A 57,391-nucleotide genomic window follows, 5' to 3' on the forward strand; every position below is an offset into this window, starting at 1 on the left:
CACGGCCCCTTGCGGTCGTCCCCGGTCGCCCGGGCACGCAGAGAACTATACACACGCCGGCCGGCATGGTCATCTCGCGGGGTACCCCCTGCCGCTCAGTTCAGCGCCACGTCCGGCGGGAAGTGGGCCACCGCCGCCATCATGCCGCCCTGCCGGCGCAGCACCATGGGCCAGAGGTCGTCGGGCCGGTCGACGAACGCGTCCCCGGGCAGGGCGTCGAGGACGAACCAGGACCCCTCCTCGATCTCCCGCTCGAGCTGGCCGGCGCCCCAGCCGGCGTACCCGGCGAAGACCCGGATCCCGCCGATGGCCTCGCGCAGCCGCTCCGGGTCGACGGAGAGGTCGATGGTGCCCACCGCGCCGGACACCCGGTGGAAGCCCTTCACCGGCTTGACCGGGTGGCGCATCCGGGCCAGGCAGATGGCCGAGTCGGGCTGCACCGGGCCGCCCTCGAAGAGCACCGCCGGGTCCCGGGCCAGGTCGCTCCAGCCGCCCAGGACATCGGCGACCGGCACCTCGGTGGCCCGGTTCAGCACCACGCCGAGGGCACCGCCGGCCTCGTGAGCGACCAGCAGCACGACCGTACGGTCGAAGTTCGGGTCCTTCAGCGCCGGAGTCGCGACCAGCAGCCGCCCGGTCATGGACTCCATGGCTCGGCCACCGATCGCCTGTCCCTCACCCTGCATGTCCGACACCCGTCAGCCGTACGCCCGTGTGGCGCATCCGACGTCGTCGACCATCCGCGCGGTCAACACCATGCCACGCACATTAGCCTGCGGCTCGCCCGCTGACTAAGGTCTGACGGGCGGGTGATCGCGACAGGATCGAGGGAGCACCGATGGGTCCAACGGCCGAGCTGGCGGTGATCGGTGGGTCGGGGCTCTACGCCCTGCTCGACGGCGCCACCGAACACGTCCTGCAGACGCCGTACGGAGCACCGTCGGACGCGGTCACCATCGCCGAGGTGGGCGGTCGCCGGGTGGCGTTCCTGCCCCGGCACGGACGCGACCACCGCTACCCGCCGCACCTGATCCCGTACCGGGCGAACCTCTGGGCGCTGCGCTCCCTCGGCGTACGCCAGGTGCTCGCCCCCTGCGCGGTCGGCGGGCTCCGCCCCGAGCTGGGCCCGGGCACCTTCGTGGTGCCGGACCAGCTCGTCGACCGCACCAGCGGGCGCACCCAGACCTACTACGACCAGGGCGCCGTGCACGTCCCATTCGCCGACCCCTACTGCCCCGTCGGCCGGCGGACGCTGCTCGACGCGGCGGCCGGGCGGGACGTGCCGGCGGTGGACGGCGGGACGGTGGTGGTGGTCGAGGGGCCGCGCTTCTCCACCCGGGCCGAGTCGCGCTGGTTCGCCTCGATCGGCGGCACGGTGGTCAACATGACCGGCCACCCGGAGGCCGTGCTCGCCCGCGAGCTGGCCCTCTGCTACACGTCCATCGCGCTGGTCACCGACCTGGACGCGGGCGTGACGCCCGGCGAGTCGGTCACCCAGGAGGAGGTGTTCCGGGTCTTCGCCGAGAACACCGACCGGCTGCGCGGAGTCCTGCTGGACGCGGTCGCCGCGCTGCCGTCCGAGCGGGACTGCCCGTGCGGGCACGCCCTCGACGGGATCAAACTGCCATTCCCGCTGCCCTGACCGGTGGCCGGCCCGGCCACCGCCGTCACGAGACTCGGGAAGCGCCCGAAAAGCAGGCAACCGCCGGATAGATTCGGTTCGTCGGGGAACTGATCATCGGGCCGTCTCCCCGCACCGTTGGGGGACGGGGGGCAGTCGGCGATGGCAACGGTCCGCGACACCACGTACGACCTGCTGCGCGCCCTGGGGCTGACCACCGTCTTCGGCAACCCCGGCTCCACCGAGGAGCCCTTCCTCCGCGACTTCCCCGCCGACTTCCGCTACGTGCACGCGCTGCAGGAGGCGGCGGCGGTGGCCATGGCCGACGGGTACGCCCAGGCCACCGGCCGGCCCGCGCACGTCAACCTGCACACCGCCCCGGGCACCGGCAACGGGATGGGCAACCTGGTCACCGCCTGGCACAACAAGACCCCGTTGATCGTCAGCGCCGGCCAGCAGACCCGGGAGATGCTGCTGCTCGAACCCCGGCTGGCCAGCCGGCGGGCGGCGGAGCTGACCCAGCCGTACGTCAAGTGGGCCCACGAGCCGGCCCGCGCGCAGGACGTCCCGGCGGCCTTCATGCGCGCGTACGCCACGGCGGTGCAGCCCCCCGCCGGGCCGGTGTTCCTCTCCGTGCCGATGGACGACTGGAACCAGCCCACCGATCCGCCCCCGCAGGTCCGGACGGTGGCCACCCGGGCCGCCCCGGACCCGGACCGGCTGCGCGGCTTCGCCGCCACCCTCGCGGCCAGCCGCGCCCCGGTGCTCGTGCTCGGCGCGGCGGTGGACCGGGCCGACGCGTGGCCGGCGGCCGTGGCGCTCGCCGAACGGCTGGCCGCCCCGGTCTGGGCGGCCCCGGCCCCGGAGCGGGCCGTCTTCCCCGAGGACCACCCGCACTTCCGGGGGGTCCTGCCGTACGCGATCGGCCCACTCGCCGGGGCACTGCGCGGGCACGACACGGTGCTGGTGGTCGGCGCGCCGGTGTTCCGCTACTACCCGCACGTGCCGGGCGACTACCTGCCCGACGACGCCCGGCTGCTGCACGTCGCCGACGACCCGGACGAGTCGGCCCGCGCCCCGGTCGGGGAGAGCCTGCTCGGCGACGCCGGGCTGGCCCTGGCGGGCCTGCTGGAGCTGCTGCCGCCGGCGGACCGGCCAGCCCCACCGGTCCGGTCGGAGCCGGAGACGCCCGAGGCGACCAGCCCGCCGAGCGCCGACGCGCTCTTCGCCGCGCTGGCCCGGCACTGGCCGGCCGACGGGGTGCTGGTGCAGGAGTCACCGTCCAACCTGGCCGCGCTGCGCCGCCGGCTGCGGATCAACCGGCCCCGGTCGTACTTCACCATGGCCAGCGGCGGCCTCGGGTTCGGGCTGCCGGCAGCGGTCGGGATCGCCCTGGCAGAGCGGGACACCGGCCGCGGCCGGCCGGTCGTGGCCGTGGTCGGCGACGGCTCCTTCCACTACTCCGTGCAGGCGCTGTGGACCGCCGCGCAGCTGCGCCTGCCGCTCGCCGTCGTGGTCCCGGTCAACCACCAGTACGCCATCCTCAAGGCGTTCGCCGAGCTGAAGCACACCCCCGGCGTGCCCGCGCTGGACCTGCCCGGGCTGGACGTCGCCGCGATCGCCCACGGCTACGGCTGCGCGTCCGCCGTGGTGGACCCGCTGGACCGGCTCGGGGAGGCGCTCGACGCGGCGCTGGCCGCCGACCGGCCGACGGTGCTGCCGGCGCCGATCAGCACCGAGCTGCCCCGGATCCTGTGAGTCTCATCGCCGTACCAGGGTGAGGGCGGTGCCGCTGCCCACGTCGAGCACCGTCCGGGCACCCAGCGGCGCCTTCAGGGTGAGGCTCACCGGTTTCAGCTCCAGCTGCGCCGTGCAGATCCCGGTCGACCGGACCACCCCGGCGCCGAGCACCACCACGTCGTCCCGCTCCAGCACCAGCGGGGTGACGCCGCTGTCGCACGCGCCCACCCCGACCCGGTAGTCCAGGCGGGCCCCGTCCACGGCGTCGAGGGTCTGCACGGCCACCACCACGTCGGGCAGCGGCCGGGTGGAGGCCACGGCCTCCGGCTTGGCGCCGACCGCGCGTGGCGCGACCGCCAGCCGGGCCACCGGCACCCGCAGTTCCGCCACGGTGAACAGCCAGGCCGGCACCTCGGCCACGCCCCGGCTGGTCCGCACCGAGGCGCTGCCCAGCGTCACCCCGGTGACCGTCAGCGGAATGCAGGGGGTGTCCACGTGGGTGGCGACCGGGCTGTCCGGCCCCGTGCGGGTGGGCAGCAGGCCGTCCGGTCCCGGCTCGATGGTCGGCCCGCCGTCCTTGAGGGGCCCCGGCCCGCCGGTGGGCGGCGTCATCGGCCGCCCGTCGCACGGCGGCGGGTCCCCCTGGTGCAGTTGTGCGTACGCGTCGGCGGCGCTGATCAGCGGCACCCGCAGGGTGCCGTCGGGGAACCGGATCGTCCCGTCGGCCGGCGTGGCGGTGGGCAGGGCGATCTGGTCCCGGTACCAGCCGAGGAGGAACGCCTGCTTGGTGTCGCCGGTGAAGCCCGGCTCCCCGGTCAGCACGGTGGCGTCCTCGAGCGGCACGTAGCCGCTGCGCCACACCTCGCCCGGTCGCCAGGCGTCGGCCACCTCGCCGGCGCGCTGGTGGAACGCCTCCCAGCGGTGGTCGGCAGGATCGACCGACGGCCCGGCAGGAGCGGAGCCGGGCGCGGCGCAGCCGGCGAGGAGCAGCAGCGGCAACCCCAGCAGAGCGATCGTGCGACGCATGCCGGTTGGACGGCGCGTCCCTGCCCGCGGTTCCGCTGGTCAGGTCTCCCCGCCCAGGTCCGTCTGGTACGCCTCCCAGAGCAGGTCCGCGCCCCGCTGCCGGTGCCGGTCGAGGGCCCGCAGCAGGTGCCCGACCCGTTCCCGCAGCTCCTCGGCCGGCACGCCGGGCAGCTCGACGGCGCGTTGGAGGGCGAGGAGCGCCGCGGCGATGGCGGCGTGCTCGTGGGTCAGCCGGCGTACCCCCCGGTCCAGCCGGGGCGCCTGCAGGAGCAGTTCGGCGTAGAGGCCGCTGGGGCCCTCGGTGAGCCGGACGTGCTCGGCGAAACCGCGCCGGACCGGGCCGAGCTGGACGACCAGGTGCTCCCGCCAGCGCGGCTGCTCGGCCGGCCCGGCAAGCACCCGGGCGAGGGCGTGCAGGTCGCCGGGGAGCGCGGGTCCCGGCTGGCGCGCGGCGGGCGGTCGGCCCGCCGCGACGACGGTGGACGGCTGCTGGATCGGACCGGTGACCATGGGCACCTCCCGCTGCTGCGCTTCCGCGTACAGCGATGGTGGACCTGGTCGGGCGGGCTGTCCAGGGTGATCCGGCGCCTCATCTGTCCCATTGGCCCCACCGGCCCCAGCTGTCCCAAACGCCTCAGCGACCCAGCGGATTGCCCGCCATGCTGCGGAGCTGACCGGCCAGGACGTGCGCGTCGGCGTCCCGGCCTTGGTCGGGCCGGCCGGCGGTGATCGCGTCGGCGAGCGCCCGCAGCTCGTACGGCGGCAGGGTGGCCAGCCCCATGCCCTGCAACGGGATGGTGACCTGCCGGCCGCTCTCCCGGTCACGGGCGACCACGGTCGGCACCCGCAGCACCGCGTCGTTGCCGCCCCGGTAGGCGACCGCCCCGCCCCGCACCTCGGCGGTGGCCAGGTCGACGGTGCGGGTGGCGAACGCGCCGCGTACGGAGGCCCGGGTCCCCTCCAGCCAGGCGGCGGTACGCAGCACCCGCAGCAGCAGATAGAGGCCGAGCAGCACGATCGGCAGGCCGCAGAGCCCGACGAACCGGACCGGCCCTGCCGGAGCGCTGTCGTTCAGCGCCGGAGGGAGCATGTCGGGCGGCAGGTCCCGCGCCTCGTCGTACGACGGGAACGGGTCGCCGACGCCGGTCAGCCGGCTCAGCAGGCGATCGGCGAAGACCGGCAGCAGCACGAACACCGCCCCGAAGGCGGTGCACAGGACACCCACCACCGCCGCGAAGGCGCGCTGGCCGGGCGCGGCGCCCACGGAGAGCCGGATCTTCTCGTTCATCACAGGCGGCAGCTTAGATGCTGGTGGCAACGGGGCCGGAGACGACTGTGCGCCCCGGTCCGGGTGGACCGGGGCGCACAGGTCAGGTGGTGGAGGTGCCGGGAATCGAACCCGGGTCCTTCGCCGCCTTGTCAGGGCTTCTCCGAGCGCAGCTCGCTGTGCCTCTACTCGGCCCCTCCGATCACGCGAGCGAGTCGGTGTGACGGGCCCAGTCGCTGATTGATCTCGCCGCACGGACCCCGCGACCGGGTCCGCTTGGCCAGCCTTCTAGCTGATGCCGGCTAACTGGGTCGAAGGCGCTCCCAGGCCGACAGACTTGCTACTCGCCTCAGGCGGCGAGAGCGAAGTCAGCGCGATTGTTCTTGGCGCTTATTGGTTTCCGACGACCGATTCACGAGACGACGTCGGCTTCCTCGGCTCGCTTCCCCTGCCGCAACGTACGAAGTCGAAACCAGTCACCCCCTCGAAGGGCTGCCCCTGTCGGCAGCACCACCAAGCCTAACGCCTGCCGCAACCGGATTCATCCCGAGGCCCGCCCGATCATGGATCGGGACATCGGGGGAGGAATCAGTCGTCCATGCCCTTGCCGCGCCGGCCGACCACCCGGGCGATCTCCCGGTCGGCGTCCCGCTTGGCAAGGTCCTGGCGCTTGTCGTACGACTTCTTACCCCGGGCCAGGCCGATCTCCACCTTCGCCCAGCCGTCGGAGAAGTAGACCTGCAACGGCACCATGGTGAGACCGCTCTCCCGGGTCTTGCCGATCAGCCGGTCGATCTCCAGCCGCTTGAGCAGCAGCTTCCGGGTACGCCGGGGCTCGTGGTTGGTCCAGGTGCCCTGGGTGTACTCCGGGATGTGCATGCCGTGCAGGTAGAGTTCGCCGTCACGCTCCTGGGCGAACGCGTCGACCAGCGAAGCCCGGCCGGCCCGCAGCGACTTGACCTCGGTGCCGGTCAGCGCCATGCCCGCCTCGTACGTGTCGAGGATGGCGTAGTCGTGGCGCGCCTTCTTGTTGGAGGCGACCACCTTGCGGCCCTTTTCCCGTGGCATCGGCGCCACCTCCCTTCCACTCGTCCGCGACCATCGGCCGCGGAGCGGGATCATGCTACCCGAATGACAAGGACCCTCCCGCGCCGTTTATTCCGGCGCGGGAGGGCCCTCGGAGAGCCGTCGCGCTGACTAGACCCGCAGGTAGAAGCGCAGCGTGACCCAGGCGGTGACCGCGCTGACCAGGCCGCCGACGCCGGCCATCAGCGGGAACATCAGGAAGATCTCGGACCAGGAGACCGGCGTGATCAGGCCCTCCACGGCCGCCATCGACCCGCCGGCGGCCACGACCTTCAGGCCGATCAGGGCCAGCAGGCCGAGGACCGAACCGATCAAGCCGGCGACGATGGCCTCCAGCACGAACGGGGCCTGGATGAACCAGTTGGAGGCACCGACCAGTTTCATGACCGCGACCTCGCGCCGCTTGCTGTACGCGGCGACCTGGATGGTGTTCGCGACCAGCAGCAACGCGGCGACCGCCATCACCACCGCGATGGCCAGGGCGAAGTTCTGGATGCCGGTGAGGACGTTGAAGACCTTGTCGAGGAGCTTGCTCTGGTCGACGATCGTGTCGATCCCCTCGGCGGTCTTGTACTCGTCGTAGATGCTCTTGTACTGCTCCGGGTTGTTCAGCTTGATCCGGAACGACGGCGGGAGGCTGTCCTCCTTGACCGCGCTGATCAGGTCGGGCGCGTCCTGGAACATCTCCTGGAAGCGCTTGTACGCCTCCGTCTTGTCGACGTAGGTGACCTCCTTGACCAGCGGGTCGGACTTCAGCTTGGCCTCAAGGTCGCCTCGCTGCTGGTCGTTGACGTCGGTCTTCAGGAAGATCGAGACCTGGACGTTCTCGTAGTAGAGGTCCTTCATGTCGCCGACCTTCTGGTAGAGAAGGCCGCTACCGCCCAGCATGAACAGCGACACACCCATCGTGATGATCATCGCGATGGTCATCGTGACGTTGCGCCACAGTCCGACCAGTACCTCGGAAAGGACGTACTTCATCCGCATCGGGAAATTCCTCCGGCTCTCCGGCGTGAGGTGTTCGTCGTCAGGATCTACGGATCGTCAGCGGGGCGACGGCTCAGCCGTAGACGCCGCGAGCCTGGTCGCGCACGATGCGGCCGCTCTCGATCTCGATGACGCGACGGCGCATCTGGTTCACGATGTTGGAGTCGTGCGTGACCATCACGACGGTCGTGCCGGTGCGGTTGATCCGGTCCAGCAGGCGCATGATCTCGATCGACGTGTCCGGGTCCAGGTTTCCGGTGGGCTCGTCCGCCAGCAGGATCAGCGGCCGGTTCACGAACGCCCGGGCCACCGCGACCCGCTGCTGCTCACCACCGGAGAGCTCGTGGGGGTAGCGGTGCTCCTTCCCACCGAGGCCGACCAGCTCCAGCACCTCCGGAACGACCCGGCGGGCGACCGCCTTGGTCTTGCCGATCACCTCCAGCGCGAACGCCACGTTCTCGTAGGCGGTGCGGTTCGGCAGCAGGCGGAAGTCCTGGAAGACGCAGCCGATGGAGCGCCGGAAGTGGGGTCGCTTCCAGGAGCGCATCGACGTGACGTCCTTGCCGTTGACGACGACCCGCCCCTTGTTGGGGGTGACCTCGTGCAGCAGCATCTTGATGATCGTGGACTTGCCGGAGCCGGATGGACCGATGAAGAAGACGAACTCGCCCTTCTCGATCGAGACGGACACGTTGTCGAGCGAAGGCCGGGACGCCTTCGGGTACGTCTTCGTCACTTGCTCAAGCTGAATCACGGGTCGAGAGTCTACGCGGTGTAACCGGAGAGCCAAGCCCCACGCCCCGCCGAAGCGAGTCGCGTCATCGATTCAGCCGGTCACCCAGAGATCGACGACGCGTTCCGTCGGAGGCCGATCACGCACCGTCAGCGCTGAGCTGCTGCTGCTTACGCCACCGGATGCCGGCCTCGATGAAGCTGTCCAGCTCACCGTCGAACACCGAGGACGGATTGCCCGTCTCCTGCTCGGTACGCAGATCCTTCACCATCTGATACGGGTGCAGGACGTACGAGCGCATCTGGTCGCCCCACGAGCCGGCGGCGTCGGTCTTGAGGCCCTGGAGCTTGGCCTGCTCCTCCTGGCGCTTGCGCTCCAGCAGCCGGGCCTGGAGCACCCGCAGCGCGGAGGCCTTGTTCTGCAGCTGCGACTTCTCGTTCTGGCAGGTGACCACGATGCCGGTCGGGATGTGCGTGATGCGCACCGCCGAGTCGGTGGTGTTGACGCTCTGCCCGCCCGGGCCGGAGGAACGGTAGACGTCGATCCGCATCTCGTTCTCGGGGATCTCGATGTGGTCGGTCTGCTCGACGACCGGCAGCACCTCGACGCCGGCGAAGCTGGTCTGCCGCCGCCCCTGGTTGTCGAACGGGCTGATCCGGACCAGCCGGTGGGTGCCGGACTCGACGCTCAGCGTGCCGTACGCGTAGGGCACCTTGACCGTGAAGGTGGCCGACTTGAGGCCCGCCTCCTCGGCGTACGAGGTCTCGTAGACCTCGGTCGGGTAGCCGTGCCGCTCGGCCCAGCGCAGGTACATCCGCAGCAGCATCTCGGCGAAGTCCGCGGCGTCCACGCCACCCGCGCCGGCCCGGATGGCGACCAGCGCCTCCCGGGAGTCGTACTCCCCGGAGAGCAGGGTGCGGACCTCCATCTCCTGGATGGCCTTGGTCAGCCCGGTGATCTCCGTCTCGACCTCGGCGAGCGTGCCCGGGTCGGATTCGGCCTGGGCCAGCTCCAGCAGCACGCCGGCGTCGTCCAGCCGGGCGCGGAGGTCGGAGAGCTTGTTGATCTCGCCGTTGACGTACGACAGCTGCGACGTCACCTGCTGCGCCTTGGCCTGGTCGTCCCAGAGGTCGGGCGCGGAGGCCTCCTGCTCCAGGCGGCCCTTCTGCTCGCGCAGCTTGTCGAGATCGAGGACGGCCTCGATGTTGCGCAGGGTGGCGTCGAGTTCCTTGAGCTGTTCGGCGTAGTCGGCAGAGGTCACGACAGACAAGCGTACTTGGCCGCTCGGCGTCCGCTCACCTCAGATGCCTCTACCCGGGCTGGTCATCCGCCGACCGGGGCGGACTTGAGCCAGGACAGCGCCGCCTTGTGGTACGCGACGGCGAACTCCAGCGCGCTGGCGTCGTACGCCTCGCCTTCCTTCTTGGCGTTCTTGGCCTGCTCACGCGCCGCCGCGAGGGCCTCGGAGTGGTACTCGTTCGCCGAGGCGTAGAGGTTCTTGAGCTGACTCGGCGAGTGCAGGTCGCCGAACGCGATCCGCAACGCGGTCGGGTTACGGATCGTGTCCCGCCCGGGGTTCTCCGCCAGCCAGCGGGAGAACGTCCGCTTCCCGGCCGCCGTGAGCGCGTACGGCTGGCTCATCCGCGGCCCGGGCTTGCCGAGCCGCACCAGCCCCTTCTCAGCCAGCACCGGAAGCTCCCGGTAGACCTGGCTGCGGGTCATCGACCAATACGGCGCCAGCCGCCGCTCGGCGGCGGCCATCAGCTGGCCGCCTGTCATCGGTCCTTCGTGCAGCAGACCCAGCAGGGCCGCGGCCGTCGGGTTGACTCCGGATTCCGCCATGCCCTCTAAGCTGCCACTTCGCCCGACCCGGCGTCCAGGATTTCCGGTTTTCGCCACCCGTTGGGTCGTCCGATGTGCACTGTCGGCCGACGACAGTCCGCCGGGGACGTCCACGCCCTCACCCGGCCGGCCGGCCGCCGGTGACGCTCCGTGCGTCACCGGCGACCATCAGCAGGTCAGGCCATGTGCGGGTACCCGTGGTCGGTCGGCGGGACGAAGGTCTCCTTGATCGTCCGCGGCGACATCCAGCGGACCAGGTTGTGCCAGGAGCCCGCCTTGTCGTTGGTGCCGCTGGCCCGGGCGCCGCCGAACGGCTGCTGCCCGACCACCGCACCGGTCGGCTTGTCGTTGATGTAGAAGTTGCCGGCCGCGTACCGCATCTTTTCGGCCACCTGGTCGACCACCCGACGGTCGGTCGCGAAGATCGACCCGGTCAGCGCGTACGGGGCGATCGCCTCGGCCTGGGCGACCACCTCGTCGAACCGGGCGTCCTCGAAGACGTGCACGCCCAGGATCGGCCCGAAGTATTCGGTGGTGAAGGTCTCGTGTGCGGGGTCGGAGCACTCGAACAGCGTCGGCCGGACGAAGTAGCCGACCGAGTCGTCGGCGGTGCCGCCGGCCAGGACCCGGCAGGTGTCGTCGCCGCTGATCAGGTCCAGCGCGGCCTGGTGCCGGCCGAACGCCTTGTCGTCGATGACCGCGCCGCCGAAGTTGCGGAAGTCGGTGACGTCGCCGTACGCCAGCGAGTCGGCGGTGGCGGCGAGCCGGTCCCGCAGCCCACCCTCCCAGATCGACCGCGGGACGTACGCCCGCGACGCGGCCGAGCACTTCTGGCCCTGGTACTCGTAGGCGCCCCGGATCAGCGCGGTGTGCAGGGCGTCCACGTCCGCGCTCGCGTGCGCGACCACGAAGTCCTTGCCGCCGGTCTCGCCGACCAGCCGCGGGTAGCCCCGGTAGCGGGCGATGTTCTCGCCGACCGTCCGCCACAGGTGCTGGAACACCTTGGTCGACCCGGTGAAGTGGATGCCGGCCAGGTCCGGGTCGGCGAGCACCACGTCGGAGACCTCCTCGCCGCGCCCGGTGACCATGTTGATCACGCCGGGCGGCAGCCCGGCCGCCTCGAACAGCCGCATGGTGAAGTGCGCGGCGAACTGCTGGGTCGGGCCCGGCTTCCAGACCACCGTGTTGCCGAGCAGGGCCGGCGCCGACGGCAGGTTGCCGGCGATCGCGGTGAAGTTGAACGGGGTGACCGCGTAGACGAAGCCCTCCAGCGGCCGGTGGTCGAAGCGGTTCCACACCCCCGGCGAGGACATCGGCTGCTCCGCCAGCAGCTTGCGGGCGAAGTGCACGTTGAACCGGAGGAAGTCGATGAACTCGCAGGCCGAGTCGATCTCGGCCTGGACCACCGTCTTGGACTGGCCGAGCATGGTGGCCGCGTTGAGCGTGTCCCGCCACGGGCCGGAGAGCAGGTCGGCGGCGCGCAGGAAGATCGCGGCCCGCTCCTCGAACGGCAGCGCCCGCCACATCGGGGCCGCGTCCTTGGCGGCCTTGACCGCGGCGCGGGCGTCGTCGTGGGTGGCGTGCCCGGTGATGCCGAGCACGTGGGCGTGCTTGTGCGGCTGGACCACCTTGATCGGGTCACCACCGGCCATCCGCTGCTCACCGGCGATGGTCATCGGCAGCTCGATCTGCGCGGCGGCCAGCTCGGTCAGCCGCCGCTGGAGCCGCTCCCGGTCGGCGCTGCCGGGCTCGTAGGTGTGGACCGGCTCGTTGCGCGGCTCGGGTACGGAGAACACGGCGTCCATCACGGCTCCTGTGCGATCTCGACGGCGGTGGCGAAATCGGACCCGCGGGCACCGACCGGGCGGCCGGGTGCCGAGCACCGCGCGGCGGACCGGTGCGGCGGCGGGACCTCGGCCAATTCTTCCATGCGACACCCCCGCCCCACCCCCGCCGCCCCCGGCGAAGCCCGCCCGCAGCCGACACCCGGACGCACCGGCACACACCGGACCGTAGGCCGCCCCACCCCCGCCCCGATGATCCATCAGCCCGCAACCATTCCTGCCTACGATCCGTCACCAGCCCTCCGCATCGTCGGCCAGGCGGTGAGGAGGCCGCGGATCCCGTCGGCACCGCCCCGGTGCCGGGCCCACCCACCCGTCTCAGGCGCTGTCGAACGTCCGGCCGCCACCCGCTGGCGGGCGCCGGCCCGGGTCGGCACCGACCGGCGGGCGGGTCCCGAAGGGCGCACCGGACGCCGCGTACCCTGGATGACCGGTGACCTGCCCGGCCCGTCGCGGCCGATCCGGCGTCCGTCGAAGGGGAACACGATGAGCAACCAGCCCGGCAGCTCCACGGCTGCGGAGCCGGACCAGCCCGTGGTCGACCCGGCCGACGAGCCGGAGCAGCCGAGCACCGACCCGGCCGACGAGCCGGCCACCCCGGAGGGCACCGGACGACCGGCGTACGCCCCCGGCGCGGTGGTGCTGGCGCTGTTGGCGGTCGGCTGGCTCGCCGCGATGCTCTGGTCCACCCGGGCCGCGATCAGCTCGGCCGCGGCCGGCCTCACCGCGATCAGCCTCTCCGCGTACGCGCTGCCCGGCGTGATCTGCGCCGCGCTGGTCGCCGGCGCCGCGGTCGCCCTGGCGGTGACCAACCCGCTCGGCCGGGCCACCCTGCGCTTCCTCGCCGCCGTCGGCACCGGCCTGTTGGTCGGATTCGCCGCCGCGGTCGCGATCAACCTCACCTACGCCGACAACGCGACCACCAACACCATCGCCGGCACCACCGCGGCGGCGGCGATCATCGGCGGCGCGCTGGCCGGCGCCCGCAACGCCCGGGTGGTGGGCGGGCTCGCCAGCGCCACGCTGGCCGCGCAGGTCTTCGTGGTGCTGTTCAGCCGTGCTCGGGACCCGCTGTCCGACCTGTTCGGCGCCGGCGACACCCAGCAGTCGATGCTCGACGCCGCGAAGTGGGTCTCCCGCACCGAGTCGCTGCTCGCCGGGCTGATCGCCGGCCTGGTGGCGTTCGGCTACCTCACCTGGGCCCGCCGCCGCGCCGCCCGCCGGGGCGGCTCCGCGGCCGACAGCTCCAGGTCGCGGGGCGGCGAGCTGGAGCTGTCGCAGCTGCGCTGGCCCGCGTACCTGGTCGCCGGGGCCGGGCCGGGCCTCCTCCTGCTGCTCACCGAGGTGATCATCCGGATCGGCGGGCGCGACCTGCTCAACCTGGCCGCCGCGCTCAGCGAGGCGGACCAGGTGGCCCAGACCTCCCTCGGCACCTCCCGCCTCGACAACGGCATCTGGGTGCTCTTCGTCGGGGCACTCACCACGCTCATCGCGTTCGGCCGCACCCTCGGCCCACGCACCGTCGAGGAGGACGAGCAGGTCGCCGCCTGACCCCTGGGGTGCGGGTCAGGAGATCGCGCGCAGCAGCAGGTCCAGCTCGGTCACGTCGTACCACTCCAGCTCGTGGTCCTCGGCGCCGTCGACGGTGAACTGGGCGTCCGGGTCACCGGCCTGCGCCTCGGCCACCACCTCGGCGGCGGCCGCCACGTCGTCGACCGCCTCCGCGCCGTCCACGTGGATCGCGGCGACCGTCTTGACGGGCACCGGCCCGACGAGCCGGACCAGGCTGGACCCCAGCTCGCCGCCGACCCGGCCGACCGCGCGGGTCGGCAGGTCCACCGAGACCACCACCCGCCGGCGGGGCGCGCCCGGGTCGCCCCGGAGCAGCAGCAGCGCGTCCTGGGCGGCCCGGGTGAAGGCGACGTACTCCAACTCCTCCTCGTCGCCCTCGGCGTACCACTCGCGCAGCTCCGGGGTGACCGCGTGCGCCTCACCGATCGCGAGGCCCTGCTCGCGCAGTTGCGCCAGGAGCGGGACGGTCGCCGGCACGTACACCCGGACAAGCTCGTCGGTCACCGGTCTCTCCCCTGCTCAGGCCCGGCCGGCGGATGCCGGCCCCGGGCGCCGATCATGCCGTACGCCGTGACCGTCATACACCCCGCACCCGCCCGGGAGAAGTTCCTCGCCGGTGTGTCCGCCGACCGGATCGCCGCACCGGGCGCTGGGGCGGAACGGCTGCTGGTGGCAAACTGAGGCAAACGAAAGCCAACCCCGGGAGTCACCGTGGAGCCCAGGTTCCTGCTGCTGTCCGACGTGGCCGCCGAACTCAACGTCTCGGACTCGCAGGTCTACCACATGGTGCGCAGCGGCGAACTGCCCGCCATCAAGATCGGCGGCCGCGGGCAGTGGCGGGTGGAACGCGCCCGGCTGGAGGAGTACATCCAGCACAAGTACGCCGAGACCGCCGAGTGGGTACGCGGCAACCCGCTGGTCGAACGCGACCCGGAGTGATCGCGCGACCCCGTAGCGGCATTGACGGGCGATGCTGCCCTGTTCGACGATGAGGCCCTGTCGGAGGCAAACGGAAGCAAACGCAAGGAACAGGGGTTGAGGATGGTCGACACCCGCCGCCCGTTGGCACCGCGTCCCCCGGTCCGGCTCCGACCCGCCCCACCGATCGACCCGCCCTGCACCGACGAGGGCTCGCCCTGGGCCGACGTCGATCAACTCACCCTCGACCTGTTCGACCCGCGCCGCCGGGATCCCGACCCGCCCGACGGGCGCGCCCCCGACGTCCGACCGGTGCCCACCGGCCCGGGCCGCCGCACCGGCGGGCCACCCGCCGCCGCGCTGGCCACCGCCACCCCCGAGGCCACCCGGGCGGCGCACCGGTTCGTCCGCACCTTCCTGGAGATCGTCAACGGCTACCAGCCACCCGGTCAGCTCCGGCCGCTCTGCCTGCCCGACGCCACGACCCGGGTGGCCACCGAGCTGACCCGGGCGGCCCGACGCGTGGGCCCGGTACGCCGCCGCGCCACCCGGCCGGCCCTCCAGCTCCGCCGGCTGCGGGTCTGCGAGCCGCGGGCCGGGGCCGCCGGGGCCGCCGCCGTGCTCGCCGGAGCCGGCGGCGCCAGCTGGGCGATCGCCCTGCGCGTCGAGCACCGACGCGGCACCTGGCTCTGCACCACCCTCGAGGTGCTCTGACCCGCCGCCGGCGGCTGCGCCCCGGCCTGCGCAATCCGCTCGAGACGACGTCCGCCCGACCGGCGCGATCGACTCGGGATGCCGCACATCGCGCCCTCCACCAGCGCGGACACCGCCACCCGCCGCAAGGCGAGTCGATCAAGGGAATGGCTGGCCACGGACGGGGACGGGCCCCGGCCGTATTCGGCCGGGGCCCGTCGTCGCTGGTGCGGGCGGGTCAGTTGCCGCCGTTGGGGGCGCCGTGGCACCGCTTGTACTTGCGACCGGAGCCGCACGGGCAGGGCGCGTTGCGGGACGGACCCTCGCCGGCATCCACCTGGCCGGGCGCGGCCCGGCGGGCGGTGCTGGCGGCGACCGCCTGCCCGTTCATCCCCGCGGCCGCCGGGCGCCGGGGCTTGCCCGAGGCGGACGGGGCGGCGGGCCGGGCGGTGCTGTCCGGGTTGCCGATGCCCAGGGCCGGCGCCTGCTCGTCGGCCCGCTCGATGGCCGGCGCGCCGCGGCCGGCCTCGCCGTCGATGGCGGGCGCGGAGTATTGCAGGCCCTGCTGCTGCGGCGCGCGGTTGAGGCCCTTGGCACGGATCTCGACCGGCTTCTCCAGCAGCTGCACCTCCTCGGCCTCCGGCTCGGGCTCCTCGACCTGCACCTCCAGGTTGTAGAGGAAGCCGACCGTCTCCTCCTTGATGCCGTCCATCATGGTGGCGAACATGTCGAAGCCCTCGCGCTGGTACTCGATGACCGGGTCGCGCTGGGCGTACGCCCGCAGGCTGATGCCCTCCTGCAGGTAGTCCATCTCGTAGAGGTGCTCGCGCCACTTGCGGTCGATCACCTGGAGCAGGACCATCCGCTCGAGCTGGCGTACCGCGTCCTCGCCGAGCTGCTCCTCGCGCCGGTCGTACGCGCTGTGCGCGTCCTCCTTGAGGCGGGCGAGCAGGAAGTCCTGGTCGAGGCCGGCCCGGGAGCCCACCTCCTCCTCCAGCTCGTCGATGGTGACGCCCACCGGGTAGAGCTGCTTGAGGCTGGCCCAGAGCTGGTCGAGGTCCCAGTCCTCGGCGTAGCCCTCGCTGGTGGCGCCCGTGACGTACGCGTTGATCACGTCGTCGATCATGTTGCGGACCTGGTCGGAGAGGTCCTCGCCGTTGAGCACCCGCAGGCGCTCGGCGTAGACCACCTGGCGCTGCTTGTTCATCACCTCGTCGTACTTGAGGACGTTCTTCCGGATCTCGGCGTTCTGGCCCTCGATCTGGGCCTGCGCGCTCTTGATCTGGCGGGTGACCATCTTCGACTCGATGGGCACGTCCTCGGGGATGTTGAAGCGCTCCATCACCGCCTCGACGGCACCGGCCCGGAAGCGCTTCATCAGCTCATCCTGGAGCGAGAGGTAGAAGCGGGACTCGCCCGGGTCACCCTGCCGGCCGGCGCGACCGCGCAGCTGGTTGTCGATCCGGCGGGACTCGTGCCGCTCGGTGCCCAGCACGTAGAGGCCGCCGGCGGCGGCCACCTCCTCGGCCTCGGCGTCGCAGGCCTGCTTCCACTCGGGCAGGACCTCCTCCATCGCCTTGGCGTACTCCTCCGGCTGCTCGACCGGGTCAAGGCCGCGCTGGCGCAGCTCGTTGGCGGCGAGGAACTCGGCGTTGCCGCCGAGCAGAATGTCCGTACCGCGGCCGGCCATGTTGGTGGCCACGGTGACCGCGCCCTTGCGCCCGGCTTGGGCGACGATCTCCGCCTCCTTGGCGTGGAACTTGGCGTTCAGCACGGAGTGCGGGATGCCCCGGCGGCGCAGCAGCTGGGAGATGATCTCGGAATTCTCCACCGAGACCGTGCCGACGAGCACCGGCTGGCCCTGCTCGTGCCGCTCGGCGATGTCCTCGACCACGGCGTTGAACTTGGCCTTCTCGGTCTTGTAGATGACGTCCGGCCGGTCCTGCCGGACCATCGGCCGGTGCGTCGGGATGGTCACGACGCCGACCTTGTAGACCTTGTTGAACTCACCCGCCTCGGTCTGGGCGGTACCGGTCATGCCGGAAAGCTTCTCGTAGAGGCGGAAGTAGTTCTGGAGGGTGATGGTGGCCAGGGTCTGGTTCTCCTGCTTGATCTCCACCCCCTCCTTGGCCTCGATCGCCTGGTGCATGCCCTCGTTGTAGCGACGACCGTGCAGGATGCGCCCGGTGAACTCGTCGACGATCAGGACCTCGCCCTCGCTGACGATGTAGTCCTTGTCGCGCTTGTAGAGCTCCTTGGCCTTGATCGCGTTGTTGAGGTAGCCGACCAGCGGAGTGTTGACCGACTCGTAGAGGTTGTCGATGCCGAGCCGGTCCTCGACCTTGGCCACGCCGCGCTCGGTGATGGCGATGGTGCGCTTGGCGTAATCGACCTCGTAGTCGCCCTCGCCGTCGGTGCCCGGCTGCAGGCGGGCCACCACGGCGGCGAACTCCTGGTACCAGCGGGCGGAGTGCTCGGCCGGACCGGAGATGATCAGCGGGGTCCGGGCCTCGTCGATGAGGATCGAGTCGACCTCGTCGACCACCGAGAAGAAGTGGCCGCGCTGCACCAGCTCGTCCCTCGACCAGGCCATGTTGTCGCGCAGGTAGTCGAAGCCGAACTCGTTGTTGGTGCCGTAGGTGATGTCGCACTCGTAGGCGGCCCGGTGCTCGCTGGCCGGCCGGTTGGGCAGCACCACGCCGACGGTGAGGCCGAGGAACTCGTGCACCCGGCCCATCCAGGCGGCGTCGCGCTGGGCCAGGTAGTCGTTCACCGTGACCACGTGCACGCCCTTGCCGGCGAGCGCGTTCAGGTAGACCGGCATGACCGAGGTCAGGGTCTTGCCCTCACCGGTCTTCATCTCGGCGATGTTGCCGAAGTGCAGCGCCGCGCCGCCCATCACCTGGACGTCGTAGGGCCGCTGGCCGAGCACCCGGGCGGCCGCCTCGCGGCACACCGCGAAAGCCTCGGGCAGCAGGTCGTCGAGGGTCTCCCCGTCGTCGAGCCGCTCCTTGAACTGGTCGGTCATCGCGCGCAGCTCGTCGTCGGTGAGGTTGACGTAGTCGTCCTCGATCGAGTTGACGGCGGCCGCGATCGCCTTGAGTCGACGCACCATGCGGCCCTCGCCCGCGCGAAGGACCTTTTCCAGAATCGACACGGATCAACGCTCCCCTAGACAGTCTCGAACCATCGTAGGCGCTCCATCGCGGCGATGGTCACTGGTGGCGACGGTCCATGGCCGCGAACCGGACATACCGCCTGGCTGGCGCGCTGACCCGGCGCAAATCGGGTTACGCCGAACGCGAACGATCCGGCACGATGGCCCGGTGGAGCCCGTGGAGATCGTCGAGGACGGCCTGCTGCTGCGACCCTGGCGGGCGGAGGACGCCGACGCGGTGTACCGCGCCTGCCAGGATCCGGACATCCAGCGCTGGACCACCGTACCTCGCCCGTACCGGCCCGAACACGCGCTCGATTTCGTCGCCCGGCGCAGCGCGGCGGCCTGGGCCGACGGCAGCGGTGCCGAGTTCGCGGTGTGCGACGCCGCCACCGGCGAGTTGCTCGCCTCCTGCGGCCTGGTCTCGATCGACCGGGGCCTGGGCAGCGCCGAGGTCGGCTACTGGACCGCACCGTGGGCGCGGGGCCGGGGCGTCGCGGTCCGGGCCACCCGGGCGGTCGCCCGCTGGGCCTTCGACGCAGGCAAGCTGCGCCGGCTCATCTGGCAGGCCGAGATCGGCAACCACGCCTCCCGACTGGTGGCGCTGCGGGCTGGCTTCCGGATCGAGGGCGAGTTGCGGCTCGCCCAGCCGGCGGTGGACGGGCGCCCCGAGGGCTGGCTCGGCTCGCTGCTCCCCGGCGAGGTGCCCGCCCCGGGCGAGCCCGGACCGGCCGGACCGGACACCCTGGCCGCCCTGCGGGCCGCCGTCTTCGGCCGCCCGCAGCCGGTCCTGTTCGCCACCGCGGGCGCCACCGAGCTGCGGCTGCGCCCGCTGGAGGAACGCGATCTGGAGGCGGTCACGGCGACCTGCCAGGACGCGGAGACCGTCCGCTGGACCAGCGTCCCGCACCCCTACGAGCGAGAGCACGCCGACGGCTACCTGCGCGACGTCGCCCGGGCGGCGTGGGCCCGCGGCACCGGGGCCAACTACGCCGTCGCCGACGCCGAGGACCGGTACGCCGGCTCGATCGACCTGCGGATCTCCCCCGCCGACCCGCTCGTCGCCGACGTCGGCTTCATGGCCGCCCCGAACGCCCGCGGCCGGGGATACCTGCCCGCCGCGCTGGCCGCACTCTGCGCCTGGGGATTCACCACGCTCGGCCTGGCCCGGATCGAGTGGCGGGCCAACGTGGGCAACACCGCCTCCCGCCGGGTCGCCGAGAAGGCGGGCTTCGCCTTCGAGGGCACCGCCCGCAGCGGCATCCAGCAGCGGGGCGAGCGGCCGGATGTCTGGGTGGCCGCGCTGCTCCCGCAGGACCTGGCGTGACGCCGGAGACGATCGAGGCGAACGGGGTACGGCTGCGACCGTCCCGCCTCGACGACCTGGCGGACACCGTGGCCGGCTGCGCCGATCCGGTCACCCAGCGGGGCATCTCCGGGCTCCCGGACCCGTACACGGAGGAGAGCGCCCGGTGGTGGATCACCGAGGGCGCCCCCGCGGCCTGGGCCACCGGCGGCGCCGCGTACGCCATCGCCGACCCCGCCACCGACCGGCTGCTCGGCAGCATCGGCCTGAGCCAACCGGTGCCGACCCGCGGCCAGTGGGAGATCGGCTACTGGGTCGCGCCCTGGGCCCGCGGGCGCGGCGTCGCCACGGCCGCCACCCGGGCGCTGGCCGAGTCGGCCTTCGCCGCCGGCTGCGCCCGCCTGGAACTGCTCACCAACGAGGAGAACACCGCCAGCCAGCGGGTCGCGCTGGCCGCCGGATTCCGCCACGAGGGGGTACGCCGGGCGGCGAACCCGAGCCGCGGGGGAGGCCGGCACGACCTGCTCGCCTGGGTACGCCTCGCCGACGACCCGCCCGGTCCGGCCGCCCGGCTCCTGCCCGACCTGCCCGACGGTCGGCTCACCGACGGCCTGGTGACCCTGCGCCGGCTCGGCCCGGCCGACGCCGACGTGATGTTCCGGCTGCACACGCGGCCGGAGGTGGTGGCCAACCAGGCACCGCCGGTGCCGCCGACCCGGTCCGCGATCGAACGGCGCTGCCGGCTGGCGGAGAGCGCCTGGCTCACCGGCAGCCTGGCCCGGCTGCTGATCCTCGACGCGGCCACCGGCGAACCAGCGGGCAGCTGCGGGCTGTCCTACAGCGACCGGGCGGCCGGCGAGGCGAGCGTCGGCTACGCGCTGCTGCCCGCCTGGCGTGGGCGTGGCTACGCCACCCGGGCGATACGCCTGCTGGCCGGCTGGGCGTTCGGCGTCCCCGGGATCGCCCGGCTCACCGCGGGGACCCTGCCGGAGAACACCGCGTCACACCGGGTGCTGGAGAAGGTGGGCTTCCGCCGGGAGGGGCTGTTGCGCGGCCGGCTGCCCGGACTGGACGGCGGCCGGATCGACGACCTGATCTTCGGCATGCTCGCGTCGGACTTCCCGACGCACTGAGCGTCACGGCCGACGCAGGGACGCGAGGAGCCGCGATGGCTGCCCACCGCGGCTCCTCGGCCGGTGTCACAGGGGGTGGTCAGAGTCCGGTGTCGAGGGAGATGATCCCGTAGTCGTAGGCGTGCCGACGGTAGACGACGCTGGGGCGCCCGGACTCCTTGTCCTGGAACAGGTAGAAGTCGTGGCCGACCAGTTCCATCTGGAACAGGGCGTCGTCGACAGTCATCGGTTCGGCGGGATGCACCTTCTCCCGCGCGATGTGCCACGGCTGGTTGTCGGACTCCCCGTAGCCGTCCTCGTCGGGCCGTTCGGCGACCGCGGTGGCGGTCCCGGTACCGTTCAGCGCCGCCAGCCCCGGCCCGTTGAGGTCGGCGACCGGCAGGTCAGCGGTGGCGGCGGCGACGGAGAGCGGCGCATGCCGCCCCCGGTGCACCCGGCGCCGGTCGGCCGCCCGGCGGAACCGGGTGTCCAACTTGGCGATGGCCGCGTCCAGCGCGCTGTAGAAGTCATTCGTGCAGGCCTCGGCCCGGATCACCGGGCCCCGCGTGACGCAGGTGATCTCCACCCGCTGGCAGTGATCGGCCTGGCGCGGATTGCGCTCGTGGAACAACTCGACGTCCACGCGAATGAGCTTGTGGTCGTAGCGTTCGATCTTCGCAAGCTTTTCGGCTACGTGTACCCGGTAATGGTCCGGCACTTCGACGTTACGGCCCTTGACCACGATGTCCACGTGACCTCCCTTGTTCGGACGGTCGTTCGGTCCGGTTTTCCCCGGTCAACGCGCCCTGGGAGCGTCCCCGCTCGGCGTCGACCGGTCGCGTACGGCTACGCCTCCTTTCACCGCCGGGGGCGGATGGGAAGACCTCCTACCCCCGACACGAAAACGCTAACCCGTGTTCGCGTGGCAGTCACCCCTCGTTGTCAAAAGCTGCCTGGGAATTCTCACAGCTCATACACCAAGGGGTGAAAAGGAAACACGAAGCGTCACCCGAGGCGTCGCTTTTGCGTTGCGGCGAGCACCGCGGCCGCCTTTGGCGTCATTCCCGCCCTGTGCAAGATCCGGCTCACCGCCGCCAACGTGGACCCGGTGGTGACGATGTCGTCGAGCAGCACCACCGGACCGTCGACCCGGACCCCGTCGGCCCGGCGCAGCCGGAACGCCGCGTCGGCCGCGGCGGCCCGTCCGGCGCTGTGTCCAGGGCGACCGAGTCCGGCCGGGGCAGCGCCCACGCCGGCCGGAGCACGCGTACCGGCCAGCCGGCAGCGTGCAGCCGAGCCGCCGCGTGGCGGGTCAACCGGTCCAGATGGTCGCCGTAGCGGGCCCGAGCCGCCCGCGCGGTGTCCCGCAACACCGGCACCACGTCACCGGACGTGCTCACCACCGCCGCGGCCACCACCTCGGCAAGCAGCGCGCCCAGCGGCCGGGCCAGCCCGTGTCGGCCCCGCTGCTGCTTGCTGTCTGCTGCTTGCTGCCTGCTGTGCTTTTTCCTTGTACGCCAGCAGCCGTTACCTCTCAGTGTGCTTTGGTGAGCGCACGGTCGGCAGTCCCGCCTGAGGGTGGGACGGTCCCGGTCTTACCCACGTGGGTGGTGCCGGGTTGACGCTTCGCAGCCACCAGGTCTGGCGGAGACGGGTCAGTGCGGGGCGCAGCGCCATCAACTCGCCGACGCAGCGGGGGCAGAAGCCCTGCCGCAGGCCGGGGATCCGCTTGCCGCATCCGGCGCACCCGGCCGGCAGCACCAGGTCGGTCAGGTCCGCCCAGAGCCCGCCCAGGTCCCGCACCGGCACCTCTCAGTAGAGGAAGAAGGGGGCGGTCGGATCCGACGCCTTGGCGTTGGCCGCCACGTCCCGCACCTGCTCCCGCTCGATCTTTTCGAACGGGTTGTTCCGGTAGGCCAGGGTGGCCTGGTACATGAAGGACATGGCCGGCAGCGGACCGACCGCGCCGCCCGGGAAGGCGGCGAGGTGGGACACCGGCGCGCCGGTGTCCCGCTTGAGCGCGTACTCCACGGCCCCGTCGACCGTGGTCTGGTAGATCGCCGGCTGACGCCCGTCGCTGCCGGCGAAGACCAGCTGGTTCTCCGCGTACCAGTCGACGGCGGTGATGTTGGTGAGCCGGGTGACCAGTTGGCGGGGCTGACCCACGCTGACCAGGCCGCCATCGACGCTCACCGGCACGACGTAGAGCGCGCCATTGATGATCAGTGCGATCCGGTGACCGTCGAGCGACGCGGCCACCGCGGTGACCGGGCCGGGAACGAGGATTTCACTCATCCCGGCGCCGCTGTCGAACCGGTAGAGCTTGCCGTCGGCCACCACCAGGCCGAACGGGTGGTCCGCGTCGAGGGAGCGCAGCCAGATCGGGCGGCCGATCGACCGGAACGGCTTCTCGCTGCTGTGGAACTCGGCCACCGGGGCTGGGCCGGTACCGACCATGAGCAGCTGCTTCCGGTCCGGCCGGGTCACCACCAGCGCCGCCAGCACCTTGTCGCCGGCGCGGCTGAGTCCCGCCGACACCACGTTCCGGTTGGCGGCGGGCGCCACCGGCACCGAGCCGACGGGCTCGTTGCCGATGGCGAGCGGATGGATCGCCGCATCGTAGACACAGAACCGCTCCGGGGCCCGCAGCGGCGGATAGACGGGATTCGCCGCCCGCTCCTGCTTCAGGTCGACCGTGAGCCGCTTCTGGTTCTGGATCTTCAGGTCGAGCTGGCCGGTCCAGTTCGGGGGCAGGGACCAGGCGAGCTGGATGGCCAGGCGGGACAGCCGGTCGTCGTTCGCGGCCGGCATGGTCAGGTTGACCTCCCAGCGCCCGTCGGACCCGGTGGCGTTGTTGATCGGGGCGGTGCCGGGGGGAACCTTGCTCACCCCCGGGGCGAGCCATTCGGACGGCCCGTTGGTCAGCCACTTCACGACCTCGGTGACCCGCCGCTCGTCCGGCAACGTCGAGGGCAGGTACCGCCAGTCGGGCACCAACCGGCTCTGGTCGGTGTTCCAGAAGTAGATGGTGTGCGTGCTGTAGTAGCGCGCCAGGGCGGTGTCGCTGAGCAGCAGTACGTCCGGCAGCTCGGTGATCCACAGCCCCTGGTCGGCCGGCTCCGCGGGGCCGAGCTTGAACACGTACTGGGTCTCCCCGGCCACCGGGGCCGCGAGCGTGCCGTCGGCCCGCAGCACGCCGACCTGCTGCACCCGCACCGTGACCTGTTTGACGTCCTCGGCCAGCAGCGTGGTCTCCAGGGGCGGCAAGGGCCGGACCACCGTCAGCTCGATATCGCCGCTCGGCTGCTTCTTCTTCAGCTGGCTCCGCGCCTCGGGCGCGATGAACTTCTTGACCCGGTCGTACGCCCCGTCCCGCTCCCCTGCGGCGGCGGCGAGGTAGTCGTTGATGTATTCCCTGGCGTCGGTGGTCGTGCTGCGTGCGGGCGGTTGGCTGCCGCTGCCGTTGACCGAGCCGGCCCCGGCCGCCGGGCCCCGGCCGTCGACCAGGACCTCGGTCCGGTCCGGTATGCCGCAGCCGACCAGCCCGGCGGGCAGCAGCATGCCGGCCAGCAGCACGGTCAGCAGCCGCCGCCTCACGAGTTCACCTGGGCCCGGTCACCGCTCTCGGCCGGCCCGATCGCCAGCGCCCCGTCGCTGCCTGGGCCGATGGCCAGCAGGCCGCCGTCGCGGGGGCCGCCGAACGGCAGCGGGGCGTCGGCCGGCACCAGCCGCAGCGGGGAGGTGGTCAGCCGATCGCCGGCGCGGGCGGGCAGCGTCAGCCGGAACTGGGCACCCTTACCGGGCGCGCCCCATGCCTCCAGCCACCCGCCGTGCAGCCGGGCGTCCTCAAGGCTGATGGACAGGCCGAGGCCGGTGCCGCCGGTCTGCCGGGCCCGGGACGGGTCGGCCCGCCAGAAGCGGTTGAAGACCAGCTTCTCCTCGCCCGGCTTCAGGCCCACGCCGTGGTCCCGCACCGTGATCGCCACCGCGCTCTGGTCCACGCCGAGGGTGATCAGGACCGGCTTGGCCTCGCCGTGCTCGACCGCGTTGCCGATCAGGTTGCGCAGCACCCGTTCGACCCGGCGCGGGTCCACCTCGGCGATCACCGGCGGGTCCGGCAGGTCCAGCTCGATGGTCACCCCGACCCGCTCGGCCAGCCCGGCCAGCCGCTCGGTCACCCGGTGCACCACCGGCACCAGGTCCGTCGGCTCGGCGTCCAGCATGGCGAAGCCGGCGTCGAAGCGGCTGATCTCCAGCAGGTCGGTGAGCAGTTCCTCGAACCGGTCCAGCTCGGCCTGCAGCAGCTCGGCGCTGCGGGCCACCGCCGGGTCGAACCCGTCCCGCTCGGCGAAGATCAGGTCGGCGGCCATCCGGACCGTGGTCAGCGGCGTACGCAGCTCGTGCGAGACGTCCGAGGTGAAGCGGCGCTGCAACCGGGACATCTCCTCCAGCCGGAGGATCTGCCGCTGGAGGTTCGTCGCCATCTGGTTGAACGAGGCGGCGAGCAGGGCCAGGTCGTCCTCGCCGTTGACCACCATGCGCTGGTCGAGCAGGCCGGCGGAGAGCCGCTGGGCGGTCCGCGCGGCCACCCGTACCGGGGTCACCACGAGCCGGGTGACCAGGGCGGCGAGCAGGCCGAGCAGGAGCACCAGCGCCACCCCCGTGGCGACCACGGTGGCCCGGGCGTCTCGGGCCGCGGCGTCCTGCCGGTCCAGCGGTACGACGTAGTAGAGCTCCACCTGCCCGAAGTTGGTCGGCACCGGCGAGCCGTACACGAGGTATTTGGTGCGCCGGCCGCCGAGCGTCCCGGTGTCGATCTGGTGGGCGACGTTGCCGGCGGCGACGGAGGCCCGCAACTGCGGGCTGATCAGGGGTCCGATGTCGGTTGCCGGGGACGTCCGGGCGATGACGCCCGCCCCGGTGATGGCCACCACCACGCCGTTGGTCTGGGTCGGGTCACCCCCGGCAAGGTAGTTGACCGTGCCGTCGAGGGTGTCCTGGAACTGGGCCTCCTGCGGCTGGTTGAAGGTCCGGAACTGCTTGCCCGCGTAGTCGCTGCCGTGTTGCAGCCGCAGCTCGACGTCGGTCTGTGCGCTCTCCAGCAGGATGCTGGTGATCTTGTCGGCGATCAGGTAGGCGAACCCGCCGACCAGCAGGCTGGAGGCGACCAGGGTGATGGTCACCACGCGCAGCTGCAACGACCGCCGCCAGGTCTGGTGGGCGCTGGCGGCCAGCCGGGCCGCCCGGGCGGCGAGGACACGCCAGAGCGCCCGCGCGGCGTGGAGCCGGCGGGACGCGACGGTCGGCGAGTCGGGGGGCAGGGCGGTCACCACAGTGATGACCAGGCTATCCGGTACCCGCCTTGTAGCCCACGCCCCGCACTGTGAGGATGATTTCCGGCCGCTCCGGATCCGGCTCGATCTTGGCCCGCAGCCGTTGGACGTGCACGTTGACCAGGCGGGTGTCGGCGGCGTGCCGGTAGCCCCAGACCTGCTCCAGCAGCACCTCGCGGGTGAAGACCTGACGCGGTTTGCGGGCGAGCGCGACCAGCAGGTCGAACTCCAGCGGCGTCAGCTTCACCTCCTCGCCGTCCCGGGTGACCGTGTGCGCCGGCACGTCGATGGTGATCTGGTTGCCGGGCGGGCCGATGGTGAGCAGCTCGGGTGCGACGTCCTCGCCCCGGCGCAGCCGGGCCCGCATCCGGGCCACCAGCTCCTTGGGCTTGAACGGCTTGACCACGTAGTCGTCGGCCCCGGACTCCAGCCCGAGCACCACGTCCACGGTGTCGCTCTTGGCCGTCAGCATGACGATCGGCACGCCCGACTCGGCCCGGATCGCCCGGGCCACGTCGATACCGCTCATACCGGGCAGCATCAGGTCGAGCAGGACGATATCGGGTCGGCTGTCGCGGAATGCGGCCAATGCCCGTTCCCCGTCCGCGACGAAGGAGGGCACGAAACCCTCGCTGCGCAGGACGATGCCGAGCATCTCGGCGAGCGCGGGGTCGTCGTCGACCACCAGTACCCGGGCTCTCATGGGGTTTATCGTTCCATCCCCGTTCGGTTAGGAGGGTTCGGCGTTATCACGGCACGGTACTGCCGGGAACGGCCCGACACCACCGCTGACCGCGCGGATGCCCAGCGTGGCGCGCCCGCGGTGGACGGGTCCACCGGAATCGGACCTGCCGTGCAACCATGATCCCTCGGGCGTGTCGCCGCCCGCCACCCGTCGCCCGTCCGCCAGGAGTACGCGTGCCCGACGTCGGCCCGACCGCGGTGCTCCCGCGCCGCCCGCTGACGGTGGGTGAACTGCTGGACTCGGCCGTCCTGCTGCTGCGTGGCCAGGCCCGGCTGCTGGTCCCGCTCGCCGTCCTGCTGGCCCTCGCCGAGCAGGCCCTGCTGCACCCGCTGCGGGTGCTGGCCGACGCGCGCCCGCCGGCGTACTGGCTCGATCCCGACCGGCTCGGCTGGTTCTGGCTGCTGCTCGCGCTCGGCGCCGGGACCGAGGCGCTGATCATCGCGTTGCTCGGCAACCCGGCCGCCCGAGGCGCCGGGGCCGCGCTGCTCGGCCGCCGGGCCGGGCCGCGGGAACTGCTGCGCCCCGGCGGCGCCCGGTGGGGCGCCACCCTGCTCGCCGCCGCGGGGGTCGGCCTCGCCGTCGGCCTCGCGGGGCTGACCGGGCCGGCCTGGTTCGTCGCGTACGGGCTGCTCGGCGCGGTCGTCCCGGCGCTGGTGGTGGACCGGCTGCCCGCGTACCGGGCGCCGGGGCGGGCGCTCGCGCTCGCGTTCCGCGCCGGCGGGCGGGCCGCCGGCATCCGGCTCCTCGGCTACCTGGGCTGGTGGCTGATCCGGCTCGGCATCGGCCTCGGCGTTTACCACGGCCTCGGGCTGCTGGGCCTGTTCGACCTCGACGCGTACGCGCTGCCGGTCGCCACGGCCGCCTGGGTCGCCGTCAACGCGCTCGCGTACCCCGCACTGGCCTGCCTCGACGCGGTCCTGCACCTGGAGACCCGGATGCGCACCGAGGGCCTGGACATCCGCCTCTCCCGCGCCCCGGCCGGCACCCCGGAACCCGTCCTGCTGGCGGTCCAGCGGTGAGCCGGTGGTGGACCGAGGCGGTCGCCGCGCTCGGGGACGTCGTACCGCTGCCGCTGGCCGCCCTGCTCCTGCTGCTCGCCGCGCTGCTGGCCGCCCTGGCCTGGTACTTCTTCCCGGCCTGGGTGCCACGCCGGCTCCCCCGGCCGCGGCTGCGCCGGCCGCGGCTGCGGATCCCCCGGCTACGCCGGCCGCGGCTGCGACTACCCAGATTGCGGCTGCCCCGACTCCGGCTGCCGCGCCGGCGGCGGGCGGCCCGACCGGCGGACCCGGCCGTCCCGGTACCCGCGCCCCGGGCGCCCGAGCCGGCGGCACCCGGTCTCGCCAGCCTCGCCGACCGGCTCGCCGCCGAGGGCCGCTACGCCGAAGCCGTCCGGGAGCGGCTGCGCGACATGGTCCGCGCGCTGGTCGACCGGCGGGTCGTGGAGCCGCGCCCCGGGATGACCGTCACCGAGTTGACCACGGCTGCCGCCCACGTCCGGCCCGGGGTGCGGCCCACCCTGCACGTCGCTGGCGCGATCTTCTCCGACCTCTGGTACGCGCAACGCCCGGCCACGCCCGAGCACGACCGCCGGATGCGCGACCTCGCCACCGACCTGCACCGCGAGCTGGCCCGGGACGGTGAGCCCCGGTGACCACCACCCTCGACCCGACCCACCCGGTCGCCCCGCCGCGACCCCGACGACCCCGGCACCGGCTACTGATCCCGCTCGGGCTGGCGGTGCTGCTGATCGTGGCCACCCTGGTGTTCCACGCCGTCGACCAGCCCGACCCGACCGACCAGGGCTTCCTCTCCCCGGTCACCACCGACGACGACGGCGGCAGCCGGCTGGCCGAGGCGCTGCGCGAGCAGGGCGTGACCGTACGCCGGGAGACCGACCCCAGCCAGGCGCTGCTGGCCACCGGGCTGGGCCCGGCCACGCTCTTCGTACCGGCCCCGGAACTGGTGCACCCGGCCACCGTCGCCGCCCTGGCCGACCTGCCCACCGGCAGCCGGCTGGTGCTGGTCGACCCGCCCCGCCGGATGCTGGAACAGCTGGACCTGCCGCTGGGGCGCACCGACAGCCGCTGGGCCACCCGGGCCACCTCCCCGGACGCCGACGGCCACCCCTGCCGGCTGGCCGAGGCCGCCCGCGCCGGCACGGCCGCCGCCGACCGCCAGCGGTACGCCGCCCGCGGCGCCGCGCCGGTCGACCGCTGCTACTCCGGCGGGCTGGTCCGGGTGCCGTGGCGCACTGAGGTGGTGGTGATCGGGGCCAGCGACCCGTTCCGCAACGACCGCATCGACGAGTGGGGCAACCGGGTTCTCGCCACCGGCCTGCTCGGCGGCCCCCGACCGCTGGTCTGGCTCGACCTGCCGGCCCCGGCGCCCGCGCCGAGCGGACCGGGCTGGTCGCCGAGCCCCACCGCCGGGAACGGCGACGGCAACGGCGCCCGCAGGGACTTCGACGACGACCGCGCGGACCGCCCACCGGCGCGGCAGAACCCGCTCTGGGACGCCTTCCCGGCCTGGTTCTGGGCACTGCTGGTGCAGCTCTCGCTGGCCGGGTTGCTGGTGGTGCTCTGGCGCGCCCGACGGCTCGGCCCGCCCGTGCCCGAGCCACTGCCGGTGACCGTCCACTCCGCCGAGACGGTGCTCGGCCGGGCCCGGCTCTACCGCCGGGCCGGTGCCCGGGGCCCGGCCGCCGAGACCCTGCGCGCCGCCGCGCTGGACCGGCTGCTGCCCCGGCTCAACCTGCCGCCCGACACGCCCTCGGCCGAAGTTGCCGCCCGGGTCGCCGCGTATGCCGGGGCCGATCCGGAACGGGTGGCGGAGCTGCTGCACGGCGCCGAGCCGACCACCGACCAGGAACTGCTGGACCTGGCCCGCGACCTGGACACCCTGACCCGTACCGTCGCCCACCCGACCGAAGGAGACCCCCGGTGACCGGACCCGTCATCGCCGCCGCACCGGCCGCCCCGCAGCCCGACGCCCGGGCCGCCCTGCACCGGCTGCGGGCCGAGGTGGCCAAGGCCGTCGTCGGCCAGGACGCGGTGGTCACCGGGCTGGTGATCGCGCTGCTCTGCCGGGGGCACGTGCTGCTGGAGGGCGTACCCGGGGTGGCCAAGACCCTGCTGATCCGGACCGTGGCCACCGCCCTCGACCTGGACTCCAAGCGGGTGCAGTTCACCCCGGACCTGATGCCCGGCGACGTCACCGGGTCGCTGATCTTCGACCCGCACACCGCCGCGTTCACCTTCCGGGAAGGCCCGGTCTTCACCAACCTGCTCCTCGCCGACGAGATCAACCGGACGCCGCCGAAGACCCAGTCGGCACTGCTGGAGGTGATGGAGGAACGGCAGGTCTCCGTCGAGGGCGAGCGGCGGGCCCTGCCCGACCCGTTCATCGTCGCCGCCACCCAGAACCCTGTCGAGTACGAGGGCACCTACCCGCTGCCCGAGGCGCAGCTCGACCGGTTCCTGCTCAAGCTGACCGTGCCGCTGCCCAGCCGCGACGAGGAACTGGGCGTGCTCCGCGCGCACCACGCCGGCTTCGACCCGCGCGACCTGGCTGCGGCCGGCGTACGCCCGGTGGCCACCGCGGCCGACCTGGCCGCCGCCCGGGAGGCGGTCGGTCGCGTGCACGTGGCCGAGCCGCTCTTCGGATACCTCGTGGACCTGTGCCGGGCCACCCGGGCCACCCCGGCGCTGGAGCTGGGCGCCTCGCCCCGGGGCGCCCCGCGCTGCTCAACACCGCCAAGGCGTGGTCCTGGCTGGCCGGACGCAACCACGTCACCCCGGACGACGTGAAGGCGGTGGCCCGGCCGACCCTGCGGCACCGGCTCCGGCTGCGTCCCGAGGTGGAGCTGGAGGGCGTGACTGTCGACGCGGTGCTGGACACGGTGCTGGCCACCGTGCCGACCCCACGATGACCTGGCGAGCGGGGCTGCTGCTCGCCATCGGCGCGGCGACCCTGCCGGCCTGGCCGGCACCGTTCCTCGGCGTCGCGGTGATGACCGGTGCCGTGCTGCTGCTCGTCGCAATCGACTGGGCCCTCGCGGCACCGCTGCACGCGCTCACCGCCACCCGCACCGGGGACCGGGCGATCCGGCTGGGCGGCACCGCCACGGTCACCCTGCACCTGGCCAACACCGCCGACCGTACGCTGCGTGCCCAGGTGCGCGATGCCTGGCTGCCGTCGGCGGGGGCCCGGCCGGACGTACCGCCGGGACGGGTGTTGACCGTCGAGCCGGGCGGGACGATCGCGCTGCCCGTCCGCCTCGCCCCGGCCCGGCGTGGCGACCGGCCCGCCGCGGCGCTGGCCGTACGCTCGCTCGGGCCGCTGCGGCTGGCGTTCCGGCAGCGCGCCGGCCACCCGGCCACGCCACCGTGGACGCTACGCGTGCTGCCCCGCTTCGACTCCCGGCGGCACCTGCCCGAGAAACTGGCGAAGCTGCGGGTCATCGACGGCGTCCAGGTGACCCGGGGACGCGGCCACGGCACCGAGTTCGACACCCTGCGCGAATACGTCGTCGGCGACGACGTGCGCTCGATCGACTGGCGGGCCAGCGCGCGCCGCTCCGACGTGCTGGTGCGTACCTGGCGGCCGGAGCGGGACCGTCGGCTGGTCTGCGTCCTGGACACCGGCCGCACCTCGGCGGTACGCATCGGCGACGAGCCCCGGCTGGACACGGCGATCGACGCGGCGCTGCTGCTCACCGCGCTGGCCGCCCGGGCCGGTGACCGGGTCGACCTGCTCGCCGCCGACGCCTCCGTCCGCGCCACGGTCACCGGCAGCGGCCGGCCCGCGCTGCTCGCCCGCCTGGTGGACGCGGTCGCCCCGCTCCAGCCGGCGCTGGTGGAAACCGACTTCGAACTGATCGCTGGTGAGGTGCTGCGCCGGGAGCGGCAACGCAGCCTGGTGGTGCTCTTCACCGCGCTGGAGGCGGGCGCGCTCGGCGAAGGGCTGCTGCCGGTGCTGCCCCGGCTGGCCGCCCGGCACCGGGTGGTGATCGCGGCGACCCACGACCCGGTGCTGACCGGGCTCACCGTCGCCCCGCCGACCGGCCCGGACGACGCGTACGCGGCGGCGGCGGCCTGGCGGGCGCTGGCCGAACGGGACCGGGTACGGGCCGCCCTGGGCCGGCACGGGGTGACCGTCGTGGACGCTCCCGCCGACCGGCTCGCCCCGACGGTCGCCGACACCTACCTCCGCCTCAAATCCCTCGGCCAACTCTGACCGTCCGCTCAAGGCCCGGCCAGCTTCACGGAAAGCGCGGCTGTTCCGCGCCGGATGGCCACTCATGCTCGGAAAGCCGGGCCACCGGGGCAGCGCCGCCGGGGACGCGGGATGCCCGGCGAGTGGCGGCGTGGCGGCCGAGCAGCAGGGCGTACGCCAGGAAGGCCAGCCAGACGGTGGCGCCGACGGCCACCCGGACGGCGACCGGCAGCGGCGCCGGGGTCACGAACGCCTCCAGCAGCGCGGAGACCGCGAAGAGCCCGACCAGCCCGGCGGCCACCACGATCGCTGAGCGGCCGGCCTCGGCGACCGCCCGGCCGCGGCTCAGGTGCGCGGGCGGCGCGATCCACGCCCAGCCGGTACGCAGCCCGACCCCGGCCGCCACGAAGATCCCGGTCAGTTCGAGCAGCCCGTGCGGGGTGATCAGCCCGAAGAAGACGTCGCCCCGGCCGTACGAGATCATCACGCCGCCGACCACGCCGATGTTCAGCGCGTTCTGCCACAGCAGATAGAACACCGGCACCACCAGTACCCCGGCGGCGAGGCACTGCGCGGCGAGCCAGGCGTTGTGTGTCCACAGATGGAACGCGAAGGTCGGCGCGGCGAACTCGGTGTAGTAGCCGGCGAAGCCCGAGTCGACCAGCTGCCCGGCGGCCTCCTCGCCGATGAACGCGGCGGCGGTGTCCGGGTGGCCGGCGACGAACCAGATGAGGAAGAAGCTGAGCGCGCTGAACCCGGTCGCCACCCCGCACCACCAGGGCCAGGCCCGGTAGAGGGCGGCCGGCAGGTCGGCGAGGAGGAAGCGGCGGACCGCCGCCCAGGACGGCCGGGGCCGGCCGGTGATCCGCGCCCGGGCCGCCAGCACCAGCTGGGAGAGGCGGTTGACCAGCACCGGATCGGGTGCGCGGCTGCGCAGCGCGGACAGGTGGGTGGCGGCCCGCTGGTAGAGCACGACCAGCTCGTCGACCTCGGCCGCGTCGAGCCGGCGCCGCCCGGTCAACTGCTCCAGCCGCCGCCACTCGGCGCCGTGCGCCGCCACGTACGCGTCGACATCCACGCTGCCTCCCCCGTCTGGCGCTCATAGTGTTCACTGTCCGGGTGAGAGCGCAACCTCCCTCCCCGGCGCGCTCGACCGACGCCGGTCTGGTCAGCGGCGAGGCGGTGGAGCTGGACGTCCGGGCGGCCCGGCTGGGCTCCCGGGTGCTGGCCCTGCTGATCGACCTGCTGGCCCAGCTGGCGGTGGCGCTGCTGCTGGCCGTCGGGCTGTCGGTGGTGCTGTTCAGCCTGCCGTGGGACATCGTGGACGCCGCGCTGTCCGGCGCGTTGCAGACGGTGCTGGTGGTCGTCGTGCTGGTCGGCTACCCGGTGCTGATGGAACGCTTCGTCGGGGGCCGGACGCTCGGCAAGCTGGCCGTGGGGCTGCGGGTGGTCCGCGCCGACGGCGGCCCGGTGGGGATCGGCCAGTCGCTGACCCGGGCCTTGGTCGGCGTCGCGGTGGAGTGGCCGGGCCTGGTGCTGCCGCTGCTGAGCTGGGTGGCGAGCGTGACGGTGATGCTGACCGACCCGCGCGGGCGACGGCTGGGCGACCTGGTGGCCGGCACGCTGGTGGTGCACACCCGGGGCGCGGGCAGCTGGCGCCCGGCTCCGCCGGCCGTGCCGCCGCTGCTCGGCTGGGCGCGGAGCCTCGACCTGACCCGGGTGGACGACGGGTTGGCCCTGGCCGTGCGGCAGTATCTCGGCCGGGTGCACCAGCTCGCCGAGCCGGACCGCAGCCGGCTGGGCCGGCAGCTCTGGGCCGAGGTCGCCGCGGTCACCTCGCCGCCTCCGCCGTGGGCCGCGCCCGAGCCGGCGTACCTGGCCGCCGTGCTGGCCGAGCGTGGCCGGCGCGCCGCCTACCGGCTGGGGCGTACCCGAATGGTCACCGCCGCCCTCTGGCCGGAGCTGGCCCCGCCGACCGCAGCCACGGCACCGCCCGCAAGCCCGCCGACCGCAGCGCCGGCCGCGGCCCCACTACGGCCCGCCGCGCCGGCACGCGCCGTCCCCACCCAACCCGATCCGGTACGCGGACAGCCCACCCCGGTCGAGGCGGAGCCCTCACCCACCTGGCCCCGGCCGGCCCGAACGGACCTCGTTGATCGCTGACGGGTGACCCGACCCGACCCGCTTCCGGACGGGTGGGCTGAGGCGCCCGCGATCGACCGGTAGGGCCAGGCCGCGCCGGGCCCGGGTGCGGCGATCAGGAGAAGAGGGCGCGACCCCACCAGTCGGCGGCGTCGCGGACGCCCGGCGGGCAGGCGAAGAGCCCGCTGGAGACGTGTCGCAGGTACTCGTTCATCGCGTCGTTCCGGGCGAGCCGGGTCTGGATCGGCACGAACTGCCGGCGCGGGTCCCGCTGGTACGCCATGAAGAAGAGCCCGGCGTCGAGCCGGCCCAAACCGTCCGAGCCGTCCACGAAGTTGTAGCCGCGACGCAGCAGATGCGCCCCGTTGTTCAGCGAGGGGTGGGCGAGCCGGACGTGCGCGGTCTCGGCGATCACCGGCTGCCCGTCGTCGCCCTTGGCGGCGAAGTCCGGCGCGTCGAACTCGCCGGCCCGCCCCAGCGGGGCGCCGCTGCCCTTGGTCCGGCCGACGATCTGCTCCTGCTCGGCCAGCGAGCTGCGGTCCCACGTCTCGATCAACATCCGGATCTTGCGGGTGACCAGGTACGACCCGCCGGTCATCCAGTCCGGCCCGTCGCCGGGCTGCGCCCAGAGCTGCTCCCGGAGCAGGGTGGCGTCCTCGGCCTTCAGGTTGGCGGTGCCGTCCTTGAAACCGAACAGGTTGCGCGGGGTGGCCTGCTCCCGCGAGGTCGACGAGGTACGCCCGAAGCCGAGCTGGGACCAGCGGACGCTGACCACACCCATGCCGATCCGGGCCAGGTTGCGGATGGCGTGCACCGCCACCTGCGGGTCGCTGGCGCAGGCCTGGACGCAGATGTCCCCGCCGGAGATCTCCGGCCGCAGCGCGTCCCCGGCGAAGTGCGGCAGGTCGGCGAGGGCGGCCGGACGCTTGTCGGCGATGCCGAACCGGTCCTTGCCCTGGGCGTCGCGGAACAGCGCCGGGCCGAAGCCCAGGGTGAGGGTGAGCTGCGACGGGGGCAGGCCGAGCGCCTCGCCGGTGTCGTCCGGCGGAGCCTCCGGGACGCCGCCGACCGCACCGACCAGGCCGGCGTCCTTGCCCGCGGTCATCCGGGCCGCGGCGGCGGTCCACTCCTGCAGGAGCGCGACGAGCTTCGCCCGGTCCTTGGTGATCACGTCGAACGCGACGAAGTGCAGCCGGTCCTGGGCCGGGGTGGTGATGCCGGCCTGGTGCTCGCCGTGGAACGGCACCGCCCCGGCGGCCTTGTCGGTGGCCGCCGCGTGGTCGCCACCGCCGAGCAGCGCACCCGCTCCGCCCGCCACGCCGGCCACGCCGGCCACGCCGACCCCCGCCAGGGTGATGGCCCGCCGCCGGGACAGTGTGGTCCCGGTGCTCTGCTCACTCATGCCGTCGCCTCCCGCCGGTCGGCGTCGCCATGAGGCCGACCCGCACTGCGCCCGATGATTCGCTCGCTCATGGCGTCACCTCCGGACCCGGTCGTCATCGGGCGACGACTGCGGCCACCTTGCTGACCGGCTCGGCCAGCGCGTTGATGCTGTCGGAGAGCTCCTTCAGCTCGGCCTTGCTGAGCTGGGTGTGGAGCTTCCAGCCGTCACCGGCTCGGTGCTTGCCGAGGGTCGACTCCACGTTGGCGAACTCGCTGTCGAGCTGCTTGACCAGCTCGGGCGAGCGCTGCTCCAGCGCCGGGCGCAGCGCGGCGATCGCCGCCTTGGAGCCCTCGAGGTTGGCGTTGAAGTCCCAGAGGTCGGTGTGCGAGTACCGCTCCTCCTCGCCGGTGATCTTGCCACTGGCCACCTCGTCGAGCAGCGCCTTGGCGCCGTTGGCGAGCTGGAGCGGGGTGAGTTTCTCGGCGTTGGCCTTCGCCACCAGGGCCTTGACGTCGGCGACCAGCTGGTCGGCGATCGGCCCGTCCTTGCTGATGTCGCCGCCGGTCCAGAGGTCCTTCTCGAGCCGGTGGTAGCCGGTCCACGCCATGCCCTCCTCGACGACCTCCTCCCGGCCGTCGATCTTCGGGTCGAGGTCGCCGAAGCTCGCCGCGACCGGCTCGATCCGCTCGAAGTAGGTCCGGGCGACCGGGTACAGCGCCTTGGCCTTCGCCACGTCGTTGGCCTTGACCGCGGCCGCGAACTCCTCGGTCTTGGCCAGCAGCGCGGCGGTCTGGCTGTTGACGTAGCGCTGGTAGCTGGCGGTGGCCTCGCTCAGCGCGGCGTCGGGGGCGACGGAAGCGGCGGTGCCGCTGACCTTCAGCGCGCCCCGGATGCCCCGGCCGCTCATCCCCGGCTTGCAGGCGGTCTCGTACGTCCCGGCCGGCAGCTCGACCCGGAGCTCGCGGCTCAGGCCGGGAGCGATGTTCTCCACCTCGCCCATCACCCGGTCACCGGTGGCGTACACGTAGAACTCGTTGACCTTGGACCCGGAGTTGGTCACCTTGAAGGTCACCTGACCGGCCTCGATCTCCGTGGTGCCCACCTCACAGGCGCTGTCGGTGGCCTTGACCGCGATCGGCCCGCCGGACTTCGCGTCCGGCTTGTCGCCGCCACCACTGCAGCCGGCCAGGCCGGCGACGGCGAGCATCCCGGCGGCGGCGGGCACGACGAATCGAGTGGTACGCATCGGTGCTGTGTCTCCTCAGGAAACGGGCGATCAGGCGGGCTGCACGGGGCTGGCGGACGCTTCGGTGGCGGGCTTCGCCGCCTCGGCCGGCTTGGCGACCGGCTTGGCCGGCTTGCGCAGGAAGAGGACGAGCACCGGCACCGCGTACGCCACCCAGGCGACCATCTCGAGGACGCTCGGGGCGGCGGTGATGTTGAACATGCCGCTGAGCAGGGTCGCGTACCAGGTGCTCGGGTCGAGCACCGAGGAGATGTCGAAGGCGTGGTTGTTGAGGCCGGGCAGCACGCCGGCTTCCTGGAAGTCGTGCACGCCGTACTTGAAGATGCCGGCGGCGACCAGGATCAGCAGCGCGCCGGTCCAGGTGAAGAACTTGCTCAGGTTGAGCTTGAGGGCGCTGCGGTAGAGCAGGAAGCCGATCAGCACGGCGGTGACGATGCCCCCGACCAGCGCGAGCATGGCATCCCGGCCGGCACCGCCGACGGTGCTCTTCGCGGCGGAGTAGAAGATCAGTGCGGTCTCCAGGCCCTCCCGGATGACCGCGAGGAACGCCATGCCCATCACCGCGAAGGCGCCGACGGCGAGCGCCTCGGTGAGCTTGCCGCGCAGCTCACCGGCGATGCTCCGGGCGGCCTTGCGCATCCAGAAGATCATCCAGGTGACGAAGACGACGGCGGCGACGGAGGTGATCGCGTCGAAGAGTTCCCGCGACTCCGAGGTCCGCAGCAGCGCGGTCGAGGTGTACTCGATCAGCCAGCCGAAGAGCACCGACAGGGCCACGGCCGCGCCGACGCCGAGCCACACGTGCGGCAGCCGGTTGCGGCGGTTCGACTTGACCAGGAACGCGACCAGGATGCTGACCACGAGGGTCGCCTCCAGGCCCTCCCGCAGGCCGATCAGGTACGTGGCGAACATCGGTACTCCGTGATTGGTTAGGCACGCCTCAGTTAACTTAGGGCAGCCATACCTTCCTCCTGATCCGAGCCGCCGTCAAGTCGTTCAGGCGAACGTCACCCGGATCGACGGCAACCGGACAAGCGCTGGTCAGCCCAGCTTTCCCTGACGGTGGCGAGGGTCACCAGGGCCATCCGGCCCCACCCGACCACCGGGAGCCGGCGCGGCGCGCCGGGGCCGGCGGAATTGTCCGCGTACCAGAAAGGGACCGGGACGGCCGCGCGGCGGTCGACCCCGGTCCCTTCGGGTGCGGCTCAGTAGCGGTAGTGCTCCGGCTTGAACGGCCCCTCCTGCGGCACGCCGAGGTAGGCGGCCTGCTCCTTGGAGAGGGTGGTCAGCTTGGCGCCGAGCGCGGCCAGGTGCAGCCGGGCGACCTTCTCGTCCAGGTGCTTGGGAAGCACGTACACGCCGATCGGGTATTCGGCGGTCTTGGTGAAGAGCTCGATCTGGGCGATGGTCTGGTTGGCGAACGAGTTCGACATGACGAAGCTCGGGTGCCCAGTGGCGTTGCCCAGGTTCAGCAGGCGGCCCTCGGAGAGCACGATGATCGCGTGGCCGTCCTCGAACCGCCAGACGTCGACCTGCGGCTTGATGTTCTCCCGGGTCACGTCCGAGCGCTTCGCCAGGCCGGCCATGTCGATCTCGTTGTCGAAGTGGCCGATGTTGCCGACGATCGCCTGGTGCTTCATCCGGGCCATGTGCTCGTTGGTGATGACGTTGAAGCAGCCGGTGGCGGTGATGAAGATGTCGGCCTGCTCGACCACGTCGTCCAGGGTGGCGACCTGGTAGCCGTCCATGGCCGCCTGGAGCGCGCAGATCGGGTCAACCTCGGTCACCACGACCCGGGCACCCTGGCCGCGCAGCGACTCGGCGCAGCCCTTGCCCACGTCGCCGTAGCCGAGCACGACCGCCATCTTGCCGCCGATCAGCACGTCGGTGGCCCGGTTGATGCCGTCGATGAGCGAATGCCGGCAGCCGTACTTGTTGTCGAACTTGCTCTTGGTCACCGAGTCGTTGACGTTGATGGCCGGGAAGAGCAGGGTGCCGTTGCGGTGCATCTCGTAGAGCCGGTGCACGCCGGTGGTGGTCTCCTCGGTCACGCCCTTGATGCCGCCGGCGATCCGGGTCCAGCGCTGGCCGTCCTCGGCGAGCGAGCGGTGCAGCAGCTTGAGGATGACCGCGTACTCCTCGGAGTCGGCGGACTCGACCGGCGGCACGACGCCGGCCTTCTCGAACTCGACGCCCTTGTGCACGAGCAGGGTGGCGTCGCCGCCGTCGTCCAGGATCATGTTGGGGCCCTGCCCGTCCGGCCAGGTGAGCACCTGCTCGGTGCACCACCAGTACTCCTCCAGGCTCTCGCCCTTCCAGGCGTAGACCGGGACGCCGGCGGGGGCCTCGGGAGTGCCGTTCGGGCCGACGACGATCGCGGCGGCGGCGTGGTCCTGGGTGGAGAAGATGTTGCAGGACGCCCAGCGGACCTGCGCGCCGAGCGCCACCAGGGTCTCGATCAGGACGGCGGTCTGGATGGTCATGTGGAGCGAGCCGGTGATTCGCGCGCCGGCGAGCGGCTGGGCGTCGGCGTACTCCCGCCGGATCGCCATCAGACCGGGCATCTCGTGCTCGGCGAGCCGGATCTCCTTGCGCCCGAACGCGGCGAGCGACAGATCCGCCACCTTGTAGTCGCCCTCGGCGAGGGTGGTCGGCCGGGCCTCGGACGACGCGCCGCTGGGGGTCGCCGGGAGGGTGCTGGTCATGGAAGCTCCTGTCGAACGAAGTGCTGCGCAGCTTTACCTTACGCGCGTGGCCTTCTTCACCCGTGCCCGGTTGTCCGATGACGTCCGTTCCGCTCGGCGGACAGCGCACGGGGCGGTCGGTCGTGAACGGACTCTCCGCCCACGGTCCGGCCGCCCCGTGCATCCCCCCGGTTTGGTTCCCCGCGCGTCACCGGACCTTTCGTCGCGACAACGCTGCGTACCCATAGAGTCACACTGAGCGACCGTCGCGTCAAGCTATTTCGGGAAAGTCGGACTCGCCCCAAGTGGGCTGCCCTGCGATCAGCGCAGCCCACAGGTGGCGACGAACGCCTCACCCTCGCCGCCGATCACCAGCGGCCCGCCGGCCGCGGTGCCCACCGCCGCCTGGCCCGGCCCCAGCACCACCGTGCCGACCCCGTCGTCCACCGCGAGCTTGCCGACGCGACAGAGCACCACCCGCGGGCCGGGCAGCGTCAACCGCGCCCCCGGGCCGCCGGCCGTCACCTCGACCCGATGCAGCGCGAAATCCTCCACCGGGACCGGCCAGGTCACCACCCCGGGCGCCACCGCGACCGGCGCGACCACCGGCTCGTCGAGCACCTCGAACCGCAGCACCCGCAGCAACTCGTCCACGTCCACCCGCTTCGGGGTGAGGCCGCCGCGCAGCACGTTGTCGCTGGCCGCCATGATCTCCACGCCGGTGCCGCGCAGATAGGCGTGCAGGTTGCCGGCCGGCATCCAGATCGCCTCGCCCGGGACCAGCCGGACATGGTGCAGCAGCAGCGCCACCAGCACCCCCGGGTCGGCCGGGTAGTCGACCGCCAGGCTCCGGGCCAGCACCGCATCCGGCCCGGCGACGTCCGCCGTCAGCACGGCCGCCACCAGCCCGGCCCGCTCCGCCTCCGGCCAGCTCAGCAGCAGGCGGACGGCCTCCCGCAACCCCGCCGGCCCGGTGCGCAGCGCCGTCACCACCGACTCCAGCACCGGTACGCCGAACGCCGCGAGCGCCGCCGCCGACTCGGCCGGGTCCCGGAACCCGCAGAGCGCCTCGAACTCGGAGAGCGCCACCAGCAGCTCCGGCTTGTGGTACGGGTCGACGTAGTTGACCCGGTCGGTGTCGGCCGCGTGGCCGGCCCGGGCCTGCTCGGCGTCCGGATGGGCCTGGAGGCTGAGCGGGGCGTCCGCGGCCAGCACCTTCAGCAGAAACGGCAGCCGGGTGCCGAACCGGCCGACCACCCGCTCGCCCAGCCAGTGCGCCGGCTCGGCCAGCAGCAGCTCGCTGAGGCTGACCGGGCTGCCGTCCCGGTCCACCGTGGCCGGGGCGCCCGGATGGGCACCCAGCCACAGCTCGGCCTCCGGCCCGTCGCTCGGCGCCGGTCGCCCCTGCAACTCGGCGATCGCGGTACGCGAGCCCCAGGCGTAGTCCCGGATCCGGCCCTGCAACAGCTCCACGGTCAACTCCCAGCCGGCCCGGCCGCCTCACCCGGTCCGGCCTCGTCGGGCTGCGGGACCGCGGTGTGCGAGGCCGAACCGCTGCCGGCCCGGTCCGCCGCCGCACTGTAGATGTCGGGCTCCAGATAGATGACCCGGGCGATCGGCACAGCGGAACGGATCCGCGCCTCCACGGCGTTGATACCCCGGGCCAGTTCCTCGGCCGTCTCGCAGGGCGGCACGGCGATCTTCGCGGCCACCATCAGCTCCTCCGGCCCCAGGTAGAGGGTCTTCATGTGAATGATCCGCTCCACCTCCGGGCCGGCGGTGACGGCCCGCTCGATCGCGGCCAGGTCCTTCGGCTCGGCGCCCTCACCCAGCAGCAGGCTCTTCGTCTCGACGGCCAGGATGATCGCGATGGCCACCAGCAGCACGCCGATCATCGCCGTGCCGAGGGCGTCCCACCGGCCGTTGCCGGTGGCCAGCGTCATGCCGACGCCGAAGAGCGCGAAGACCAGACCGACCAGCGCGCCGAAGTCCTCCAGCAGCACCACCGGCAGCTCCGGGGCCTTGGCCCGGCGGATGAAGTGCACCCACGACTGCTTGCCCCGGATCTGGTTGGACTCCTTGATGGCCGTACGGAAGGAGAAGCCCTCCATCACGATCGCGACCACCAGCACGATCACCGGCACCGCCTGCCACTTGGTGATCGCCTCCGGGTGCGACCACTTGTGGTACGCCTCGTACAGCGCGAACAGACCACCAAGGCTGAACAGCACGATCGACACGATGAACGCGTAGATGTAGCGCTCCCGGCCGTAGCCGAACGGGTGCTGCGGAGTGGCCTCCCGCTGGGCCCGCCGGCCGCCGAGCAGCAGCAGCCCCTGGTTGCCGGAGTCGGCGACCGAGTGGATCGACTCGGCCAGCATCGACGACGAGCCGGTCAGCAGGAACGCGACGAACTTGGTGACGGCGATGCCGATGTTGGCCAGCAGGGCGGCGACGATCGCCCTCGTGCCCCCGTTCGCGCTCACGCCGCCGCCTCGCTGATGGTTCGCTCGCTCACGGGTTTGCCAGCTCCTTCATCTCCGTGACGGCCGGTACGGCCATCGGGTCCAGCCCGTGGGCCAGGGCGAGGTAGACCGAGGCGAAGTCCGGGACCGCGATCAGCGAGGCGAGCCGCTCCAGCGCCGACCCGCCCTCAGCGGTGACCACGTCGCAGCGCACCCCGCGCCGCTCGGCGAGGGTCTGCACCGCATCGGCCCGGCGTTCCTCCACGGCCAGCGGCTCGTCGGTGTCGTCCTCGGCGTTCAGGCCGCCGTCGCGCAGCAGCACCAACCGCAGCCGGGTGGCATCGCCGCCGACCTCGTCCGGGTCGGCGAAGATGTCCCGCTCCCCCTCGGCCAGCCCACCGAAGACGCCGTCGAGCAGGCCGACCCGGCCCCGGCCCGCCTCGCCCAGCGCCCCGGCGGTCACCGGGTAGCGGGCGTTGGCCGAGAGCGTGTCACCGAACCGGCGGGCAGCCACCGTGGCCAGCGGGGACGAACCCCACACGATCGGGATCGACCCGGCCAGGCCCAGGGCCAGCGACTTCGCCGGGTTGACGAAGGACTCGGCGGTAGGCCGGGACCGGTCGGCGTCCGCGTCCAGCCGGGCCGCCGTCTCGGCCAGGTCCGCCTCGTTGACCTTCACCAGCCCGAGCGTACGGGCGGCGAGCAGGACCGGAACGGTGAGCGCCCAGAGACTGGCCCGCGCCGGGGCGCGCCGGGGCACCGGGATGAACGGCGCCCGGGCCCGCTCGGCCACCGACTGCAACTGGGAGTCCGGTGCACCGACGGCGACCAGCCGGGCCCCCCGCCGGTGCGCGGCCTCGGCGGCACCCAGCGCCTCGGGACTGCGGCCGGAGGCGCTGACCGCGATCACCACGTCCGCCGCGCCCACCCAGCCCGGGACACCGGCGCTGCGGTGCGGGATGACGGGCACCGGGCAGCGCGGCCCGGCGACCGTGGCCAGCACGTCCCCGGTCCGCCCGGCGGTGCCGATGCCCGCGATGACCACTGCCCGCGGCCGCCCCTCGTCGGCGAGCACGCTCAGATTCGCCTCAGCCGCCAGCGCCGCCGACTCGCGTACCTGGGCGCCGGCCGAGGCGGTGAACCGGAGCATGCCGCCGGGATCCTGCTCGGCGAGCAGATCCGGGTTGTCCAGCAGCGACTCGTCCGCGTGCCGATGGCCGCTGACCCCGGCCGTACCCTCCATCACCGCTGCGACCCCGAACCGCCGCGCGCGTCGTCGCCCGCGGGCCCGCCGCGCGCCTCGTCCAGCAGCAGGACCGGCACGTCATCGCGGACCTCAAAGATCCGGCCGCACTCCGTACAGGTCAGCGTCTGCGCCTGCGGGTCGTAGTCGAGCGGGGCGTGGTGCGTGTCCGGGCAGGCGAGGATCTCGAGCAACTGCGGGTCCAGGGCCACGGCGCGGCTCCTTCCACGTATGCGGTCTCACCGGTCGGCGGTGCCGTCCGGCGCACGCGATCTTATCGGCGAACCTGTGCCGGCACCGCGCCACCGAGCGAGATCATCTCGACCTCCTCGAACGCCCACCGGCCGCCGTGGCGGCGACACCACTCATGTCGCCACCACACACCGTCACCGTAACCCCCGACGGGCGGCCGGGCCCGGGCTCAGCGGGGTGGGCGGGGCAGCACCGTGGTGGCGTCGCCGCCGGCAGGCGCCGGCGGTTCGCCACCCGGGCGGTCTCCCCCGGCGGGAGCGCCGTACACGTTGCCGGTCGGGCGGGGCGCCGCGGCCCCGCCGTAGACGGTGGAGGTGGCCGGCTGCTGCCCGTACACCTGGCCCGCCGGGGCCCCGGAGCGGTACGTGGTGCCGGCGCTGCGCGGCAGCGGGACCGGCGGGTAGCCGATGCCCCCCTCGGCTGATTTCTCCGCCCGGTTGCGGCGCACCAGCAGCACGATGAGGGCGGCGCCGACGAGCACCAGGGCGATACCGACCCACATGATCGGGGAACCTCCGGAGGATGTCTCGGCCGCCGCGGCGCTGGCCCCGGCGGTCGGGGCGAGCGCGGCCGCCACGGCGGTCCCGCGGTCGGCCTCGCCCGCCGGCGTCGTCGCGGCGCTCGGGGTGGGGGTCGGGGACGGCTTCCGAGTCGGCGTCGGGGACGGCGTCACGGCCTTCGCCCCGCCCACCACGCGGGCCTCATCGGCTGCCCGGCCGATTTCCCGGCCGACCGCGGTGGTCGCCTCGCCGACGACGATCACCCGCCCGCCGGGCGCGCCGTTCAGAAAGGCGACCCGGTAGCGGACCGTGATCTCCTTGCCCTCGCACAGGTTCGGCTTGGCCGGGGACGTGGACGATGTGCGCACCGTGCCACCGCCACCGGAGACGGGCACCGGCCACCAGCGCCCGTCATAGTTGACGTGCACTTCGACCTGGTTGGCCGCGAGGCCGTCGAGCCGCAGGCCCAACGTGGTCCGCAGCAGCACACAGCCGTCGGTACGCTTGCGCACCTCGACCGCCACCGTGCCGGGCGATCCGCCGACCTTGAAGCTGTCCCCGACGCGCACCGATACCCGGTCGTCCTCGGCGAACGCCGGAGACGCACCGACGGCCACCAGGCCGCCCAGCATCACGCCGACCATGGCCAGCCGCGTCGCATGCCGCCCCACCGACATCTCCACCTCACCGCATCCACCCCGTCCGGGTCCGCCGGTCAGGGTACTACCGGGCCTGGCCGGCACCCGCCCATCGAGCGCTCCACATGTGCGCCGCGACACCTCCTCCGGCCCCGACACCCTCGACGCCCGCTAGTCAGGGCAGCCCGCCGACAGCCGCCGGTGAGCGCGCCGGTGGACGCCCGGCGACGGACGATCGGGGCCCTGCGGACAGCCGCCTGGCGAGCGGTGGCGGACCGTCAGGCGAGGGCGGCGGCCAGTGTCCGCCGGCACAGCCGGTCGGCCGCCCGGGTGGTCTCCGGCAGCCGGTAGCGCGGCGTCAACGCGAGCACCCGGTCGACGGCGTTGTTCAGGCTCATCCGATGGCCGACGCTCACGAACACCGGCTTCACCCCGTCCCGGGTACGCAGCACCCGGCCGACCACCTCACCGCCGTCGCGCAGCGGCGTCCAGGCCCCCCGCTCCGGGCCCGGCTCGTCCCACTCGCCGACCAGCGGGGTCTTGCCGACGCCGATCGCGGGCAGCCCGGTGACCAGGCCGAGATGGCAGGCCAGCCCGAACCGGCGCGGGTGTGCCAGCCCGTGCCCGTCGCAGACCAGCAGGTCGGGGCGGACGGTCAGCCGGTCCAGGGCCTCCAGCAACGCGGGCAGCTCGCGGAAGGCGAACAGCCCCGGCACGTACCCGAAGGCGGGCCGGCCCACGCTGACCGCCTCGTCGACCACGGCCAGGGTGCCGGCGTCCAGCACGGTGACGGCCGCCGCGAGCCGGTCACCGCCCTCCGCGTACGCGACGTCGAGGCCGGCCACCGTCGTGGGCGCGGTCGGTCCCGGCCCGACCAGATCCACCCGCGACCGCAACTCCTCCTGTACGCGCAGCGCCTCCGCGACGTCGGCCGGTGGCCGGTACGGGATTCCCCCGGCCGTCACGGCCGGTCGGACTTCCGGCCGACGCCGGTGAACGCGATCCCGAACGCCACTCCGATCCCGATACCCATGGCGATGCCTCCGGCGCCACCGATGGTGAGCAGCCCGATCACCAGGCCCAGCACGATCCCCGTCGCCCAGAGAGCGGCCTTCCGCGTACGCGTCACCACCTCACGGTAGCCAGCGGATCAGTCTCGGGCCGGGCAGAGGTCCGCACGGGCCTCTTCGGCCCACCGCTCGCGCAGCAGATCGGCGTGCCCGGTGCCCAGGTCCGGTGTCGCGGCCACCAGGTCGCCGAGCCACCCGCAGCGCAGTTACCCCCTGCTCAAGGGGCGGTGGTGGCGATGGTCGGGTCAGCGCCCGGGTCACCGGCCCGCTGCAGCTGCTCCTCGAACATCACGAACGTCCGCCGCCGGATGCCCTTGATCAGCGCCGCCTCCTCGGCGGTGAAGGGAAGGGCAGCCCAGAAGTACTCACGCTGACGCCGGATGATGCCCTTACGAATGGCCGATCCGGGTCGCTTTCCCAGCGAGGTCACCAACGCGCTGGTGCTTGCCGGTTGGCGTCCGCACTTCGGCGATGAGGTGCTGGCCACGGCATCAGTGCGAGACGTGACGGCCGTGGCCGGCAAGAGGCAGCATCACCAGGTGTTCCCAGCCGCAATGCGGACCCTAACCGCGTTCCCAGGTCTCGTGACCGGACGCAAGGGCCCCGGTGAACAGGTATGGATCTCCCGATTCAACATCCGTCCACGCCACGTGGCCCATACAGCCGACACGCTCGCCGATTTCGCCCAGGTGCTGGGTGTAGGGCTCTTTCCACTCGGGACGGAGCGCCAGGAGAGCATCATCGCCGTCGACGAGCAAGGGCGGATCTTCGCGCTCGACCAGGCCGGCGAGTGGTTCCTCGGCCCGGACATCGACGCCGCCCTGACCACCCTGCTGCTCGGCCGCGCCCCCGCCCGGGTACGTGACGACGGCACCTGGTGACCGGGCGGGCCGGGAAGCTACAGCGCCAGCCCGGTCAGGACCATCACGCGCGGCTCGGTGTAGTCCTCCATCGCGCTGCGCAGCCCTTCCCGCCCGACGCCGGAGCCCTTCACCCCGCCGTACGGCATCTGGTCGGCCCGGTACGACGGCACGTCTCCCACGATCACCCCGCCGACGTCGAGCGTCCGGGACGCCAGGAACGCGGTCTGCAGGTTGTGCGTGAAGACGCCGGCCTGCAGCCCGTACGCCGAGTCGTTGACGGCGGCGAACGCGGCCTGGTCGCTCTCGACCCGGGCGACCACCAGCACCGGCCCGAACACCTCTTCCGCACTGACCTTGGCCGACGAAGGCACCCCGGTCAGCACGGTCGGCGGGTAGGTCGCGCCCTCCCGCCGGCCGCCGACCTCGATGGTGGCGCCGGCGGCGACCGCCTCGTCCACCCACGCCTCGACCCGCTCGGCCGCCGCGACGGAGACCAGCGGGCCGACGTCGGTCAGTTCGGAGGTCGGGTCTCCGGTCCGCAGCGCCTCCACCGCCGCGACCAGCCGGGGCAGGAAGCCGTCGTAGAGCCATTCGTGCACGTACACCCGCTGCACGGCGATGCACGACTGCCCGGCCTGATAGTTGGAGAAGGTGGCGATCCGGTGCGCGGCGAAGGTCAGGTCCTCGTCGGAGCTCCAGTCCTCGCAGATCACCGCCGCCGCGTTGCCGCCGAGTTCGAGGGTCACGTGCTTGTCGGGGACGGCCCGGCGGATGGCCGCGCCGACCGGCCCGGAGCCGGTGAACGACACCACCGGCAGCCGGGGGTCGGCGACGAGTTCGGCGGCGCGCTCGTTGGGCAGCGGCAGCACCGAGAACATCCCCTCGGGCAGCTCGGTCTCGGCGAGGATCTCGCCGAGCAGCAGCGCGGACAGCGGGGTGGCCGGGGCCGGCTTGACGACGATCGGCGCGCCGACGGCGATGGCCGGGGCGACCTTGTGCGCGACCAGGTTCAGCGGGAAGTTGAACGGCGCGATGCCCAGCACGGGCCCCTTCGGCACCCGCCGGACCAGCGCGATCCGCCCGGTCGCCGCCGGGTCGGTGTCCAGGCGTTGCAGTTCACCGGAGAAACGCCGGGCCTCCTCGGCCGCCCACCGGAACGTCGAGACCGCCCGACCCACCTCGGCCTTCGCCCACTTGACCGGCTTGCCGTTCTCGGCGGTGATCAGCGTGGCGACCTCGTCGGCGCGTTCGGCGAGCCGGCGGGAGACGTGGTCCAGCGCCGCCGCGCGGGCGTGCGCGGGCAGGGCCGCGGCCGCCGCGGCCACGCCGGCGGCTGCCGCGACGGCGGCCTCGACCTGGTCGGGCGTGGCGAGGGTGGTACGCCCGACCGTCCGGCCGTCGTACGGGTGGGTGACGGTCAGCTCGCCCTCGCCGTGAACGGGGCGGCCGGCGACGAAGAAGGCTCTCGGCTCCACGACCGGCAGCGTAGACGACGCCACCCTCACGCGGAAACAGTTGCCTTAGCCCTTGTCTGTTGCGAATTCAGTAGCCAAGATGGCAGTCAGATTGCGATAACCTCCGCTGACCTTCCCCGGCCACCCTCGGAGACTTCTGATGAGTGATCAGCAACAGCTGCGCAACTTCGTCAACGGCGAGTACGTCGACCCGGTGGACGGCGGCTACGCCGACCTGATCGACCCGTGCACCGGGGAGGTCTTCGCCCAGGCGCCGGTCTCGGGAGCCGCGGACGTGGACGCGGCGATGAAGGCCGCCGCCGCGGCGTTCGAGACGTGGCGGGACACCACCCCGGCCGAGCGGCAGAAGGCCCTGCTCAAGCTCGCCGACGCGGTCGAGGCCCGCGCCGCCGACCTGGTCGACGCCGAGGTACGCAACACCGGCAAGCCGCGCCAGCTCACCGCCGACGAGGAGCTGCCCCCGGCCGTCGACGAGTTCCGCTTCTTCGCCGGCGCCGCCCGCCTGCTGGAGGGCCGCTCGGCCGGCGAGTACCTGGCGGGCCACACCTCGTACGTGCGGCGCGAGCCGCTCGGCGTCTGCGCCCAGGTCACCCCGTGGAACTACCCGCTGATGATGGCGGTCTGGAAGATCGCCCCGGCGCTGGCCGCCGGCAACACCGTGGTGCTCAAGCCGTCCGACACCACCCCGGTGTCGACGCTGCTGCTGGCCGAGATCGCTTCCGAGTTCTTCCCGCCGGGCGTGTTCAACGTGATCTGCGGCAACCGGGACACCGGCCGAGCCCTCGTCGCCCACCCGACGCCGCAGCTAGTGTCGATCACCGGCTCGACCCGGGCCGGCATGGAGGTCGCCGCCGCGGCGGCGCCGGACCTCAAGCGGACCCACCTGGAGCTGGGCGGCAAGGCCCCGGTGGTGCTCTTCGACGACGCGGACATCGCGGCGGCGGCCGAGGCGATCGCGGTGGGCGGCTACTTCAACGCCGGCCAGGACTGCACCGCCGCGACCCGGGTGCTCGCCGGTCCCGGCGTCTACGACGACTTCGTCGCCGCCCTCGCCGAGCAGGCCCGCAACACGAAGACCGGCGCGCCGGACGACGAGGACGTGCTCTACGGCCCGCTGAACAACGCCAACCAGCTCGCCCGGGTACGCGGCTTCCTGGACCGGTTGCCCGGCCACGCGAAGGTCGAGACCGGCGGCTCGCAGGTCGGCGAGCGCGGCTATTTCTACGCCCCGACGGTGGTGTCCGGGGTGCAGCAGGCCGACGAGATCATCCAGGACGAGGTGTTCGGCCCGGTCATCACGGTGCAGCGTTTCTCGGATGAGGACGAGGCGGTGCGCTGGGCCAACGGCGTCGAGTACGGCCTGTCCGCCTCGGTATGGACCAAGGACCACGGCCGGGCGATGCGGATGACCCGTCGGCTCGACTTCGGCTGCGTCTGGGTGAACACCCACATCCCGTTCATCTCTGAGATGCCGCACGGCGGCTTCAAGCACTCAGGGCACGGCAAGGACCTCTCGGTCTACAGCCTGGAGGACTACACCCGGATCAAGCACGTCATGCACAACATCGAAGGCTGAGCCATGACGTCGAGCGAGGAACTGCACAAGCGGCGGGGCGCGGCGGTCGCCCGTGGGGTCGGGAGCGTCATCCCGGCGTACGTGGACCGGGCCGGCGGCGGCACGATCACCGACGTCGACGGTCGGGAGTGGATCGACTTCGCCGCCGGCATCGCGGTCACCAACGTCGGCAACTCCGCCCCACGGGTGGTCGAGGCGGTCAAGGCGCAGGTCGAGCGCTTCACCCACACCTGCTTCATGGTCGCCCCCTACGAGTCGTACGTGGCGGTGTGCGAGCAGCTCAACGCGCTGACGCCGGGAGGCTTCGAAAAGCGCTCGGCGCTGTTCAACTCGGGTGCCGAGGCGGTGGAGAACGCCGTGAAGATCGCCCGGCACGCCACCGGGCGGCCGGCGGTGGTGGTCTTCGACCACGCGTACCACGGCCGGACCAACCTGACCATGGCGCTGACCGCGAAGAACATGCCGTACAAGCACCGGTTCGGGCCGTTCGCCGGGGAGATCTACCGGGTGCCGATGTCGTACCCGCTGCGCGACGGTGGGCTCGACGGTGCGACCGCCGCGGCCCGGGCGATCGAGCTGGTGGAGAAGCAGGTCGGCGCGGAGAACGTGGCCGCCCTGCTGATCGAGCCGATCCAGGGCGAGGGCGGCTTCGTCGTACCCGCGGAGGGGTTCCTGCCGGCGCTGCGCGAGTGGGCGACAGCCACCGGGGTGGTCTTCGTGGCCGACGAGATCCAGACCGGGTTCTGCCGGACCGGGGACTGGTTCGCCTGCCAGCACGAGGGCGTCGAGCCGGACCTGGTAACCCTGGCCAAGGGCATCGCCGGCGGTCTGCCGCTGGCCGCCGTGACCGGGCGGGCGGAGCTGATGGACGCGGTGCACGTCGGCGGTCTCGGCGGCACGTACGGCGGCAACCCGATCGCCTGTGCCGCCGCGCTGGCGGCTATCGAGACCATGCACGAGCTGGACCTGGCCGCCGCCGCCCGGCGGATCGGCGCGACCATGGTCGACCGGCTGCGGGCGATCGCCGCCCGCGACCCGCGCGTCGCCGAGGTACGCGGGCGCGGCGCGATGCTCGCCGTGGAGATCGTGCAGCCGGGCAGCCTGACCCCGGACCCGGCCGCCACGGCGGCGATCTCGGCGGCCTGCCACGCCGCCGGCCTGCTCACCCTCACCTGCGGCACGTACGGCAACGTGCTGCGTTTCCTGCCCCCGCTCGTCATCCCCGACGAGGAGTTGATCCGGGGCCTGGACATCCTGGACGCGGCGTTCGGCTGACCGGCGGTCAGCACCTGTTCGTGGCACACCATGGGTGCCATCCCCCCCAGGCCGCCCATGGTGTGCCACCCACGGCCGGCAGCGGGCGGAGGCGCCCGCCCGCGGCCGGGTCGCGGGCCGCCGGAACCGGCGAATGTCGACGCAGCGGAATCTCGGGATCACTGCGGGCGGCGGTCCCGAGGATGCGCTGCGCGTTTGCGACCGAGGCGGCAACTTGTCGACGACAAGATGGCGACGGCTTGGCGATCCCGGGTGAGGTGGGTCACGATGGGCGCGAGGAGGTCGCCGATGGCTGACCCGTGGCTCGCCCTGGAATTCGGTGCCGATCCGGCGGAGCGGATCGCGCAGGTCGGCGCCGCCCACGAAGCGTTCCTCACCGGTCGGGCGCCGGACCGCGTCCGCGAGGTGGTCCGGCGCTCGTGGGAGCGGTCGGCGCTGCTGGACCCGGAGACCACCGCGCCGGTCGACCTCACCGACGCCGCGCTGGAGAGTTACCGGACGGGGCACCCGCTGGCCCGGGTGCTGCCGCTCTTCCGTGACCTGCTCGGCGGCATCGCCCTCGACGGCGCGCACCTGATGGCGGTCTGCGACGCGTACGGGCGGCTGCTCTGGGTGGAGGGCCATCCGGGGGTGCTCCGGCACGCGGAGCGGATGAACTTCGTGCCCGGCGCCCGCTGGGACGAGACCCACGCCGGCACCAACGCTCCCGGCACGGCCCTCGCCGTCGACCACAGCGTGCAGATCTTCGCCACCGAGCACTTCGTCCGGCCGGTGCAGCGCTGGACCTGCGCCGCCGCCCCGATCCACGACCCGGCCACCGGCCGGCTGCTCGGCGCGGTCGACATCACCGGCGGCGACCACCTGGCCAACCCGCAGAGCCTCGCCCTGGTCCGGGCCACCGCGCGGGCCGCCGAGGCGTTCCTGGCCAACGCCGCGCCGCCCGAACCCGACGTGGTGCACGTCGCCGCGCTCGGCCGTGACGAGGCGGAGCTGCGGGTCGGCGGCCGGCGTATCCGGCTCGGCCGGCGGCACAGCGAACTGCTGGTCCTGCTGCTCGACCACCCCGAGGGTCGCACCGGCGAACAGCTCGGCCTCGACCTCTACGGCGACGACCGGCTGCACCCGGTCACCCTGCGCGCCGAACTGTCCCGACTGCGCCGGGCGCTCGGCGAGGAACTGCTCGACTCCCGCCCGTACCGGCTGCGGCCGGCCGTGCGCGCGGACTTCCGCACCGTCACGGAGCTGCTGGAACGCGGCGACCCGGCGGGGGCGCTGCAGGCGTACCCCGGGCCGTTGCTGCCCGGGTCGGACGCGCCCGGAGTGGCGCGACTGCGCCGGCTGGTCGACGGGCAGCTCCGCGCGGCCGTGCTGGCCGGCACGGACCCGGCGCTGCTCGCGGCCTGGACCGCGACGCCCACCGGCGCCGACGACCTCACCGCCTGGCAGGCCCTGGCGCGGGCATTGCCGCCGGGCGCGCCCCGCCGGCCGCTCGCCGTCGCGCGGGCCCGCCAACTCGCCGAGGAGTACGACCTGCCGCGCGCAACGTCCCTGCAACGTCGCGGAAACTAACGTCCCTCGCCATCCACCCCTGACGGACGGCGGAGGTACCCATGACGCGCTACGACGCCCCCACCCACTGGCAGTCCCGCTACGACCACTTCATCGGCGGCGAATACGTGAAGCCGCACGGCGGCCGGTACTTCGAGAACCCCAGCCCGGTGACCGGGCAAACCTTCTGCGAGGTAGCCCGGGGCACCGCTGAGGACGTCGAGAAGGCCCTCGACGCCGCGCACGGCGCGGCCGATGCCTGGGGCCGCACCTCGGTCGCCGAGCGATCCGTCATTCTCAACAAGATCGCCGACCGGATGCAGGAGCACCTCGAATCCCTCGCCGTCGCCGAGACCTGGGAGAACGGCAAGCCGGTACGGGAGACCCTGGCCGCCGACATCCCCCTCGCGATCGACCACTTCCGCTACTTCGCCGGGGCGATCCGGGCCCAGGAGGGCTCCCTCGGCGAGCTCGACGACGACACCGTGGCGTACCACTTCCACGAGCCGCTCGGCGTGGTCGGGCAGATCATCCCGTGGAACTTCCCGCTGCTCATGGCGACCTGGAAGCTGGCCCCGGCCCTGGCGGCCGGCAACGCGGTGGTGCTCAAGCCCGCCGAGCAGACCCCGGCGTCGATCCACTACCTGCTCTCGCTCGTCGCTGACCTGCTGCCGCCGGGCGTGGTCAACGTGGTCAACGGCTTCGGCGTCGAGGCGGGCAAGCCGCTGGCCTCCTCACCCCGGGTGGCGAAGGTGGCGTTCACCGGCGAGACCACCACCGGGCGGCTGATCATGCAGTACGCCAGCGAGAACATCAAGCCGGTCACCCTGGAACTGGGCGGCAAGAGCCCGAACATCTTCTTCGACGACGTCAGCGCCGCCCGCGACGACTTCTTCGACAAGGCCCTCGAGGGCTTCACCATGTTCGCCCTCAACCAGGGCGAGGTGTGCACCTGCCCGTCCCGGGCGCTGATCCAGCAGGGCCACTACTCGGACTTCCTCGCCGCGGCGGTCGAGCGGACGAAGGCCGTGCGCCAGGGCCACCCCCTGGACACCGAGACGATGATCGGGGCGCAGGCTTCGAACGACCAGCTGGAGAAAATTTTGTCCTACCTGGACATCGGCCGGCAGGAGGGCGCGAAGGTGCTGACCGGCGGCGAGCGGGCCGACCTGGGCGGCGAGCTGTCCGGCGGGTACTACGTGCAGCCGACCGTCTTCGAGGGTGACAACTCGATGCGGATCTTCCAGGAGGAGATCTTCGGTCCGGTGGTCTCGGTGACCTCCTTCGCCGACCTGGACGACGCCGTGAAGATCGCCAACGACACCCTGTACGGCCTCGGCGCGGGCGTCTGGACCCGGGACCTCAACACCGCGTACCGGGCCGGACGGTCGATCCAGGCCGGCCGGGTCTGGACCAACTGCTACCACGCCTACCCGGCACACGCCGCGTTCGGCGGATACAAGCAGTCCGGCATCGGCCGGGAGAACCACAAGATGATGCTGGAGCACTACCAGCAGACCAAGAACCTGCTGGTCAGCTACTCCCCGAAGAAGCTGGGCTTCTTCTGATGGCCGACCCGGTCACCCTGACCCCCGCAGCGGCCGACCTGATCCGGTCGCTGCGTGGCCAGCACGGCGCGATCATGTTCCACCAGTCCGGCGGCTGCTGCGACGGCAGCGCCCCGATGTGCTACCCGGCCGGCGAGTTCCGCACCGGCGGTTCGGACATCCTGCTGGCGTCGCTCGACGTCGACGGCGTCCCCGAGCCCGTCGAGTTCTGGATGTCCGCCGCCCAGTGGGAGCTGTGGAAGCACACCCGGCTCATCATCGACGTGGTTCCCGGCCGGGGCAGCGGCTTCTCCCTCGAGGCCCCGGAGGGGGTCCGCTTCCTCATCCGCTCCCGACTCGCCTGACCGTCCGGGACCTCCCGACCACGGGAGGCCCCGGCTAACGGTCGGGCGTGCGGTTCTCGTCGAGCATGCCGCGCATGACCACGCTCATCATTCGGACCCGCAGGGGGCGCGGCAGCGGCCGCAGGGACCAGGTGAGCAGCTTCGCCAGGCCGCCGGGCAGCACCGTGCCCCGGCGGCCGAGCGCGTTGAGGACGGGAGCCGCCACGTCGGCGGGGCGGGCGGCCAGCGCCATCCGCATCCCCGCCCGGGCGGCGAAGCCGCTGTGCACCGGGCCGGGCGCCGCCGCCAGCACGTCGACGCCGAGCGGCTTCCACTCCACGTGCAGCGCCTCGGCGAACGCCTGCACGTACGCCTTGGTGGCCGCGTACGAGGCGGCGTGCGGGGCGCCCTGGAAGCCGACCAGCGAGGCCAGCAGCACCACGCCCCCGCGGCCGCGCGCGGCCAGTCGCCGCCCGAACCGCTGGGTCAGCGCCAGCACCGCCCGGCAGTTGACGTCCAGCATCTCCGCCTCGACCGAGGGGTCCGCGTCCAGGAACGACCCGGAGGTGCCGAACCCGGCGGCGGCCACCAGCAGCCCGACGTCGAGGTCCGTGCTGCCGGCGACGGCCGCGTCCACCCCGGCCGGCGTGGCCAGGTCGGCGTCGACCACCCGGGCCTGGACGCCGTACCGGTCGGTGAGCTCGTCGGCCAGCGTGAGCAGGGCGTCCCGCCGCCGGGCGACGAGGACGAGGTGCAGCCCGGCGGCGGCGAGCACCTCGGCGATCTCTCGCCCGATGCCCGACGACGCACCGGTGACGAGCGCCCAGGGACCGTACCGGGCGCGGAACCGGTCCGGGTGGCGCAGCCGGCGCGGGATTCGCGGCACGGCAGCGGAGGTCGGCCCGTCGATCCGCGTGGCGGTCTCCTCCGGCGGCATGACGGACCACCCCTTCCCCGGCTGACGATCCCTGCTGGTCACGATTCCCGGGTCAGCGGGTGGCGGTCCACCGCGATCGTGCGCAGCCAGGTGTCCGGCCCTGCCTGGCACCGGCCGTGGCGGACCGGACGGGGATCAGCCGGCCCGTCAGCGGCCGTCGAGAAGGGGTTGGCGCGGGTCCCAGGGCGGGCCGCCGACGGCGTCCCGGCGGCGGCGGGCGATCGCCGACAACGCCTCCAGGACCACCCGGTTCCCCAGGTACGCGGTGATGTCGGCGTGGTCGTACGGCGGCGCGACCTCGACCACGTCCACCCCGACCACGGGCAGCTCGTAGCAGCAGCGCCGGACGGCGTCGAGCAGCTGCCGCGAGGTCAGCCCGCCGGGCTCCGGGGTGCCGGTGCCGGGGGCCATGCCCGGGTCGACCACGTCCACATCGACGGAGAGGAAGACCCCCTCGCACTCGTCGGTGGCGATCCCGAACGCCTCGGTCAGGCACTCGTCGAGCCCACGGGCCACCACCTCGGTCATCTCGTACGACCGCATCCGCTGGTCGGCCATCCAGGAGAGCGTCTCCGGGCCGGGCCAGTAGCCGCGCAGGCCGATCTGGAGGAAGCGGTCACCGCGTACCGCGCCGGACTCGATGAGCCGGCGCATCGGCTGGCCGTGCCCGTGCAGCGAGCCGAACTCGATGTCCCCGGTGTCGGCGTGCGCGTCGAAATGCACCAGCGACACCCGGCCGAGCCCGTGGTGCCGGGCGACTCCGGTGGCGTCGGGCAGCGCGATGGAGTGGTCGCCGCCGAGCACGATCGGGATCGCCCCGGCGGACGCGACCGCGTGGACGGCGGATTCCAGCGCGGACAGCGACCGTTCGATGTCGCCGGAGAACATCTCCACGTCGCCCGCGTCGTAGACGCGGAGGTCCTGCAGGCCGTCCACCCGCAGCGCCAGCGACGGGCGGGAGCCGTCGTGCGGCAGGTAGCAGGCCTGGCGGATGGCGGACGGGCCGAACCGGGTGCCGGGCCGGTGCGAGGTGCCGCCGTCGAAGGGCGCGCCCACGATCACCACGTCCGCGTCCGCGTAGCTGACCGGCTCGTCCAGGGTGCACGGGGGCACCCCGAGGAACGTCACGTCGGGGCCGAACATGGGGCCGTAGCGGGTCACCGCTCCTCCATCCCCCACGGCGAGCCGTAGCCGGTCAGCAGGTCGAGGAAGGGCCGCGGGGGCAGCGCCTCCGGGCCGAGCACCCCGGTGCCGGACCAGGTGCCCGTGGCCAGTAGTTCCAGCGCGACGACCGGGTTGATCGCGGTCTGCCAGACCACCGCCTGGTGGCCGTACTCCTTCATGGACCACTCGTTGTCGACCACGTGGTAGAGGTAGACCCGCCGCGGCCGGCCGTCAGCCCCGGTGCCGGTGACGTACGTCCCGGCGCACGTCTTGCCGCGCATCCGGTCGCCGAGCGTGGCCGGGTCGGGCAGGCAGGCGGCCACCACGTCGCGCGGGGCGACCTCGACGCCGCGCACCGACACCGGCCGCGTCGAGTCGAGGCCCAGCTTGTGCAGGGTCTTGAGCACCTCGATGAACTCGTCGCCCAGGCCGTACTTGAAAGTCACCCGCTTGGCCTTCACCCAGCGCGGGATCAGCAGCACCTCCTCGTGCTCCACGTTGACGCACTCCACCGGGCCGATCCCCGCCGGGAACTCGAACACCTCCGGCTCAGAGAACGGCGGGGTGGTGTACCAACCCCGGTCGGCGTCCCAGATCACCGGCGGGTTGAGGCACTCCTCGATGGTGGTCCAGATGGAGAACGACGGGGCGAAGTCGTAGCCGTCGACGGTGAGGTTGGCGCCGTCGCGTACCCCGATCTCGTCGATCTCGGTGAAGAGTTCGTCGGCGGCGTAGCGGGCGAAGACGTCGGACAGGCCCGGCTCGACGCCGATGCCGCAGAGCGCGAGCCGACCGGCCGTGGACCACTGCTCAGCGAGAGCGAACTGGTCGTCGCCGAGCTT

Annotated in this window: 51 protein-coding genes, 1 tRNA gene, 1 other RNA gene and 2 pseudogenes (2 of these 55 cut by a window edge); 19 read left to right on the top strand and 36 right to left on the bottom strand. The window is 73.0% G+C overall.

Annotated features, from left to right (window positions below):
• Together ACGF4F_RS25220 and ACGF4F_RS25225 are read right to left on the bottom strand one after the other, a co-directional pair.
• A tRNA-Ala gene (locus tag ACGF4F_RS25220) sits at positions 1–9 on the bottom strand; it reaches 64 nt to the left of the window's first position.
• 86 nt (positions 10–95) lie between these two features.
• On the bottom strand, positions 96–686 hold the full coding sequence (locus ACGF4F_RS25225) for a YqgE/AlgH family protein (protein ID WP_357436645.1): 591 nt from the start codon (positions 684–686) through the stop codon (positions 96–98).
• A gap of 152 nt (positions 687–838) precedes the next feature.
• Between ACGF4F_RS25225 and ACGF4F_RS25230 the strand changes: the two genes are divergently transcribed.
• On the top strand, positions 839–1,642 hold the full coding sequence (locus ACGF4F_RS25230; RefSeq protein ID WP_393080813.1) for an S-methyl-5'-thioadenosine phosphorylase: 804 nt from the start codon (positions 839–841) through the stop codon (positions 1,640–1,642).
• Positions 1,643–1,783: 141 nt separating this feature from the next.
• A complete protein-coding gene (gene mdlC, locus ACGF4F_RS25235; RefSeq protein ID WP_357436640.1) occupies positions 1,784–3,379 on the top strand; it encodes a benzoylformate decarboxylase in 1,596 nt (531 codons plus the stop codon).
• 3 nt (positions 3,380–3,382) lie between these two features.
• Here the strand turns inward: mdlC and ACGF4F_RS25240 are convergent, their stop codons facing one another.
• From ACGF4F_RS25240 to pruA, 10 genes are all read right to left on the bottom strand, one after another.
• Positions 3,383–4,387, bottom strand: coding sequence for a hypothetical protein (locus tag ACGF4F_RS25240; RefSeq protein ID WP_357436637.1), 1,005 nt, complete (start codon positions 4,385–4,387; stop codon positions 3,383–3,385).
• A 39-nt stretch (positions 4,388–4,426) separates the two neighbouring features.
• The gene (locus tag ACGF4F_RS25245) at positions 4,427–4,897 is read right to left on the bottom strand and encodes a hypothetical protein (protein WP_357436635.1); all 471 of its coding nucleotides are present in this window, start codon (positions 4,895–4,897) and stop codon (positions 4,427–4,429) included.
• Positions 4,898–5,021: 124 nt separating this feature from the next.
• Positions 5,022–5,675: a hypothetical protein gene (locus ACGF4F_RS25250; protein ID WP_357436632.1), complete on the bottom strand. Its 654-nt coding sequence runs from the start codon at positions 5,673–5,675 to the stop codon at positions 5,022–5,024.
• An 87-nt stretch (positions 5,676–5,762) separates the two neighbouring features.
• Positions 5,763–6,138: a transfer-messenger RNA gene (gene ssrA, locus ACGF4F_RS25255) on the bottom strand.
• A gap of 104 nt (positions 6,139–6,242) precedes the next feature.
• Complete coding sequence (gene smpB, locus ACGF4F_RS25260) at positions 6,243–6,722, bottom strand: SsrA-binding protein SmpB (protein ID WP_357436629.1); 480 nt, start codon at positions 6,720–6,722, stop codon at positions 6,243–6,245.
• 129 nt (positions 6,723–6,851) lie between these two features.
• Positions 6,852–7,727, bottom strand: coding sequence for a permease-like cell division protein FtsX (gene ftsX, locus ACGF4F_RS25265; RefSeq protein WP_357436626.1), 876 nt, complete (start codon positions 7,725–7,727; stop codon positions 6,852–6,854).
• Between the two features lie 73 nt (positions 7,728–7,800).
• The gene (gene ftsE / locus ACGF4F_RS25270) at positions 7,801–8,481 is read right to left on the bottom strand and encodes a cell division ATP-binding protein FtsE (RefSeq protein WP_073832794.1); all 681 of its coding nucleotides are present in this window, start codon (positions 8,479–8,481) and stop codon (positions 7,801–7,803) included.
• Positions 8,482–8,599: 118 nt separating this feature from the next.
• Positions 8,600–9,721, bottom strand: coding sequence for a peptide chain release factor 2 (prfB, locus tag ACGF4F_RS25275; protein ID WP_357436622.1), 1,122 nt, complete (start codon positions 9,719–9,721; stop codon positions 8,600–8,602).
• A 62-nt stretch (positions 9,722–9,783) separates the two neighbouring features.
• Positions 9,784–10,302: a PadR family transcriptional regulator gene (locus ACGF4F_RS25280; RefSeq protein ID WP_357436619.1), complete on the bottom strand. Its 519-nt coding sequence runs from the start codon at positions 10,300–10,302 to the stop codon at positions 9,784–9,786.
• A gap of 176 nt (positions 10,303–10,478) precedes the next feature.
• A complete protein-coding gene (gene pruA / locus ACGF4F_RS25285; RefSeq protein ID WP_393080822.1) occupies positions 10,479–12,107 on the bottom strand; it encodes an L-glutamate gamma-semialdehyde dehydrogenase in 1,629 nt (542 codons plus the stop codon).
• 525 nt (positions 12,108–12,632) lie between these two features.
• Between pruA and ACGF4F_RS25290 the strand changes: the two genes are divergently transcribed.
• Positions 12,633–13,697 (top strand): hypothetical protein, encoded by a 1,065-nt coding sequence (locus ACGF4F_RS25290; RefSeq protein ID WP_393080825.1) that lies wholly within the window; start codon positions 12,633–12,635, stop codon positions 13,695–13,697.
• 15 nt (positions 13,698–13,712) lie between these two features.
• Here ACGF4F_RS25290 and ACGF4F_RS25295 read toward each other — a convergent pair whose 3' ends face one another.
• The gene (locus ACGF4F_RS25295) at positions 13,713–14,222 is read right to left on the bottom strand and encodes a DUF6912 family protein (RefSeq protein ID WP_393080828.1); all 510 of its coding nucleotides are present in this window, start codon (positions 14,220–14,222) and stop codon (positions 13,713–13,715) included.
• Positions 14,223–14,429: 207 nt separating this feature from the next.
• On the opposite strand from ACGF4F_RS25295, the gene ACGF4F_RS25300 reads away from it, so the two are divergent.
• Positions 14,430–14,657: a helix-turn-helix domain-containing protein gene (locus ACGF4F_RS25300; protein WP_357436609.1), complete on the top strand. Its 228-nt coding sequence runs from the start codon at positions 14,430–14,432 to the stop codon at positions 14,655–14,657.
• A 102-nt stretch (positions 14,658–14,759) separates the two neighbouring features.
• Positions 14,760–15,350, top strand: coding sequence for an Rv3235 family protein (locus ACGF4F_RS25305; protein WP_393080976.1), 591 nt, complete (start codon positions 14,760–14,762; stop codon positions 15,348–15,350).
• Positions 15,351–15,567: 217 nt separating this feature from the next.
• On the opposite strand, the gene secA is transcribed toward ACGF4F_RS25305, so the two are convergent.
• Positions 15,568–18,486 carry a preprotein translocase subunit SecA gene (gene secA, locus ACGF4F_RS25310; protein WP_357436606.1) on the bottom strand — a complete coding sequence of 973 codons (2,919 nt, stop codon included), beginning with the start codon at positions 18,484–18,486 and terminating at the stop codon, positions 15,568–15,570.
• A gap of 169 nt (positions 18,487–18,655) precedes the next feature.
• Between secA and ACGF4F_RS25315 the strand changes: the two genes are divergently transcribed.
• Both ACGF4F_RS25315 and ACGF4F_RS25320 read left to right on the top strand, forming a co-directional pair.
• The gene (locus ACGF4F_RS25315) at positions 18,656–19,813 is read left to right on the top strand and encodes a GNAT family N-acetyltransferase (RefSeq protein WP_393080832.1); all 1,158 of its coding nucleotides are present in this window, start codon (positions 18,656–18,658) and stop codon (positions 19,811–19,813) included.
• Positions 19,810–20,925: a GNAT family N-acetyltransferase gene (locus ACGF4F_RS25320; RefSeq protein WP_393080835.1), complete on the top strand. Its 1,116-nt coding sequence runs from the start codon at positions 19,810–19,812 to the stop codon at positions 20,923–20,925. The genes ACGF4F_RS25315 and ACGF4F_RS25320 overlap by 4 nt, the downstream gene beginning before the upstream one ends.
• A 79-nt stretch (positions 20,926–21,004) precedes the next feature.
• On the opposite strand, the gene hpf is transcribed toward ACGF4F_RS25320, so the two are convergent.
• The 5 genes and pseudogenes from hpf to mtrA form a co-directional block, all read right to left on the bottom strand.
• A complete protein-coding gene (gene hpf / locus ACGF4F_RS25325) occupies positions 21,005–21,655 on the bottom strand; it encodes a ribosome hibernation-promoting factor, HPF/YfiA family (RefSeq protein WP_357436597.1) in 651 nt (216 codons plus the stop codon).
• A 254-nt stretch (positions 21,656–21,909) separates the two neighbouring features.
• Positions 21,910–22,707, bottom strand: a pseudogene (locus tag ACGF4F_RS25330) (ComF family protein).
• Between the two features lie 9 nt (positions 22,708–22,716).
• Entirely contained in the window at positions 22,717–24,501 is a 1,785-nt protein-coding gene (locus ACGF4F_RS25335) for an LpqB family beta-propeller domain-containing protein (protein WP_393080839.1), read from the bottom strand.
• Positions 24,498–26,237, bottom strand: coding sequence for an MtrAB system histidine kinase MtrB (gene mtrB / locus ACGF4F_RS25340; protein ID WP_393080842.1), 1,740 nt, complete (start codon positions 26,235–26,237; stop codon positions 24,498–24,500). Before mtrB ends, ACGF4F_RS25335 begins: the two co-directional genes overlap by 4 nt.
• 13 nt (positions 26,238–26,250) lie before the next feature.
• On the bottom strand, positions 26,251–26,940 hold the full coding sequence (gene mtrA, locus ACGF4F_RS25345) for an MtrAB system response regulator MtrA (RefSeq protein WP_073832804.1): 690 nt from the start codon (positions 26,938–26,940) through the stop codon (positions 26,251–26,253).
• Between the two features lie 215 nt (positions 26,941–27,155).
• Here mtrA and ACGF4F_RS25350 point away from each other — a divergent pair, with 215 nt between their 5' ends.
• The 5 genes and pseudogenes from ACGF4F_RS25350 (at position 27,156) to ACGF4F_RS25370 (ending at position 32,217) form a co-directional block, all read left to right on the top strand.
• Positions 27,156–28,001: a hypothetical protein gene (locus ACGF4F_RS25350; RefSeq protein ID WP_357436587.1), complete on the top strand. Its 846-nt coding sequence runs from the start codon at positions 27,156–27,158 to the stop codon at positions 27,999–28,001.
• Positions 27,998–28,633, top strand: a complete 636-nt coding sequence (locus ACGF4F_RS25355; protein ID WP_393080847.1) for a DUF4129 domain-containing protein — start codon at positions 27,998–28,000, stop codon at positions 28,631–28,633. Before ACGF4F_RS25350 ends, ACGF4F_RS25355 begins: the two co-directional genes overlap by 4 nt.
• Complete coding sequence (locus ACGF4F_RS25360; protein WP_393080850.1) at positions 28,630–29,925, top strand: DUF4350 domain-containing protein; 1,296 nt, start codon at positions 28,630–28,632, stop codon at positions 29,923–29,925. The genes ACGF4F_RS25355 and ACGF4F_RS25360 overlap by 4 nt, the downstream gene beginning before the upstream one ends.
• 11 nt (positions 29,926–29,936) lie before the next feature.
• Positions 29,937–30,910: pseudogene (locus ACGF4F_RS25365) on the top strand (AAA family ATPase).
• Positions 30,907–32,217 carry a DUF58 domain-containing protein gene (locus ACGF4F_RS25370; RefSeq protein ID WP_357436580.1) on the top strand — a complete coding sequence of 437 codons (1,311 nt, stop codon included), beginning with the start codon at positions 30,907–30,909 and terminating at the stop codon, positions 32,215–32,217. Before ACGF4F_RS25365 ends, ACGF4F_RS25370 begins: the two are co-directional and overlap by 4 nt.
• 25 nt (positions 32,218–32,242) lie before the next feature.
• Here the strand turns inward: ACGF4F_RS25370 and ACGF4F_RS25375 are convergent, their stop codons facing one another.
• The gene (locus ACGF4F_RS25375) at positions 32,243–33,274 is read right to left on the bottom strand and encodes a stage II sporulation protein M (RefSeq protein ID WP_357436579.1); all 1,032 of its coding nucleotides are present in this window, start codon (positions 33,272–33,274) and stop codon (positions 32,243–32,245) included.
• 41 nt (positions 33,275–33,315) lie between these two features.
• Between ACGF4F_RS25375 and ACGF4F_RS25380 the strand changes: the two genes are divergently transcribed.
• On the top strand, positions 33,316–34,359 hold the full coding sequence (locus ACGF4F_RS25380) for an RDD family protein (RefSeq protein WP_357436578.1): 1,044 nt from the start codon (positions 33,316–33,318) through the stop codon (positions 34,357–34,359).
• A gap of 94 nt (positions 34,360–34,453) precedes the next feature.
• On the opposite strand, the gene efeB is transcribed toward ACGF4F_RS25380, so the two are convergent.
• The 12 genes from efeB to ACGF4F_RS25440 all read right to left on the bottom strand — a co-directional run bounded on the left by efeB (position 34,454) and on the right by ACGF4F_RS25440 (position 46,250).
• On the bottom strand, positions 34,454–35,740 hold the full coding sequence (gene efeB, locus ACGF4F_RS25385; RefSeq protein WP_357436576.1) for an iron uptake transporter deferrochelatase/peroxidase subunit: 1,287 nt from the start codon (positions 35,738–35,740) through the stop codon (positions 34,454–34,456).
• Between the two features lie 94 nt (positions 35,741–35,834).
• The gene (gene efeO, locus ACGF4F_RS25390; protein WP_357436574.1) at positions 35,835–36,968 is read right to left on the bottom strand and encodes an iron uptake system protein EfeO; all 1,134 of its coding nucleotides are present in this window, start codon (positions 36,966–36,968) and stop codon (positions 35,835–35,837) included.
• 30 nt (positions 36,969–36,998) lie between these two features.
• Positions 36,999–37,880, bottom strand: a complete 882-nt coding sequence (efeU, locus tag ACGF4F_RS25395; protein ID WP_357436573.1) for an iron uptake transporter permease EfeU — start codon at positions 37,878–37,880, stop codon at positions 36,999–37,001.
• A 293-nt stretch (positions 37,881–38,173) separates the two neighbouring features.
• Positions 38,174–39,673 (bottom strand): adenosylhomocysteinase, encoded by a 1,500-nt coding sequence (gene ahcY / locus ACGF4F_RS25400; protein WP_357436571.1) that lies wholly within the window; start codon positions 39,671–39,673, stop codon positions 38,174–38,176.
• A 300-nt stretch (positions 39,674–39,973) separates the two neighbouring features.
• Positions 39,974–41,125 carry a mannose-6-phosphate isomerase, class I gene (gene manA / locus ACGF4F_RS25405; RefSeq protein WP_357436570.1) on the bottom strand — a complete coding sequence of 384 codons (1,152 nt, stop codon included), beginning with the start codon at positions 41,123–41,125 and terminating at the stop codon, positions 39,974–39,976.
• A gap of 2 nt (positions 41,126–41,127) precedes the next feature.
• Complete coding sequence (locus tag ACGF4F_RS25410) at positions 41,128–42,138, bottom strand: cation diffusion facilitator family transporter (protein ID WP_357436569.1); 1,011 nt, start codon at positions 42,136–42,138, stop codon at positions 41,128–41,130.
• Between the two features lie 28 nt (positions 42,139–42,166).
• Positions 42,167–43,363, bottom strand: coding sequence for an SIS domain-containing protein (locus ACGF4F_RS25415; protein WP_357436567.1), 1,197 nt, complete (start codon positions 43,361–43,363; stop codon positions 42,167–42,169).
• Positions 43,360–43,572 carry a Trm112 family protein gene (locus ACGF4F_RS25420; protein WP_073832817.1) on the bottom strand — a complete coding sequence of 71 codons (213 nt, stop codon included), beginning with the start codon at positions 43,570–43,572 and terminating at the stop codon, positions 43,360–43,362. Before ACGF4F_RS25420 ends, ACGF4F_RS25415 begins: the two co-directional genes overlap by 4 nt.
• Positions 43,573–43,781: 209 nt before the next feature.
• Positions 43,782–44,789 carry a hypothetical protein gene (locus ACGF4F_RS25425; protein WP_357437156.1) on the bottom strand — a complete coding sequence of 336 codons (1,008 nt, stop codon included), beginning with the start codon at positions 44,787–44,789 and terminating at the stop codon, positions 43,782–43,784.
• A 239-nt stretch (positions 44,790–45,028) separates the two neighbouring features.
• Positions 45,029–45,715: a deoxyribonuclease V gene (nfi, locus tag ACGF4F_RS25430; protein ID WP_357436566.1), complete on the bottom strand. Its 687-nt coding sequence runs from the start codon at positions 45,713–45,715 to the stop codon at positions 45,029–45,031.
• Positions 45,712–45,879 (bottom strand): hypothetical protein, encoded by a 168-nt coding sequence (locus tag ACGF4F_RS25435; RefSeq protein WP_357436564.1) that lies wholly within the window; start codon positions 45,877–45,879, stop codon positions 45,712–45,714. The genes nfi and ACGF4F_RS25435 overlap by 4 nt, the downstream gene beginning before the upstream one ends.
• A gap of 158 nt (positions 45,880–46,037) precedes the next feature.
• A complete protein-coding gene (locus ACGF4F_RS25440; RefSeq protein WP_357437180.1) occupies positions 46,038–46,250 on the bottom strand; it encodes a hypothetical protein in 213 nt (70 codons plus the stop codon).
• Between ACGF4F_RS25440 and ACGF4F_RS25445 the strand changes: the two genes are divergently transcribed.
• Positions 46,216–46,701 carry an SUKH-3 domain-containing protein gene (locus tag ACGF4F_RS25445; protein WP_393080860.1) on the top strand — a complete coding sequence of 162 codons (486 nt, stop codon included), beginning with the start codon at positions 46,216–46,218 and terminating at the stop codon, positions 46,699–46,701. The two genes, ACGF4F_RS25440 and ACGF4F_RS25445, sit on opposite strands and share 35 nt — an antisense overlap.
• Positions 46,702–46,718: 17 nt before the next feature.
• On the opposite strand, the gene ACGF4F_RS25450 is transcribed toward ACGF4F_RS25445, so the two are convergent.
• Positions 46,719–48,158 (bottom strand): aldehyde dehydrogenase family protein, encoded by a 1,440-nt coding sequence (locus ACGF4F_RS25450; RefSeq protein ID WP_357436561.1) that lies wholly within the window; start codon positions 48,156–48,158, stop codon positions 46,719–46,721.
• A 139-nt stretch (positions 48,159–48,297) separates the two neighbouring features.
• Between ACGF4F_RS25450 and ACGF4F_RS25455 the strand changes: the two genes are divergently transcribed.
• The 5 genes from ACGF4F_RS25455 (at position 48,298) to ACGF4F_RS25475 (ending at position 54,469) form a co-directional block, all read left to right on the top strand.
• Complete coding sequence (locus ACGF4F_RS25455; RefSeq protein WP_357436560.1) at positions 48,298–49,734, top strand: gamma-aminobutyraldehyde dehydrogenase; 1,437 nt, start codon at positions 48,298–48,300, stop codon at positions 49,732–49,734.
• Positions 49,735–49,737: 3 nt separating this feature from the next.
• Positions 49,738–51,009 carry a 4-aminobutyrate--2-oxoglutarate transaminase gene (gene gabT / locus ACGF4F_RS25460; RefSeq protein ID WP_357436558.1) on the top strand — a complete coding sequence of 424 codons (1,272 nt, stop codon included), beginning with the start codon at positions 49,738–49,740 and terminating at the stop codon, positions 51,007–51,009.
• Between the two features lie 288 nt (positions 51,010–51,297).
• Positions 51,298–52,578, top strand: coding sequence for a GAF domain-containing protein (locus tag ACGF4F_RS25465; RefSeq protein ID WP_357436557.1), 1,281 nt, complete (start codon positions 51,298–51,300; stop codon positions 52,576–52,578).
• Positions 52,579–52,619: 41 nt separating this feature from the next.
• On the top strand, positions 52,620–54,125 hold the full coding sequence (gene adh / locus ACGF4F_RS25470) for an aldehyde dehydrogenase (RefSeq protein WP_393080866.1): 1,506 nt from the start codon (positions 52,620–52,622) through the stop codon (positions 54,123–54,125).
• Positions 54,125–54,469, top strand: coding sequence for a DUF779 domain-containing protein (locus ACGF4F_RS25475; protein ID WP_357436553.1), 345 nt, complete (start codon positions 54,125–54,127; stop codon positions 54,467–54,469). Before adh ends, ACGF4F_RS25475 begins: the two co-directional genes overlap by 1 nt.
• Before the next feature lie 34 nt (positions 54,470–54,503).
• On the opposite strand, the gene ACGF4F_RS25480 is transcribed toward ACGF4F_RS25475, so the two are convergent.
• The 3 genes from ACGF4F_RS25480 to ACGF4F_RS25490 all read right to left on the bottom strand — a co-directional run.
• Entirely contained in the window at positions 54,504–55,385 is an 882-nt protein-coding gene (locus ACGF4F_RS25480; protein WP_357436551.1) for an SDR family NAD(P)-dependent oxidoreductase, read from the bottom strand.
• 147 nt (positions 55,386–55,532) lie between these two features.
• Positions 55,533–56,546 (bottom strand): agmatinase, encoded by a 1,014-nt coding sequence (gene speB, locus ACGF4F_RS25485; protein ID WP_393080871.1) that lies wholly within the window; start codon positions 56,544–56,546, stop codon positions 55,533–55,535.
• On the bottom strand, positions 56,543–57,391 hold the 3' portion of the coding sequence (locus ACGF4F_RS25490) for a saccharopine dehydrogenase C-terminal domain-containing protein (RefSeq protein ID WP_357436548.1). 354 nt of this gene lie beyond the right edge of the window; the window shows 849 of its 1,203 coding nt (coding positions 355–1,203); its start codon lies off the right edge, out of view; the stop codon is at positions 56,543–56,545. Before ACGF4F_RS25490 ends, speB begins: the two co-directional genes overlap by 4 nt.

Source organism: Micromonospora sp. NPDC047740, assembly GCF_043204735.1.
Lineage (GTDB): Bacteria > Actinomycetota > Actinomycetes > Mycobacteriales > Micromonosporaceae > Micromonospora.

Coding starts and splice junctions, on each gene's coding strand:
- efeO (WP_357436574.1), bottom strand. CDS start 36,968: ATGCGTACCACTCGATTCGTCGTGCCCGCCGCCGCCGGGATGCTCGCC.
- ACGF4F_RS25230 (WP_393080813.1), top strand. CDS start 839: ATGGGTCCAACGGCCGAGCTGGCGGTGATCGGTGGGTCGGGGCTCTAC.
- ahcY (WP_357436571.1), bottom strand. CDS start 39,673: ATGACCAGCACCCTCCCGGCGACCCCCAGCGGCGCGTCGTCCGAGGCC.
- smpB (WP_357436629.1), bottom strand. CDS start 6,722: ATGCCACGGGAAAAGGGCCGCAAGGTGGTCGCCTCCAACAAGAAGGCG.
- ACGF4F_RS25280 (WP_357436619.1), bottom strand. CDS start 10,302: ATGGCGGAATCCGGAGTCAACCCGACGGCCGCGGCCCTGCTGGGTCTG.
- ACGF4F_RS25240 (WP_357436637.1), bottom strand. CDS start 4,387: ATGCGTCGCACGATCGCTCTGCTGGGGTTGCCGCTGCTGCTCCTCGCC.
- ACGF4F_RS25480 (WP_357436551.1), bottom strand. CDS start 55,385: ATGCCGCCGGAGGAGACCGCCACGCGGATCGACGGGCCGACCTCCGCT.
- mtrA (WP_073832804.1), bottom strand. CDS start 26,940: ATGAGAGCCCGGGTACTGGTGGTCGACGACGACCCCGCGCTCGCCGAG.
- ACGF4F_RS25305 (WP_393080976.1), top strand. CDS start 14,760: ATGGTCGACACCCGCCGCCCGTTGGCACCGCGTCCCCCGGTCCGGCTC.
- ACGF4F_RS25445 (WP_393080860.1), top strand. CDS start 46,216: ATGGCCGATCCGGGTCGCTTTCCCAGCGAGGTCACCAACGCGCTGGTG.
- pruA (WP_393080822.1), bottom strand. CDS start 12,107: ATGGACGCCGTGTTCTCCGTACCCGAGCCGCGCAACGAGCCGGTCCAC.
- ACGF4F_RS25245 (WP_357436635.1), bottom strand. CDS start 4,897: ATGGTCACCGGTCCGATCCAGCAGCCGTCCACCGTCGTCGCGGCGGGC.
- efeB (WP_357436576.1), bottom strand. CDS start 35,740: ATGAGTGAGCAGAGCACCGGGACCACACTGTCCCGGCGGCGGGCCATC.
- efeU (WP_357436573.1), bottom strand. CDS start 37,880: ATGTTCGCCACGTACCTGATCGGCCTGCGGGAGGGCCTGGAGGCGACC.
- ACGF4F_RS25465 (WP_357436557.1), top strand. CDS start 51,298: ATGGCTGACCCGTGGCTCGCCCTGGAATTCGGTGCCGATCCGGCGGAG.
- adh (WP_393080866.1), top strand. CDS start 52,620: ATGACGCGCTACGACGCCCCCACCCACTGGCAGTCCCGCTACGACCAC.
- gabT (WP_357436558.1), top strand. CDS start 49,738: ATGACGTCGAGCGAGGAACTGCACAAGCGGCGGGGCGCGGCGGTCGCC.
- ftsX (WP_357436626.1), bottom strand. CDS start 7,727: ATGCGGATGAAGTACGTCCTTTCCGAGGTACTGGTCGGACTGTGGCGC.
- ACGF4F_RS25250 (WP_357436632.1), bottom strand. CDS start 5,675: ATGAACGAGAAGATCCGGCTCTCCGTGGGCGCCGCGCCCGGCCAGCGC.
- ACGF4F_RS25455 (WP_357436560.1), top strand. CDS start 48,298: ATGAGTGATCAGCAACAGCTGCGCAACTTCGTCAACGGCGAGTACGTC.
- ACGF4F_RS25370 (WP_357436580.1), top strand. CDS start 30,907: ATGACCTGGCGAGCGGGGCTGCTGCTCGCCATCGGCGCGGCGACCCTG.
- ACGF4F_RS25290 (WP_393080825.1), top strand. CDS start 12,633: ATGAGCAACCAGCCCGGCAGCTCCACGGCTGCGGAGCCGGACCAGCCC.
- ACGF4F_RS25225 (WP_357436645.1), bottom strand. CDS start 686: ATGCAGGGTGAGGGACAGGCGATCGGTGGCCGAGCCATGGAGTCCATG.
- ACGF4F_RS25425 (WP_357437156.1), bottom strand. CDS start 44,789: ATGTCGGTGGGGCGGCATGCGACGCGGCTGGCCATGGTCGGCGTGATG.
- ACGF4F_RS25475 (WP_357436553.1), top strand. CDS start 54,125: ATGGCCGACCCGGTCACCCTGACCCCCGCAGCGGCCGACCTGATCCGG.
- mdlC (WP_357436640.1), top strand. CDS start 1,784: ATGGCAACGGTCCGCGACACCACGTACGACCTGCTGCGCGCCCTGGGG.